Consider the following 57671-nt stretch of genomic DNA (forward strand, 5'->3'; position numbering starts at 1 on the left):
TACCTCGCCGACAAATGCGACCCCGACGGGCCCATCACCGCCAACCTCATCGGCAAGATCGAGCAAGGCGTCAACACCTGGCCGCGAGGGCCACGCCGTGAAGCCTTCAAAGCCGTCCTCGGGGTACAGACCAACAGCGAGATCGGTCTACGGAACCGCCGCAGAAGGGCCCGCTTCTCAGGTCGGGACGCCGCGACCAGCAGCTCCTTCGTCGACGACCTCGCCGCAAACGTCGGTGACGCTACCAACTGGTATCGCGACCTGTCCGATGCCGTGGCAGTGTTGATACAGATGTGCGCCCATGACCTCTCGCGTCGATCGTTCTTGCGTGCCGCCCCGCTGGTGGGCGCGGCACTCGTCAGCGTGGAACGAGACTGGCTACTCAGCCTGGTCAACCAGACTGTCGAGCAAACAACCGACGACGGCGTATCCCCCGCAGTCGCCGCGACCTACAAGATGATCGAGATGCTCGACGAGATGGACAACCGCTTCGGCGGTGGCCACGCCCGTCTGGCAGGGGTCAGCTACCTGTCCGAAACCGTTCTCCCCCGGCTCGCACAGACCCCCGACGGTCCAGAGCGAACCGCGCTGCTGACCGCAGCGGCCCAGCTCACCTCCAACACCGGCTGGATGAGCTACGACTGCGGCGGCTTCGGGCTCGGACAGATGTACATGACACAGGCCGTTCGATTGTGCGCCGAAACAGGCGAAAAGGTCCTCGCCGGACAGATCTTCGCCGGCCTATCCCACCTCGCCGTCGCGGCCGGCAAACCCGCCGAGGCGCTCAACCTCGCCGAAGTCGGACTCGCGACCGCCGCTCACGCCAGCAGCCCACTAGGCACCATGCGACTGCACGCCATGCGAGCACGCGCCCACGCCGCCCTGCAAGACCGCACGAAGGCTGCCCGAGCGCTTCACGACGCGGAAAAAGCCATCGACTCCAACGGCGGACAAGACGACACCACCCGATGCGTCCGCCACCTGGACCACGCATACCTGACCGCGGAAATGGCCCACTGCTTCAGCGCCGTGGGCGATTACGAGAACGCAGAACGCCACGCACAGCTCGCAGCCAAGCGGACGGCCGGCCGTGGTCGACGGCGAGCGCTCAGCCTGACCGTCCTGGCGACCGCGCGGATCGAAGGGCAAGGCAGGGACCTTGAAGGCGCGCTCGACGCCGCGACCCAGGCTCTAGATCAGATGAGACAGGTATCCAGCGGCCGGAGCGTCGCAGCCGTCCGCGCCTTCCAACAGCGACTCACCCCCTACCGGGACGAGCCGGCCGTCCAACGGTTCAACGCCGAGGCCAGCACCGTCATCACCGCAGCGAACTCCTTGAACGACCTGGTTCGAGATCAGTAACCGCGAGCACTCGGCGCATTCTGCGCCCCATCGACCGGAATGTGCGCACCGTTAACGCCCCGCGACCCATGGCTGAGCAGGAATGCGATCACCTCGGCCACCTCGGCCGGATCGACCAGGCGCCCCGCAGGGAACTCGCGGAGGAACTGGCCGAACCGGTCCGGATCGTTTCGTCGCATCCGGTCCCAGCCACCGCCAGGGACCAGCATCGAGCCTGGGCTGACGGCGTTGACCCGCACTCCGTGCTCGGCCAGTTCCCTGCTCAGACAAGTCGCCATATGCACGAGCGCAGCCTTCGCCGCCGCGTACTGCGCCGGCGGCGAAGGCTTCCACCCCGATATCGACGCCACGAACACGACCGAGCCCCCACCACCGTCAGCGAGATAGGGCACCGCAGCACGGGTAACAGTCGCCGCGTGCCCAACATTCAGGTCAAAGGTCGCCGTCCAATCAACTGACTGCGACTCCAGCAGCCCTCGTCCGCGGTTGCCCCCCGCGTTCGCCACTACCCCACGCAACCCGCCAAGAGAGTCCGCCGCCTCGGCGACGAACTCCGCCAGGCGCTCGTGATCCGTCACGTCGACCGACCGGACGAAGGCCTCGATCCCATGCGACGCCCGTAACGACTCCGCAAGATCTAATAGCGGACGTTCCTCCCGGGCACAGATGGCCAACGGGCAGCCCTGCGCCGCCAACGTTTCCGCGGTTGCCCGCCCCAATCCACGACTGCCGCCTGTGATCAACACCGGGTTTCCACGCAGACCGAGATCCATTCTTGACATGCCTCCACAGTGCCACCTAGCCCCGAGTCTCGGCGGGCGATCATGCCTCACGACGGAAGCAAGCGCCGTGCGGCTCCGGTCGGTCACACCGCGCCTACAATGCCGGGTGCCGGTGACGCGCCAACGCATTCACCGACATCGGACCAGCTGAGGCGAGGACAATTACTGACGAGCCGCACTGAACGCAGCCGCTAACCCGACCACGACGGCGAGCCACGATCCCGGTTCCCGGCTCCAAGCTCAGCGCTGCGCTTATCACGCACCACCCGTACTTGGGTTCGCCACCGGTAAATCCCGAACCCGAGATTTCTACTCTCCAGAACAGATCCAGGGGCGAGCTATGAGGTTCCACCCCAGGACCGGACACCGGGGTTTCAAGCCACGAGGGCGATGGGCTGACGGTAGCAGACGCGGGTTTCGTATGGGGTGCGATGCTTGAGTGTCGAGTGTAGACGGTCGTGGTTGTAGTAGCTGAGGTAGGCGAACACGGCCTGGCGGGCCTCGGCGCGGGTGGCCCACACCCGGGTGCCGATCTCAGCTTTCAGGGTGGCGAAGAACGACTCGGCGACGGCGTTGTCGTAGCAGGACCCGACACGGCCCATCGACGCGCGCATCCGCAGCCGCGTCAGTGTCGCCCGGAACTCGGCCGAGGTGTACTGACCGGTCGGAGTGGAAGATCGCGCCGGGCTCGACGAGGCCGCGCCGGTGGGCCAGGTCGACGGCGTCGGCGACGAACTGACACAGGCGCGTAGAGACCTTGGTCGAAGGTTGGCCGAGTGGCGGCGGGCAGCGGACCTAACCCAGGCGCAGCTGGCCGCGCGCGTGGGCAGAAACCAACACAGCACACCACGGGCAGGTCATCAGCAAGCGCCCCGCCACTGTAAGAGGAAAGGTGGAGACCCGCCGCCACACGCCGGAAGCAAGGCGAACGCATTGCCTAGCAGGAGTCCGGAAGCGGCCAACAGGTCAACGCGGTGGACCGGCCGGATCCGGAATTGACCATGGGTCGCAATCCCACCGATAGCGGGGTGTAGCGGAGCAGTTCCCCGCGGCCAGCTGTGCTGGGACCCCGCCAGAGGCCGGGGTGCCAGTCAGGCGGCCCGTCGGCGGCGGGGAACCAGCGCGGCGGCGGCCTCCGCTTTGTCCCGTTCCACTTGGAGTTCGACGATGACGGATGTGTAGGTGTTGCTGGTGATGGTGATGGTGGAGTGCCCGAGTAGTTCTTTGACGTCGGTGAGGTCGGCGCCGGATGCTTTCAGGTAGGTCGCGGCGCAGTGGCGCAGGTCGTGCAGCCGGACCGGGGGCAGTCCGGCGTCGCGGACGAGGCTGTCGAAGCGTTTGCTGACGGTGTCAGGGTGCCATTTCTCGCCGTTGGGCTGGACGAAGAACCATCCGGTGTCCGGCCAGTTGCTGCCGCTGATCAGCTTCCAGCGGGCGCGGCGGGCGAGGTAGGCGCGCCACGCGGTAGCGGTGAAGCTGTCCAGGGCGAAGGTGCGGTTGCCGGACTCGGATTTGACCCTCTTGTCGACCGCGTCGTAGCCGACGGTGGTGCGCTGCAGGTCGACGGTGACGAGGGCGTCGTCGAGGTCGACGGTGTTGTCACGCAGGCCGAGTGCCTCGCCGCGGCGCATCCCGCGGTGCATGATCCCCACGAACACCGGGTAGAGGGCGATGTCGTGGTCCTGGGCGTAGTCGAGGAACTGGCCGGCCTGCTCGGTGGTCCACACCATGACCGGGCTGGGCTTCTGTCCGGTTTCGCGCCACCGCGCGACGGCTTTGTCCGTCCAGACGCGGGGCTTGGGCTGTTTCGCCGAGGGCAGTTCGACGTGCTTGGCCGGGTTGAAGTCGATCAGCCGGTAGTTGGTGCGGGCCATCGCGTCGTTGAGTGCCTTGCGCAGGGTGGCGCGGATGCGCTGCATGGTTGCCGGGCCGGTGGTGCGCACTCCCCGGACGGTGGCGCGGATCTGCGGGTCCTGGCTTTGTCGGGCGATCTCGATGGCGGTGTTGAAGTCGGTGATCGCGGTGAACATCGCCGAGATGTGCTCGACCCGCAGCTTCACCAGCGGGATGGCGCCGAGGTGCGGGGTGAGGTGCACGCGGATGTGGCAGGCGTAGGCGCGTTTGGTGCCCGGCTCGATCTTGCGCCGGGATTCCAGCCACTGCTGCAGGTATTCGCCGACGGTCATGTCGACGCTGGCGGGAAGGCCGGCGTTGACGCGCTTGGCGATGGTGTCGCGGTCGGGCAGAGGGGCTCCGGCCTTGACTTGCTGGAGCAGGTCGGCGATCTCGGTCGCGAGGGCGGTGTCGTCGCCGGCGAGCGCCAGCAGCGCGATGGCCTGGCTGCGGTCGGCAGCGGCGGTGTCCTTGCTGTCGAAGGTGTGGCGGCGCAGCGGCGATCGGCGGGAGCCGTCGGGCGTTCTGGGCAGTTCGAGTTGGTATCCCCACTTGCCGTGGTGGGAGTTCCAGGTCCCGCCGGCGCGGTAGAGATGGGGGCAGCGTTTGCCGAGTTTCTTACCGTCGGGGTCGCGGCAGGTGCAGATTTTGTGGATGGATCCTTCCGCCATGGTGGTGTGGCTCCTCGGGGGTTTGTGGGGCAGCCGGTGGCTGCGGATTTCCGACGGGGTGATCGACGCGTGCCTTCGGCGACCAGATCAAGTCGCCGTCGGCGGGGGCGGGTCGGGTGGTGGCTCGTCGCCGGTGGGCAGGTGCAGGGCATGCAGGATCGCCGTGACCGGTACGCGGTAGCGGCTGCCGAAACGCAGCACAGCGCCCGGGAACCGGTCGTGTTTGGCGAGGTCGTAGGCGACGGCGCGGGACAGACCAAAGATCTGCGCCGCGGTGGCGATGTCGGTGATCAGGCCGAGGGCGCGGATCCGCTCGACAGTCCAGGCGATGTTGTCGGGCTGGCCGCTTTCGGGGCCGGGGTGGTCGGCGATGTTGTGGTCGGGCACGGTCATCGCAAAGCAGTCCTGGCGCCGGGGATCAACGCGGTGGACGACCTGCTGACCTGGTGGCTGCGCGATGTTCGCCACCAGTTCGGCGACGACTGGGACGACCCGGATGCGCCGATGCTGCCCAGCGAGCGCCGCGACCGGCTCACCGGCAGATGCCTGCGGGTCGGGGCGAACGCGCTACGGACCGGGCTGGCCGATGCGGTGCAGCGGTGGCTGCCGGCGTGGAACGGACAGTTGACCCCCCACGGACTTCGGCACTACTGCGCCTCCTCGCTGTATGCCAGCGGCGTTGACCTCAAAGCGATCCAGGAGCTGCTAGGCCACTCGTGGCTGTCGACCACGACCCGGTACATCCACGTCCACGAGTCGCATATCGAGCGCGTGTGGGTGCAGGCCAACCAGCGTGTGGCGGCCCGGCTGGCCGGCGGGAAAGGATGAGCGGATGCGGTGGAACCTGCGGCTGAAGGCCGCCGAACGCGGGATCTGGAAGTCCACCGAGATGCGGCGGCTGCTGGCCGAGCATGGGCTGGAGATCAGCGCGGGCAAGATGTCCGCGCTGTGGACCACCACGCCGACGTCGATCCGGCTCGACGACCTGGACGTGTTCTGCGCGGTGCTCGACTGCACCCCGGCCGATCTGCTGCTGCACGAGCCACAGCAGGTCAAAGCGCGCCGCGACGAACTCAAACGCGCCGCGGACGGCAGCTCGGCCAAGCGCGCGGGCACACCCGTCGCGCCGCGACTGGGCCGCAACCGTTCGCTGCCACCGGCATGACCGTGCCGCACAGCGTCCACGCGGCCCGGCTGACCCGCTGCACGGTCTGCCAGCAGCAGCCGGTGGCCATGCGCGGGGTGAAGTTCTGCTTCGCCTGCTGGCCCGGCGGACCGGTGAACCCGCCGCCGTGCGTGCGGTGCGGCGCTACGACCGGCTACTTCACCGCCGGGCTGTGCCGACGCTGCCACCGCTACGCCCCACCCAGTGTCGACTCCTGCCTGGACTGCTACGCCTGGGGCGCGACGCGCAACCAGAGCTGGCTGTGCCTGGGCTGCTGGCAATGGCGCCGCGCCAACCCGACGATCGGGCCGTGCGCGACCTGCCAGCGGATCGTGCACCTGGCGAGCTCGGGCGTGAAGGTGTGCCGGCTGTGCTACCGACAGGCCGCGATGCTGCGTGACCCCGGCAGCGACCTCGACCCTATGGGCGCCAACCGGCGCGGACAGCAGCTGTTCCTGGCCGACATGTTCCACCGCAACGCACACCGCAAGCCCAGCAAACCTGCCAAGGTGTGGTCAGACGCGCCGCAGGCCGGCGGGCCCGCGTGGCCGCAGTGGCGGCAGCTTGTGCTGCTGCCCGCGACCGGCAGGGTGCTGGCCGGCCGTGGACGCGCTGCGCTGGACGGTCGGGCCGACCCGCAGCAGGCCGCCGTGCTGGAGGAGCGCGCCCGTGACATCGCGGCGCTGCTGGGCTGGACCGACCGCCTCCTCCGCGACACCTGCACAGGTCTTCGGATCGCGCTCGGCCTGCGCGATCACCGCGATGATCCCGTCCGCGCCAGCGAGGCGACCCTGCTGACCACGATCGACCTGCCCGCCGGCGCCGTGATGCGGGTTCTGGGCGAGATCGGCATGCTCGCCGAGGACAGGGATCCCGCCTTCGACGCCTGGGCCGCGAGCCAGATCGCGCAACTACCCGACCCGATGGCCGCAGAGGTGAGCGACTGGCTGGAGGTGATGCGTCACGGCAACCCCACTCCGCCGCGGCGCAGGCCACGCAGCCGAACCACAATCGAGCTGCATCTGCGATGGGCGCTGCCCACGCTGCTCCGGTGGGCCGCGCAGGGGCACGCCAGTCTGCGCGAGATCACCCGGGACGACGTCGTGCGGGACCTGCCACCGTTGGGCAATCCTCGCGCGCAGGCCGGACAAGGACTCAAGTCGATCTTTCGTCTCCTCAAGGCCCGGAAGGTGCTGTTCACCGACCCGACCGCCCGGATACCCACAGGGCGGCATCAAGACCAGCAACCACTGCCGGTAGACCTCCACGATCTGCGAGACGCGTTGAACGCCAGCAAGCCCGCGCACGCCGCCGTGACCGCGCTGATCGCCTTCCACGCTCTCGGACCCGGCCAGGTGCAACGGCTGCGCCTCACCGACGTCCGGGATGGCACGCTGCACCTCGACGGTCGATCGATACTGCTGGCCAAACCCGTCCAGCAAGCGCTCACCGCGTACCTCAACCATCGACAGACACGGTGGCCACACACCAACAGCCCGTACCTGTTCGTCACCACGAGAACCGCGAGCAGCGACGTGCCGGTCAGCCGGCGATGGGTATGGCAGGCCCTCGGACCCAAGCTGTCCGCCGCCAACCTCCGCCAAGACCGCATCCTCGACGAAGCCCACGCCACCGGCGGCGACGTCCGCCGGCTCGCCGACCTGTTCGGCCTCAGCGTCAAGGCCGGCAGCCGCTACACCGCCACCATCGACCACCCCGACCTCACGGCGCTGACGTAACCCAAGTTTGTGGCCGCGAGTGGCCCTCCCTGGAACACCTCGACTTGATGCGTACTGGGTCACTGTGCGCAAGCACAGTTAGAGGCCGCCGGAGAGGTGCGCACGTCCGCCGATGTCACCTTTACGGTGGTTCTCTTGCGGGACCGCTAACGGCTGCGCAAGCTGAAGGATCGGTTGTCGTCAGAGGGAATGTGGCCATGTCTACAGCAGAGGACCTCATCCGTACCAAGACGGCAGACTTCGTCGGCCGTACGTACATTTTCGACGCCGTCGATCGTTTCCTGCGGAGTCAAGACCGCGGCGTCGTCGTCATCGAGGGTGACCCCGGTGCGGGAAAGACCGCGATCCTCGCCCGATACGTCCAGCGCACGCGCTGCATCGGGCACTTCAACCTGCATGCGCAAGGCCTCAACACGACCCGTCACTTCGTCCACAGCCTCTCCCGACAAATGACGCAGCTTTACGGAACCTTCTCGGCGGCGACCAGGAACGTTGGGAATGCCGACGGCGAGACCGTCGAGCAGATCTTCGAGGAGCTGCGGGGGCGGCTGCCGGACGAGTTGCCGCTGGTGATCGCCGTCGACGCACTCGATGAAGCCGCTCCGGACACCGGCGACGCCAATCCACTCTTCCTACCGACGATCGTCGGTAAGGGCGTTTACCTGGTAGTGACCACACGCCGCGAGGAGAGCGCGTTTCGTTTCGACGGCCCGCTTGAAGAGATCAGCCTCCGCGACTACCAAGCCGAGACCATGGCTGACGTGCGGCAGTACCTAGAGAACAGACTCGAAGACGCTCCGATCGCCAGCCGGGTCGACGGCTCGAACGTCGGCCGCGCGAATTTCGTGGAACGGCTCGGCGAGATGAGCGAAGGCAACTTTATGTACCTCTGGTACACGTTGAACGACATCGCCTCCTCGACGGTACTGAATCTCGACCGGTTCCTGCGGGAGTTGCCGTGCGGCCTGAAGAACTACTACGAAAAGCACTGGAAGCTCATGGGGATGACTGCCGAACGGGACCCGACCGTCAACGCCTGGATCCTCTACGTCCTGTGCGAGGCGGGGACCCCGCTGTCCGCCGGGATGATCTCCTTCATCCTCAAGCCAGTGACGACCGAGGCCACGCCGGCCTTCGTGCAGAGTCGCCTCAACCAATGGCAACAGTTCCTGCACGCGGACAGATCAGAGTCGCCTGCCAGGTACAGCCTCTACCACGCCAGCTTCCGCGACTTCCTACACCGCCAGGACATCGTCGCCAACGCCAGCATCGACCTCAAGAACGTCTCCCAGGTGATCGCGGACCCACTGTTCGAGCACATGTTCGGCGGGAACCAACACTGATGGCTGACGAACCGACCAGAGTCGCCCTGGAAGTACTCGCCGCTCAGCTGCACCGAGCCGGAGATGCGCGGATCTATGACATGTTCGCCTCCGATTACTGGCTGCGGCAACACCTCGACTCGGCGAAGCTCGACTGGTCTGGTTACGCCGCGGACCTCGCCTTGGCGTTCGACAGCCTGCACGAGGAGATCGCAGCGGGGACCGCTCCGGCGCGGCTGATCATGCGACGGCTGGTTCAGCTCTGTGTGGTGCGCTCGACGATGGCTTCGTCGGAGAACCTTCCGGACAGCGTCGTGTCGAGGGCGGTGCGGACTGGCGCGTGGCCCGTCGACCGTGCCACGGCGACGATCCGGCGCTACCGGGACCGGGGCCGCCAAGCCTCCGCCTACATCGCTATGCTGCGCGGCGAATTCAAAGACGCCGAGCGAGGCGCTGTGCAAGCATCGCTCACCGCATTGGCGTTCGTCGCTCCCGGCAAGATGCCCGCTGCCGAGCTGCTGCAAGCGATCTCCCTGCTCGAGGCTTCCGAGCAACGTGCGGTGGCCGATCGCCTCGCCCTGTGCCCGATGGCGCCGAACGATCCCCAAGCAATCTGGCAGCGCCGCGCATCCGGCAACACCGTCCTTAGCGCGCCCGACGCCGTGGCGATGATGCTGGCTAACCCGGAGGCCCGCCGGCCGGCCCTGGTCAAGGCCACCATCGACAACGTTTTGCGGGAGGCCGCACGCATCAGTGAGATGGCGGCCACACCCTACCGGCGCCCTGCCGAGGCTCCAAGGTCCCTGGACGACCTGTTGATGGCAGACGGAATGGAGATCACCTACGGCGACTACGTCGGCAGACCGCAGATCCTGACGGCGCTGCGCGACGCCGTGCCGTTGGTGGCCGCGTACCCGAAGCCGGGTGAGATGCCTACCGCACTCGTTGGGTGTATGGGATGCGCTGCGTCAGAAGAGGAGTGGGAGTCGCTGGCAACGGCGTACACGATCAGCCTGCAGGACGTCGGTGTCTCATGGCAGCCGCCTGTCTACACGCCAGCGGAGCGCTATAAGTCGCCACAATGGGCGAAGGACCAGGAGCGCTTGTGGTGGTTGCGGCAGATTCTGATCAGGACTGGCCGCGCCGCCGACGCGCACCTGGGACGGGGGGAGGAGCCTTTCACGGCCTTCGCCGTGGAGGCGCTGGAGAGCGCCTGGGTGGACCGGGCGCTCGCACTGATGAACCAGCCGGAAGGAGCCGCACGGAGGCAGGACACGCCGATACGACCAGTCTTCGAACAGGGTGAGCTCCTCAACGGCGACATGTTGTCCGCGCAGTCCGAGGCGCGCCAGCCCGTGGAGCCGGAGAGCGGTGAGGCCGACGAGGATGCCCACCAGCTCGTGCGAGAGACGGTTACCCGAGGGATTGCCCCGACGATCGCTGCAATGGCAGTCGCTGCCGGAGGCGGACCACCAGACGCCGTCGATGACTTCGCTTCTGAGACATTCGACCGCGAGTTCCTAACGCTGCAGTTGCATAACCTCGATCGGGTCGCGTCGGAGGCCCGGGTCGAACCGGCTATCGCGAGGCGCATGATGGGCGGATTGCTCCGCCGCGCGATGGAGGAGAACTATCGGACGCGAGGCAGCTTCTTCGACGCCTGGCCCGACGTGGACGCCGAATTGGTCGAGGCAGCCGACCTGACACCTATTGTGGACTTCATCCTGAAGCTGCCCGCGGAGCCGGAACGCGGCTACGCCGCCGATCTCTTCAAAACCCATGATGTGGACCCGCACGACGTTCCGCTGCTGATGGCCCTGGAACTCGTTGGTCCCCACCTCGATGAGACGAATGCCGTCCGGCTCGTCGCCACACTCCTGGGAGTTACCCGGACCGAGGTCCGCAACCGAGGTCTCGGACTCCTCGCGCCTCGGCTCAGCCTCGACGCCCTCGAGCGCATCCTGCGTTTGAACTGGCGGCCTGCGGACTCCCGGGAACTAGCGTGGGTTCTGCGCGAGATCGCGGATGGCAGCTCGGCCGAGGCGACCGCTGCCAGGCGTGCCATCGAGGACATGGCGCTTGAGGCAGCCACCGGCATCGAGGACGGCTGGGCGTACGTTGACGCGGTCCTGCACACACGCAGCGGGGAACGGTTCAGTGCGGCGGAGGCGGTCGCCGATCCGAAGGTGCTCACGACGGTGCGACGGATGAGCATCAACGACCGGACCGACGCACTGCGTGGGCTCTCCCACCACGCGAACCGCGACGAGCGGGTCTCGCAGGTCGTGTTCGAGGAGATTCTGGCGCTGCCCTCGGTCAATTCCCTGGGCACTTACAGTTGGCGGGCGGTGGCCCTGTTGAGCTGCTCAAGCCTTCTGAATGCGCCGATGGCGAGCCGAGCTCTTGACGCGGCCATGGAGATTCCGGAGAGGCTTGGTGAGGGCGACGGCCAGTCGTGGGGCCGGGACTGGACCAACGACTTCGTCCGTGCGGCCGTGGTGAACGCGCTGGCCCCGGCACTCGCGTCGCAGGATGCTCAACGCGCGTTCGAGTACGCGAAGAACCTGCCGTACGTCGCTCGCGAGCCGGTGTTCCGGTCTTTGGCCCCGATCGCCGACCGTGCGCTCGCCGGCCGACTCTTCGACCACGCCGTCGAAAGGTACCGGGACTATCTGCGGATGGATCTGCCGTCCGCTCCGCGCGTGATCGAGCAGGTCGTCTCCCTGGACTCGCCCGACGAATTCCTGCTGCAGCGGCAGGTGCAGACCGCGGAGCTGATCGCCGAGATGCTCGACAGGCTGGACGGGGACCGCCGAAGGACTGCGGCTGACCTAGCCATGCGCGCGCCCGCGACAGGTCCCTGTGCCTGGCTCGGCGGGAAGATCCTCGACCGGCTCGTCGACGGCGATCCGGTCGATGCCACAATGCTCACCTCCATGGCGCTCGTCGACGCCTACAGCTACGTGAGCAGCGACCCGGCCCGGATCGACATCCTGATCGACCTACTTCCGCACGTGCAGCGATATGCGGGCCGGCGGCAGGCCGAGCTCGCGGAGTTCACTACCGCCCGGTTCCCGGGCTATGCCGAGCCGTTCCTCGACGCCGCTCACGGCGAGCGGATGAACGAGGCGGACCGCGCCGAATACTTCCGGCTAACCGGCCTCGACAGCATGCCGCTACCGGGAGACCCGCATCCCGACGACATGTCGGAAGCCGACCAGCGGGCGAAGATGGCCCGATGGATAATTGCGCCAGTGGCTGAACGGCATCGCGACCGCTTCCTGGAGCAACTGCTGCTCGCGTCGCCCCTACTGAGCCGGGTTCGTGCGCTTCCCCGGCTCGACGAGGTCCTGCCGACCGAGTTCCGCGCGAACGTCCTGGCCGCTTCGGTTCGCGAGCTCGTTCACCACGCGCCGGGACTCGGACCCGAGCACCTTGCCGTCCTCGTGCGCATAGCCGAGGACCTGCCCAGCGGCGACCGCAGCTTGTTCGTGGACCTGGCCGCATCCCTTCGCGGATTCGACGAGCCGGGCGACATCGAGAAAGCGGCGTTCAACGTGCTCTACCAGGACTGGAGCCGCATGCTACGTCCGCATCCCAAGTATGAGCCGCTCGGCCCATCGGTCGCGGCGAAGATCATCGGACGAGAAGTGCAGGACCACGAGTTCCGCGAGTCGTACGGCTTCGAGACACTGCGGGTCCGATACCTGGCAGAACTCGCACCGCACCTCGAACAGGACCAGATCAGCCGGGCTGTCGCGCTGCTGCGAGACTTCCCAGAGCCCGAACGGGCGAGTGCGCTCGCGGCGCTGCTGCCCTCCGCCAACCGGGACAACGCTCGGCTCATCGTCGCGGAGATTCACGCGCTGCACAGCCGCTTCGCGCGCCTCTGGGCGCTCTTCCGTGGGCAAGAATCACTGCGCGAGAACCGAGCGGAATTCACCACGACGGCGGAGGGAATCGTCCGGGCCTTCGACACCGCCGCCTCGATGGGTGCGGCGGCTCTGATGCTCCTGGGCTATCTCGGGGTGGACCGGACGATGGAGATCCTGGTCGACCAGGCCCGGAACGCCTCTGACGACGACACGATACTGAAGCTGCTTTCGCTTGCGGTACGCACAGGCAAGGACGCGGAACACCACGAGCGGCTGTGTGCCCTGCTCGTGCGGCTGTCCTCGCCGGATACCCGCTACCAGGCGCTGCTCATGTTCGCCAGGGCCGGCGTCCGGCTCGGTGAGCATCTCGGCGACGGCACGAGTGAGCTGCTGCTCACCGTACATCTGCGCCTCTCGGAACTCAGTTCGCTGCCGCGAGCCGAGTTCCTCCGCGAGCTGGCGGGGAACGTGGCACTCGTCAACGCCTTCGTCGATGACGACGACCGGGTGGCCATCGCGCGAGGCGTGCGTGAGGTCTGTGAGCAGTGGCGATGGCCCTGACTCACGCCCCGCCGCATCCTCAGGCGGTGAGCTCGCGCTGAGGGGGTGCATCACCGAGCCGAACCCACTGCCGGCCCGCCGCATCGGTGAAGCCGAGCTTCACAATGACCGAACCGCTGGACGTGCCGTTCATCTCGACCAGCAGGCGGGAGCTGTCGTGCGGCGGTACGAAGGCGACCGCCTCGTCCCGCGAATCCGCAACAACGAAACGTCCGTTGCGCTCCTCGACCTTCTGCCCGGTCACCCGGTAGCGGAACGGCCCGGAAGCGGTGAGCTCGACGACGGGGTGGTAGATCGTCTCTGGGCTGTCGTTCCGGATCTCCAGGAAGGTCAGGCCGACGTCCCGGCGGACCATCGCGGTCACCAGACGAGCGACACCAGCCTCGCGATCACGCGCCTCGGCGACCAGCCGCCGGTTATCCCGGATGGCGATCGCCAAGGCAACCGCCACCGCCGCGAAAGTGCCGATCGCACCGAGAACCTGCCCGATCGCGCTGATCCAGTCGGTGATCATCGGGCCATCAGCGAGCAACACCGGCACCTCCCGGAACGGCTATCGCGTGCCAGGATAGGCAGCGACGCGTCCGGAGGAAACGCCGCCGCACGATCGGCATCGTCTTGCCTACCGTGCACGGGCAAGCCGGCTCAGATCCCGCAATCGCCTTACGGAGTATGTTGCCCAGTTCGCGAACGCGAGCCAGTCTAGGCTCACCAGGTGGTATCACTACTCCAGTTCGCGGCCACCGATGCTTCAGAAATCGCGAACCTGAGAGCTTTTTGGGTGTAGGTGATCAGGCGTCGGTAGCCGAGGGCTTTGGCGGCATGCCACGCGGCCGCGTACAGCAGGCTGCAGGCGTTGCGGTGCCCGTCGGTGGCCACCCGGGTGACCTCGAGCGTCAGGCCGTCGTCGAGGTGCCGGGCGACCGGCCGCCCGACGATCGCCACCCCGACGAGCACGTCCCCGTCGGCGACGCCGACTGAGAACTTGTGTCAAGCGGCCGGTGGTGGCGGTGCCAGTCGGCCACGAACTGGCCGGCCTGCTTGAACGACACCGGCACGGTCCGCAGGCTCATCCCGCCACCTGCCCCGAGTCGGGCAGGTGCGGAGTGAGCCGGGTCAGCGTCTCGTCCAGGAACGCGGCGCTGATGTCGATGCCGGCGAACCGGCGCCCGAGTTGCAGCGCCGCCAGCCCGGTGGTGCCGGCGCCGCAGAACGGGTCCATGACGAGGCCGCCTTCGGGGCAGCCGGCGGCGATGGCCCGCAGCGGCAGGTCGAGCGGGAATGGGGCGACGTGCGCGCCCCGGTACGGGCGGGTGGCGATGCGCCACACGTCGCCGGGATTGCGACCGGCCGGGTGAGCGGCGGTGTGCGCGTGCCCGACAGGGCGCAGGTTGCCCGACCCGGCACCGGCCGCCAGCTCCCCGGTGTGCTTGTTCGCGCCGTACCTGCTGCTGCCTCGCCGCCGTCGGGTGGCGTCGACCCCACCGGTGAGTCCCTTGTGGACGCCGCCGATGATCCGTGTGCCGTCGGCGGCGTCCGGCCTGGCGAGCGGGACGCGGATGGGATCGAGGTCAAAGAAGTACCGCGGTGACTTGGTGAACAGGAACAGCAGTTCGTAGGTCGCCGACAGGCGGTCTCGCACCGACTCCGGCATCGGGTTCGACTTGGCCCACACCACCGCGTTCCGCAAGATCCAGCCCGAGGCTTGCAGGGCGAACGCCGCCCGCCACGGGACCCCGAGCAGGTTCTTCGCCGGCAACGGCGCGGGCCGGCGACCGGCCGGCAGCTGGCGGCTGCCGGCGATCCCCCCGGTGGTGTCGTAGACGAGGCGGGTGCCGGCGCTGTAGCTGTCGCCGAGGTTCACCCAGCAGGTTCCGGTCGGGGCAAGCACCCGCCTGGCCTGGTCGAACACCGCGACCAGATGGTCGAGGTAGTCGTCCAGGCTGGCTTCCAGCCCGTACTGCGGGTCGACCCACCGTGCCCGGCAGCGGGGGCAAGTCACGCCGTCGGCGCGGCGGGTGCGGCCCAGCAGATGAGGGCAGGCCGGGTCGCCACCGTCCCAGAGGCCGGTGCCGTAGTCCCGCAGGCCCCAAAAAGGTGGCGAGGTGACCAGGGCGTCGACGCTGCCGTTCGGCATCGCCGCCAGGACCTCGGCCGCGTCGCCCAAGTACAGCTCTACCGGCCCACGCTGCCAGTACCGGTAGCCGTCCAACGTGGACGACTCGGGTGCGCGGTGACGATTACTGGTCATCGGGCACCGCCCACCGGTGCGGACATAGCAGCAGCCGCAACGCGACCGCGGCCTGTTGCGGGACGACGCCGTTGCCGAGCACCTTCAGGGCGAGGGTGCGCGGCAACCCCAGCGCCGGGTCGGTCACCCAGCCGGCCGGTAGCCCCATCAGCCACTCGACGAACGGCGGCGCCAGCACGGGCTTGCCGTGGGTCCCGGGCTGGGTCGGGTCCGGGACCGGCCGGCCGAGCAGGGCCTCCCAGCGGGCGACCGCGTCGGCGTAGATGCCCCACCGGGCCGCATCCGGCACCGGCCCGGCCGTGCTGGCCGGGTCGGGCAGGAGGGCAGTGACGGTAGTGCGCAAGTTCGACCCGCCGCCGGTGCGCACGCCCGGGCCTCGGCCGTCGGACACGGTCGGGGTGGGCAGCACCTTGGCGACCTGGACCGCCGCCGAGGGTAGGGTCAGGTCCCCGTGCGATCCCCGCTGCCCGGGACAGCCTTTCGCACCGTCGCTGGCCCGGGGAGTGGGAAGCAGCCGGGCGGCGTCGGTCAACGTACGACCGGCGTGCCCGGAGAGCGGCGCGGTCCGCCCGGCGGTGGCGTTCGCCGAGGAGCGGGAGTCCGCCACCGTGGGGGTTGGCAGCAGGGTGCCGGGGGTGAGTTGTTCGCGGACCAGTTGCGGCAGGCTCGGCCGGCGGGCCGCCCCCGGCGAGGGTGACCGGTTGGAGCCGGCGGACGCGGCGGTGGGGGTGGGTAGCAGGGCGTGGCGGCTGCCGCCGGGTTCGACCAGGTCGGGCAGGCCGCGTTGCATGCCTGGGCCTTTGCCGTCACGGGCGCAGGGCGTCGGCAGGGTCCGCATCGCCTGCGTGGAGGTTGGCCCGGACGGCCAGCAGGAACAGCCGGTCGCGTCGGTGGGCGGCGCCGATGTCGGATGCGCGTAGGCATAGCCAGCTCGTGTCGTACCCGAGCGCGGCCAGGTCGGCGTGGACGACGTCGAGGCCTCGGCGGAGGAGCGCGGCCACGTTTTCCACAAAGACGTATGCCGGTTGTAGTGCGCGAACAGCGTCGGCGACGGCTGTCCACAGGCTGCTGTGGACACCGGCGATGCCGACCCGCTTGCCGGCGTTGGAGATGTCCTGGCAGGGGAATCCGGCGGTGACGATATCGACCGGTTCGACCGTGGCCCAGTCGACGGTACGGATGTCGCCGAGGTTCGCGACATCGGGCCAGTGGTGGCCCAAGACGGTGCTGGCGTGCGGGTCGGTTTCGGCGTACCAGGCGAGCCGGCCGCCGAGCACCAGTTCGACGGCGAGGTCGAGGCCGCCGAACCCGGTGCACAGCGATCCGATCCGCAGTCCCGCGCCGGATGGTTCGGGGTGGCGGGCCAAGTGGGCACTGTTCACGCCACCCCCCGCCCGGCCGTCGCGGCGCCGGCGTCCGCAGGCTCCGGCGGGACCGCGTCGACCGACTCGCTGGGGTGCGGGCAGGTGAACGGTCCGCACCCCGGCGCGTCATCGGGCGAGCGCCGGGCACGGGGACGCAGGACCACCTGGTCGAGGGGCACCCGCTGCGCGTGCAGGTAGAACCGGCCGCGCAACGGTTGCCCGTCGGCGTTGGCCCGCGCTGACCCGTGCCGGATCGCGTTGTCGAAGTCGACGGCGTCCGCCCACTCGGCCGGACTTGCGGCCTTGAGGTCGGCCCAGAACCCGTCGTCGTGGAACGGGCACCCGATACAGCTCGACTTCGGGGTGTCGCCCAAGCCGTGCTCGGCCAGGTAGGCGACACAGTCCTCCCGCCGCCATTTACGGTCCAGCAGCGGGAAGACGTGCCGTATGTAGCGCACGTCCGAGTCCCGCGCCCTGACTACCTCATCGAGGGAGATGCCGATCGCGACTTCGGCGTATACCCCGTCCGGGACCCGGATCGGGTGCGGGTAGCCGAGCCTGCGGCGCACCTCCCGCTTGATGGGTTTGATCTTGTATTCGTTGGTGCATTGCCGCCTGGCCATGCCTTTCTCGCCGTTGGGGCCGAGCGAGAAGAGAGGCATTGAGGCGAACCGGTGGGCCGGGTCGAGGGCGTCGGAGCGGATGTTGCCGCCCGCGACCCGCACGACCGGGATGCCGGCGCGCTGCGCGATGCCGGTCATCCGCTCGAGATGCCGGTAGACCGCCTGCGGCTCCCAGCCGGTGTCCGAGAAGACGGCGGCGTCGAACCTGGGGATCGTGCCGTGGGCCGCCAGGAGCAGGCAGGTGGAGCTTTGTACCCCGGCACCAAGCGACAACAGTCGAATCGTCGGTTGGGTCACCCGGCATCCCCCTCCCCCGTGGGCTGGGGGAGCGATTTGGCCAGGACGATCACGTCCTCGTGGGCGATCAGGTGCATCGGCACCCCGGCCGTCCTGGCCTTACGCACGGCGGAGAGCTGGAAGAAGCTCGGCCGGGCGATCAGCCGCCCGCCACGGACAGCGGCCAGCAGCGCCACGCACCGCTCGACCGGGACCAGACCAGCGGCAATCCCGGCGCCGATGACCGCCGACGGCAGGTCGACCAGCTCGCCGCGCTTGCGCCACGGCCGGGCGGTCACCACGACCACCCCGCCGGGCTTGAGCAGGGTGGCGCAGCCGGCCAGGATCTCGGCGAACCCCTCGGCCAGGCCGGGCAGGTCCCGGTAGGCCAGGTTGCCCCTGTCGGTGCCGTCGTTGTAGGTGTTGTCGGACTTGTGCACACCGGCGCCGGCCTCGGGCCGGACCAGGCCGTGCACGGTCGGCCCGTACGGCGGCGAAGTCACGACGAGGGACACCTGGCCGGCCAGCGCGGCCGGCAGCAGGCTGGTCATGCGGGTCGCGTCGCCGCGCACCACCGACGCCCGCCCGGTGGCACCCTGCCGGTGGGCGTGGGCGACGTTCGCGTCTGCGATATCGCTCCATTTGGACTCGTACTCGACGCCGATCGCGTCCCGGCCCAGATGCGCCGCCTCGACCAGCGTGGTGCCGATCCCGCACATCGGGTCGAGCACGAGGTCGCCGGGCGAGGTGTACGAGGTGATGGCGTGCGCGGCGATCGCCGGCAGCATCCGCGCCGGGTGCCGGACCGAGTCGGGTACGTACCGGCCGCGGCGCTGCATTGGTCCGGTCAGTTGGGCGGTGGCCCAGACCGACAGCTGGCCCGGCTCGGCGACGGCATCACGGCGCGCACCGCGGCCAGCGCCGGTCTTCGGCGTGTTCTGGCTGCGGTCGTTGTCGTCCGGGTCGGGTGTGCCGACCAGGGTGATGGTCCTAGGCACGGGCGCCACCACCCCGCCGGCGCCGCCGGGTGGGCGGACGGGTCTGGCTGAACACGAAGCAGTCGGCGTGCACCCGCACGTGCGCGACCGCCCACCGTTGGCCGTCCTGGCCGGCCGCGAGGGCGAGCAGTTCCTCGTCGGTGGCGAAGTAGGTGAACGCCTCGCCGTCGGCGTCGGCGCCGACGGCGACGATGTGCTGCAGGTAGCCGAGCCCGGCGGCGGAGGCCGCCGCGACCAGCGGACGGAAGTCCTCCGGCGTGGCGGGCTTACCGACCGGGGTGCCGACCACCAGGACAAGGCAGCCGCCCGGGCGCAGCAGCTGCGCGCAGGCGGCGAGGAGCCAGGCCAGACGGACGCGGTTGGCCGCCTCGCCCGACTCGTCGAGGGGCCAGCAGGCGACCACCAGGCTGGTGACGCCGGCGACGCTGGCATCCGGGGGCAGGGCGGTGACCGGCGGGCCGGCCGGCGGGAGTGCTGGGTCGGTGAGGTCGTCGCCGAACCAGGCGGCCAGGTCTGGCGGCTCCGGCCCGTCCAGGTCGGCCCCGATCTCGTTGTCGAGGTCGGTGTCGGTCTCGTTGTCTGGCTCGGCGCCCGGCGGGGTGGCCGGACCGATGATCAGCGAAGCGGCGTCGGTGAACCACGCCTTGTGGTGCCGGCGCCCGCCGCGCTGACATGCGGCGGTCAGGGCGTGACCGTCGGACAGGTCGACGACCGCCTCACCGGGGCGGCTGTAGGCGGCGACCAGTCGGTAGGCCAGTCGGTTGGGGATGGTGGTGGTGGGGTCGTCGCCGCTGCGGGCGGTACGCCACACGGTGATCGGCACCGGCGGGTCGCCGGCGACCAGATCAACCAGAACAGTCGGGTCGGCGCCGCCGGTGTGGGCCGGTTCGCCGTGGGGCTGCGGGGTGTGCGGTGTGGATCGACTCATGCGATGTCGGCTCCGCGCCGCGCCGTGATGCGCTGACACCCACCAACCGGGGCTTGTCAGATGGGACGAACATCCCCGGATCTGACAACCGCGATTCGCGTCTGACAAGGCCGCCGAAAGGCCATGACAGCCCGGTTGTGTCCCGATATTTGGTGGGAGTGTTGTGGGCAAGGCGGACCGCTGCTGTCAGCCGGCGAACGCCTCGAGCGGCCGCGCTGTCAGATCCGTGGCCGCTCGCGGCATCGAGCGGCCACCACTGTCGGTAACCGACGGGACAGCGCGGTGGGATGTGCCGGCATGTTCGGCACTTCGGGTCCACCGCGGTTTCGTGGCTCACCGCGAAGTGCCGGCACCTTCCTGCGGGCGGTGCCGGTCGGGCTCGGCAGTTCGGCACTGCCGCTGGCACTGAGGCACTTTCGGCAGTTCGGCACTGCCACGGCAGTCGTCGCTGGGCAGTGCCGTCGGCACTTGTGGCCACTCGCCAGCGCCGTGGCGGTTCGGACCTTCGACGGGCCGAACTGCCGAATGCGCCGGAACTGCGCACGGCAGTCCAACCAGAGCGGCGCCGCCGCGGGCGCCGGTGTTACGGCGCCGACATCGATCGCGGCGTGAAGGTAGCACCGGGCCAGGTGTACCAGGGAGATCGAAGGTGCCGGGTGCAGCGGACGGTTCTGACAGGGGCGTGTTTGTCAGAGCCTTGTCAGATCGGGCCTCCGGCCGCGGCTGGGCTTTCCCAGAGCCTAATCAGCTCCGTCGCGCCTGTTCGGCGGCGGCTGCCATCCGCGCCCGGCGGCGGACGCCGAGCCGGGTGCGGAAAGTCTGACAGTGCAGCTCGCGGCCGGTTTTCAACACGTAGAAAGTCTCTGACAGCCGACGCGCTGTCAGATTTTTATTCCTGACAGTCGATGTCTGTCAGATTCGTTGGGCGTACCGCGTAGTGGGCGAAAACCGCCGTTGACCTGCTCTGTCAGACCGCTGTCAGAGGGCCGTGGCGCACTAGGGCCGACCGCCGCGCCTGCGGCACCTCCCACTGCATTCGGTTTGGAGCCCATCCCCATGAGCGAGTCCGACCTCCACGACGACTGGCCGGCGTCCGCGCTGCAGGCCGCCGACAAAGCGTTCGCGGCGTTGACTATCGACCCGGCACCGCTGACCCTCGACTGCGCGGCGCTGATCGCCGACGGCGCTTCCTCCTGCGGGACTGCCGGAACGGCAGACGCCGGCACTGCCGCATCCGGCACTTCTGGCACTTCCGGGACCGGCACTTACGGCACTGCCGAGTCCGATGTTCGCCGCACGACCGCCGCCGGATGCGCCGACCCAACCGCCGGCAGTTTCAGCGCGTCGGCACCATCCGGCAATGACCTTGATGTGCCGCCCGACGAGGTGCCGTTGCCGGCACTGCGGGACTGGCTGATGGCACATCCAAACGCCTACACCGCCCGTGACGCTGTGTGGCGGGAGCTGATCCGCCGTGCCCGGCAGGGCAAGCCAGAGTGGGTGATCGCCGCCGTCGGGATGGCCATGCCGGCACTGGTCGCCATGGCCGGCACCCTCGCCGCCGGGTACCGCGGCGAGGCGGCCGACATCGACGCGGAGGTCCTGACCGGGTTCCTGGAGGCCCTGCGCGGCGGCGTGGACCCGGCCCGCGACGCCCCGCACGCCAGCCTGTGCTTCGCCGCCTGGCGCGCCGGCCGGGAACTGCGCCTAGCCCAGCAGCGGTACCTGCTCGTGGAAGACATCGAACACGCGGCCGCCACGTCCCGCCTGCCATGCCAGCCGTACGGGCACGTCGACCTACTGGTCTACCGCGCGCAGGCCCTCGGGCTCATCGACAGCGAAGACGTCGAGCCGTACATCGCGATCCGTCTGGGCCGGCGCACTCCCGAACTGGTCGCCGAGGCCCAAGGCATCGACCTGGACATGCTGCGGATGCGCCTCAACCGCGCCGACACCCGCCTCGCGTGGGCGCTCAACACCGGCATCCTCACCGGACCGTTCTCCCCCCAGGTGCGCGAGGAACTGGCCAAACGCCACGACACACGCACCAAGATCCGGGCGGGCAAGGCCGCCGCGGCACGCCGCGGCGGCCGGCGTCCCCGGACCAGCCCCGCCGCCGCGGCGGCCTGAACGACCAGCTTCCCTACCCGTCCTGTCCTCGGCGGGCCCGGCGCGACCACCGCGCCGGGCCCGTCGCTATGCCTGGGCCAGCCATGTCAGCCGCCGCGTGTCAGCCGCTGCCCGCTGGGCGGATGCGCACACCGCAGCACGTGAGCACCGACCGCAGCCACCTACTGTCGGGTGCTCCTGGTCTGACACAGAATCTGACAGCCGATCTGACAGGCGCGATTGTCGCGCCGCTGATCGCCGATTCCGGGCCCGCGCGCCGATCCCCGGATACGCCAATTGACCTGCACTGTCAGATCCCTGAATGCCCTTGCCAGATCGCAGGGTGTTCGCCACATCTGTCAAAGACCGGTTGGTGGGTGCAGCGGTTCTCGTCGGCGCCATCCAAGGCCCGGTCCCCGGGGACGCTGCCCGCCGTCGGGCTAGTCGGAGGCACGCGCGTCTCGTGTGCCCCGGGTGCCGCGCCCCTTTTGATGCGCTGACACCACATCGAAACCGCCAACCCGCCAAGGGAGGACGAGCTCCTCCCGGGGATCACCACGCGGTTCGCCCGTTCACCTCCCGCCATGACCGGCGGCGGACCCCTATCCGTCTTACGGCATTCGCCCCAGCTGCCCGCACCCGCCCAGGTGCGGCACGGGGCGGGAGGTGAACCCCAATGTCCCGCACGCGAGTTCCGCGCGCTCTCACATTCCTGTTCCGTCGCGCCGCACGGCGGCGCCTCACCTGGGCTCGGGCCGGCGCTATCGCCGTACACCTGGCCACCATCGTGCTCCTGGTCTCGGTGCCCGCAGCGGCGTTCGCAGACCCGGGCACCCCCGTCAACCTGGCGGCCAACAGCCTGCCCGTCGTCATCGACAAGCTCCAGGACTGGATCATGGGACTCCTGGCCGCGATAGCCACCTTGTTCCTCGTTCTGGCCGGGGTCTACTGGGCCACCGCGGGCGGCGATCCCGCCCAGGTCGACAAGGCCAAAGGGGCGGGCAAGAACGCTCTGATCGGCTACGGCCTGGCGGTGTTGGCCCCGGTCCTGCTCGAGGTCGTGCAGGGCATCGTCGGGAAGCCGTGATGGGCTGGCTTATCCCGGTCGTGGAGATCCTGAACCGGTTCCTCGACTGGGTCTGCGAGCAGATCCTCGCCAGCTTCGACGCGGTTCTCGGCGCGATCACCGGATTCCTGCTGATCACACCGAACGTGACGGGCATGCCGCAGGTGCAGGCCCTCACGGGACGGGCCACCTGGGTCGTGGACACGGTCTTCGTCCTGGCATTCGTCACCGCCGGGATCCTGGTCATGATCTCCGGCGGCGATGAGAATTCCCGCTACACGGTCAAGGACCTGGCCCCCCGCCTGGTCGTGGGATTCGTTAGCGCCCATTTCTCCCAGCTGTTGTGCGGCATGGCCATCGACGTGGCCAACGGCCTGACCGAGGCGTTGTCCGACCCCAGCCACGGCTCGGACGGCGCGTTCGTCGCGATCAAGACACACGTCTACGCCGCCTCAAGCGACAAGTCCGGGCTGCCGGCGATGCTGTTCGCGATCGTCGCCCTGCTGATCACGGTGCTGCTCGCGATGACCGCGTTCAGCCTGGTCGTGCGGTTCTCCACGCTGCTGGTGCTCACGGCCGCGGCGCCGCTCGCGTTGGCCTGCCACGCGCTGCCGCAGACCGACGGCATCGCACGGCTGTGGTGGCGTAGCTACGCCGGCTGCCTGGCCACACCGGTGTTGCAGGCGATGATGCTGCAGGCCGGGCAGTGGATGCTGCTCGATCCGCAGTACATGAAGCCCGCGCTGGGCAAGTTCCTGGATCCCGGCCCGATCTTCAACCTGTTCGTCGTCATGGTGCTGCTCTGGTACACAGTCAAGATCCCCGGCCTGATCGGCCGGTACATGTCTCAGTCCGGGAGTAACACCAGCTTCCTCGGCGCGGCCGTCCGCGTGGTGGTCGTTCAGCAGTTGACACGGGCCGTTCCTGGCCTGGGCCGAGCGCGGGCGGTGGCCCGATGACCGGCACCCGCGATGACGAACAGGTCCGCGCCCGCATGCCCGCAGACGTGGACGCGCCAGACAAAGTGTTGTACGGGCTGACGTTCCGGCAGTTGGCGATCCTCGCGATCGCCGCCGTGGTGTTCTACGGCGGTTGGCGGTCGTTGCACACTCTGCTGCCGGTCCCGGTGGTGCTAGGTGCCAGCGTGGTGCTGGGCGGTTTGGTGTTCGGGCTGGCCGTCGGGCGCCGCGACGGGCTGCCGATGGACCGGTGGCTGCTGGCCTCGGTCCGTCACCACCGAGCGTCGAAGGCGCTGTCGACCACCGACACGGCCAGCCGCACACCCGGCTGGGTGGACGCTGCGGCTGGGCGGATGCCGCTGCCGGCGCCGCTGAAACTGCCCGCTCAAGCGATCGCCGACGACGGTGAGATCGCCTTGCCGGGCGCGTCGGCGGCGATCGTCGCGGCCACCACCGTGAACCTCGGCTTGCGCACCTCCGGCGAGCAGCAGGCCCTTGTGGACACGTTCGGCCGCTGGCTCAACAGCCTGTCGACGCCGACGCAGGTGGTGGTCTCCGCGCAGCCGGTCAACCTGGCCAGCCACGCCACCGGCTTGCAGGACTCTGCTCACCGGCTGCCGCACCCGGCGTTGGAGACGGCCTGTGCCGACCACGCCCGATTCCTGGACGACCTGGCCCACCGGCGCGATCCGCTGCGCCGGCAGGTCCTCATCGTCACCCGCGCCCCAGCCGGCGGTGGACGCGGTGGGCATGCCGCCCGCCGCCGCGCGGACGACACGGTCCGCTCGCTGTCGGGGCTGGGTGTGACCACCCGTGCCCTGGATGGGGACGCGGCCACCGCCGCGATCGCGGCCTGCGCCGACCCGTACCGGCCGCCCCGCCAAGGCGGCCTGGCCGCACCCGACGCGGTGATCACCGGGGCGCCACCCCCACGCTCCCGCAGAAAGAAGGCATCGTCATGAAAGGACTACTGCACCGCCGGACCGCACGCGACCGTGATACTCCAGCCACCTCCACCGGTGGGGTGGCCGGGGTGGTCGCGCCGGCGTCGGTGGAGGTGACCCCCCGTTTCTTGCGGGTCGGTGACGGGTACGCGGCCACCCTGGTGGTGACTGGGTATCCGGCCGAAGTCGGGCCGGGCTGGCTGGAGCCCCTGCTGGCCTGGCCAGGCCGGCTCGACCTGGCCCTGCACATCGACCCGCTGCCCGCGCCGGTCGCCGCGTCGCGGCTGCGCACCCAACGGGCCCGCCTCGAATCGTCCCGGCGGGCGGACAGCGACAGGGGCAAGCTGTCCGACCCGTACGTCGAGGCGGCGGCCGAGGACGCCGCCGACCTGGCCCAACGCCTCGCCCGAGGCGCCGCGAAACTGTTCAGGGTCGGCCTGTATCTGACCGTGCACGCCCGCACCGAGGCCGAGCTGCTGGAGGCGTGCGCGCAGGTCAAGGCCGCCGCCGCGTCCACGCTCCTGGAGGTGCAGCCGGCGACCTGGCGGCACCTGGCCGGCTGGACCACCACTCTGCCCCTCGCGACCGACTCGCTGCAGATGCTGCGCACCATGGACACCCAAGCCCTCGCAGCGGCGTTTCCCCTTGCCAGCCCCGATTTGCCGGCGCCGCTGCCGGGTGACCCGCCAGTCACCGGTGGCGTGCTCTACGGCGTCAACCCGGCCTCCAACGGGATCGTCTGGTGGGACCGGTGGAGCCAGGAGAACTACAACTCCGTCGTCCTCGCCAGGAGCGGTGCCGGCAAGAGCTACTTCGTGAAACTCGAAGTGCTCCGAAACCTGTACCAGGGCGTCCACATATCCATTGTGGACCCCGAGGATGAGTACCTGCGGCTCGCCGAAGCCGTCGGCGGCACCGTGGTCCGACTCGGCATGCCCGGCGTGAAAATCAACCCGCTCGATCTACCGGTCGGTGACCACCGGCCCGACGTCCTGACCCGACGCGGCCTGTTCCTGCACACCGTCATCTCGGTCCTGGTCGGGCACCCGCCGCCGCCGGCCGAGCGCGCCGCCCTGGACAGGGCGATCCTGGCCGTCTACCGGCAGGCCGGCATCACCGCCGACCCGCACACCCACACCCGCCCGGCGCCACTGCTCAAAGACCTGGTCGGCTGCCTGGAAACCGACCCCGAGCCGGCCGCCGCGCAGCTCGCCGCCCGGCTAGCGCCGTGGGTGCACGGCAGCTTCGCCGACCTGTTCAACGGCCCCACGACCCACGCCCCGCTCGGGCACCTCGTCGTGTGGAGCCTGCGGCACCTGCCCGACGAGTTGCGCACCATCGGCACCCTGCTCGCCCTGGACCACATCTGGCGGCAGGTCGACCTACCTGTCCAGTCCCGGTCCGCGGCGACGCCGCCGGTGCGCCGCATCGTCGTCGTAGACGAGGCGTGGCTGCTCATGCGCGACGGCGAAGGCGCACGGTTTCTGTTCCGCATGAGCAAGGCGGCCCGCAAACGGTTCGCCGGACTCACCGTCATCACGCAGGACGTCGCAGACGTGCTCGGCACCGAACTGGGCCAGGCCGTGGTGTCCAACGCCGCCACCCAGGTACTGCTCAAGCAGGCCCCGCAAGCGATCGACGCGCTCGCCGACGCGTTCTCCCTCACCGGCGGAGAACGCCGGCTGCTGCTGGGCGCCCGCCAAGGCCAGGGACTGCTCATCTGCGGGATAGCCCGCACCGGCTTCGAAGCCATCAGCTCCGAACAGGAGCACGCCCTGTGCACCACCAACCCCGCCGAACTCTACGACGACCAAGAAGACGAGGACGACCTGTGAAACCCCCACCCCCGATACTTTCCAACCTGGCGACCGACCCGGCGCCCGCCCTCCACGGGGCGGGCGCCGAACTGTTTTCGGCCCTCGCCGCCGAGCCCGACCTTTCCCCGCCCGCGAGCTGGGTGTGGCACGCCGGGACCTGGGCGATCGACCGGCCGTGGCTGGCCGCTGTCGCCGCCGCAGCCCTGGTGATGTGGATCGCCGGCCGGAACCTGCTCGCCGGGTGGCGGCACCGCCGGCACGCCACCGGCGCCCGCCTGGTCACCATCGCCCCGCCGCCGCAGGTGGACCCGCACAGCTCGGCGGCGTTCCTGGCCAACCTCGCCGGCACGCTCACCCCGGTCCGCTGGCGGCGACTGCTGTACGGCACCCCGCACGTCGCGTGGCAATACACCTGGACGGGGCGGCAACTGCTGGTGTCGGTCTGGGTACCCGGCAGCGTCCCCCAGGGCGCGGTCGAGGCCGCCGTGCGCGGCGCCTGGCCCGGCGCCGCCTGCACCACCACCGACGCCGCCGATCCGATCCCCGCCGACGCGGTAGCCGCCACCGGCGGGCACCTGTCGCCGACCGCGGCCGAGTGGCTGCCGTTCCACACCGACCACGAGGCCGACCCGCTGCGCGCGTTGATGGCGGCCGGCGCCCAGCTACGCGACGGCGAGTACGCCTGCGTACAGATCCTCGCCCGTCCCGCATCCCCCAGGCGTGCCGCACGGGCCCGCCGGGCCGCCGGCCGGCTACGCGACGGCAAGACCGCCATCCCGACGATCAACCCCGCCGCCCCGCTGCTATGGCTCATCGAGGTCTTCCAGACGGGATCCTCCGCGCGGAGCCGGGCACCGTCGGCCGGTGCGGCCTCACGGCGGGATCCCAGCGTGGAACGCGACGTGCGGGCCATCCTCGACAAGACCAGCCACGTGCTGTGGCAGACCGGCATCCGCTACTGCGTCGCAGACACCAACACGCGCGAAGGCTCCCAGCCGAAGGCCCGGCTGCGGGGGATCGCCGACGCGGTCGCGTCCAGCTTCGCCGTGCACTCCGGCCGCAACCGGCTGACCCACCGCACCCGCATGCCGCACCCCGTGCGAGTGCTCGCCGCCCGCCGGCTCGGCCCCGGCTTCCTCACCGCCGCCCCCGAACTGGCCGCGCTCGCCGCGCTGCCGCAGGACCTGGCCGTACCCGGCCTGGACCGCGCGCGGGCCAAGTCGATGCCGGCCCCGGTCGCGGTCCCGACCGGAGGCCGCGGCGTCACAGTGCTCGGCGACGCCGAGATCGGCGGCCACCCGGTCGCCCTGGCCGTGCCCGACGCCCGGTATCACCTGCACATGGTGGGCTCCACCGGCTCGGGCAAGACCACCCTGCTCGCCAACATGATCATCGACGGCATCGTGGCCGGCCGGGGCACCGTGGTAATCGACCCACACGGCGACCTCGTCACCGACATCCTCGACCGGCTGCCCGCCTCGGTGGCCGACCGGGTGGTGCTGTTCGACCCCGACCAACCCAACCCGCCGACGCTGAACCCGCTCGAAGGCCGCGACCACGACCTGATCACCGACAACCTCGTGTCGATCTTCGGCAGCATCTTCGTCAAAGCGTGGGGGCCACGTATGGACGACGTCATGCGGGTGTCCTGCCTGACCCTGCTCAAACACGCCAACGTCACCCTGCAGCACATCCCACCGCTGTTGACCTCGGCGCAGTTCAGGTCCGAGATGACCGTCGACCTCGACGACCCCGAAGGCTTGGAAGGATTCTGGGCCTGGTACGACGAGATGACCCCAGCGCTGCGCTCCCAGGTCATCGGCCCGGTCCTGGCCCGGCTGCGCTCGTTCCTGCTCCGCGACTTCGTCAAGCGGGCGATGCGCTACCCGAAGTCCAGCTTCGACATGGGCGACATCCTCGACGGCGGCGTCCTGCTCGTGCGGATCCCCAAGGGCATGCTCGGCGAGGACACCAGCCGGCTACTCGGCTCGCTGATCCTGACCAAGGTGTGGCAGGCCGCCACCGCCCGCGCCAGCATCCCGGTCGAACAGCGCCGCGACGCCCAGATCGTCCTCGACGAATGCCAGAACTTCCTCACCTTGGCGTCCTCGTTGGACACGATGCTGGCCGAGGCCCGCAAGTACCGGCTATCCATGGTCCTGGCCCACCAGGATCTGGCCCAGTTCCCCCGGGACCTGCTGGCCGCGGTGTCCGCGAACGCCCGCAACAAGGTGTACTTCAGCGTCAGCCCCGAGGACGCGCGCGTCCTGGCCAGGCACACCATGCCAGAGCTCGACGAGCATGACCTCGCCCACCTGGACGTCTACACCGCGGTCGCCCGGCTCGTCGCCGACGGCCGGCAGACACCCACGTTCACCATGCGGACCCGGCCGCCGCGCCCGACCGTCGGTGAGGCCACCGCCATCCGGCAGGCCGCCGCCGAGGCGGTACCGGAGCAGGACACCAGCGCTATAGACGAGCTCGTCCAAAACTTGACCAAGCGGGAGAAGAAGGAACGCTCCCGCCGCCGCAAGCCCCCCTCAGCCAGCGGTGAGGGTGCCGGGGGTTCTGGCCGGTCGCGTCCTGCGGCGGGTGACCCGTCGCGTGACCCGTCGCGTCGCAACTGCGATCCCGGGCCTGACAGACAGTCCTGACCTGCCCTGTCAGTGCCGCACGTGGCCCCTTTCCGCCCTACCGGGCACCCCTTCCAGTTCCAGACACCCTCCGATAGGAGGGCACCGTCTTCCGCTAAGGAGCAACTCTGATGTACCGCCGTGTTCCACTCCCATCGACCAAACCAGACCCGCTGAGGGTCTACCGCCGTATCACCCCCCGCGATCGCCTGCTGATGTCCTGGCTGGCCGAGCACTACCTGCTGTCCACCGCCCAGATCGGTCGGGCGCTGTTCGACGCGCTGCGTACCGCGCAGATGCGACTCACGATCCTGCACCGGGAGCGGGTCCTGCACCGGTTCGCCTGGGCCGCCGCCGACGGCACCCCGGAAACGTCGTTCCTGTACACCCTCGGCCCGGTCGGGTTGCGCCGACACCCCACCGCCTACTTCGACCCCGACAACCTGGGGTTGAAGGCGCCGCGGTCCAGCGTCGACCGCGCCGAACGGATCGTGAACAGCAAGAGCCTGTACCACCGGCTCGGCGTCAACCAGTTCTTCGTCGACCTGCACGCGCAAACCCGCACCGGGTCCGACAGTCGGCTGCTGCGCTGGTGGTCCGAGCAGCACGCGACCGCCGCCTACAGCGGCACCAAACACACCCCCCAGGGCACCGTCAGGATCAACGTGTTCCCCGACGGGCACGGCATCTGGCACGCCGAAGGCCGCACCGTCGGGTTCTTCGTCGAACACGACCGCGACACCGAGAAACTCGCCGTCGTCGTGGCGAAACTGCGCGGCTACGAGAACCTGGCCCGCTACGGTGCAACCCGGTTCCCGGTGCTGCTCTGGGTACCGAACCAGCGTCGGGAAACCAGCCTGCTGCGGGTGCTGCGCGACGTACCCACCCGGATGCCGGTCGCCGTAGCCGTGCACGGCGACAATCCAGCCGGACCGGTCTGGGCGCTGACCTCGGACCCGTCGCACCGCCGGCACCTGCACAAGCTGCCCAGCGACCCCGGAGCAGACGGCTACCCCGACCCGGTCGGGCAGGCGTGGCCCGACGACGATGACGGTTTCCCGGACGAAGACGAGCTCGCCGACACCTGACAGACACCGAGGGTGTCTGTCAGGTGTCGGCAGCGCACCGTTGACAGATTCGGAGAATCTGTCAACGCAACAATCATCATCAATGAAGGTCTGACGGTGCAGGTCAGGGCGCTGCGCGGCTGATCGCGCAGGCGCGGTGCTGACAGATCAGGCCGTTACCGTTTCGGCAACACATCACCTCTATATATCTCCACCCCGGTTCGGTCCCACCTGACCGCCCACCGCCGCACTATGCGGTGTGTGCAACCCACCCGCCTTCGGGCCGGTCGGTACACGCGCCGCGCGGCGACCGGCAGGTCGCACCAACCACCCCGGCACCACCCGTCCCCAGTCCCTGTGAACCGACCCATGCAACCGGTGGGCCGGTCACGTCCGCGTGCGCTCACGCGCCGAACCCCGAGGAGGAAACAAACATGGCGAAGAAGACCCAGAAGAGCACCGGGCAGCCGCTGACACGGCACGGCTCACGCGTGCAGGAGGTGCTGTCGGCCAAGCCGACCACCACCGAACTGCCCGCGACGGTCATGCCGCCGCCGACGATCCGGTACAGCCTGGTGTGCCTGCCCGAGGAACTGCCCACGGCGGTTCTCTCGACAGGCCGCAACCTGGCCCGGCACCTCAACGTGCCAGCCAAGGCCTTCGCCGCCCTCTGGGCGAAGCCTGGCCTGTACCTGTGGCAGCGCCGGCAGCTGATCGGCCTGGGCAAAGACCGCCGCCCCGCCGTGTGCGCGGGTGGTCCGGTCAAGCTGATCGACCTGGCCGCGATGCGGCACGCCGCTCACCTCGGTGCCACCATGCGCCACAACATGTGGCACACGGCAACCCGCGGCACGCAGGTCGCGTCGCCGTGGCACGTCTTCCACGGCCGGCACCTGGCCGACCCGTCCGGGTACCCCCTGGACAAGGCCAAGGCCGACTTCGAAGGACAGCGACGAGTCGTCGCGATGCGGCTGCACAACACCAACTGGTTTGGGCCGGACAACGAACTCGACCCGCTCGAGCTGGATTTCTACCAGTGCGGCGCGGCCGCCTACGCCAACTACCGGGCGTTGCGGGCTATGTGTACCGACTCGGTCATCACCGAGAACGGGCAACGCATCCAGCCGGAGAGCGATTTGCTCCCGCACCGGCAAGCGTTCCTGGCAAAGGCCGTGCGGTACGTCGAGAACCTCGACCCACGCCAGCGCGTGCTGTGCGTAACGCACAACTAGCCAGCCTCCCCACGTTCCTCGCCTTCACCCGAAGACGCGGAAATCCACGGAACTGGCGACAACTCCAATGTGGAACCGGTTGGGATCCGTCACACCGTCCAGCACCCGAGGACAACCGTGACGACCCAACCGGCACCACCCACTGCCCGACCCCGGCGAAACATTCCCCGCACTCCCCGACCGACGCGGCACTACCACCTGGGCTCCGCTGCCGCAGGCGCGTCAGCGCCACGGTCCAGCGCCCGCCCGCCGGTTCGCCTCGCGTCCAGCCATCACAGCCGGGTCACACCCGCACCGACCCGACCCCCGAAGGAGGACCATGTCCATGCCCTCACGGCTTCACTTCGACCTCGCCCAAGTCGCCAAAGAGGCTCGCCAGGCTCTCATGGCCGATGCCAATGAAAGCCGCCCGTACGCTGGCCCCACCAACTGCGAGCCCGCGCTGTTGCTGTTCCGCCAAATCGAAACGGTATGGCTGCGCTCGAACGGCACCCCCCGAGGCGCCTTCGGGCTCCACCCCCCGCTCGGAGCCGGGGCACAGCCACGCGGCGCGGTCACGGTGCCGGCGTTCCAGGCTCCGACCATAAAACACCCGATCCTGCTGCCGCTGCTCAACGACAGCGGTCCACAGCTGGCCGACCTCATCTTCACCGGGTGGGCCCTCGGATACCCGCTGGCCATGTACGACCCCGGCACCGGCACCCTCGCCGTCGGACGACGCCGCCTGCGCGCTGCCCGCCCGCGACCCGAGAGCATCACCGCCATCAGCAGCCGACGATAACCGCCGACCGTGGGCGTGTCGCCCGCTCATTGACCAACCCGACAACAACAGATACGCCACCGAACTGTCCCAAACGTTGAGCGGCCCGGTGGGCCGCTCAACGTTTGCGTGCGCCATTGCGCGTCTAATGCGCCCCGGCAACGCCGCTGACCGGGCTCGGCCGTTAACCGCCGGGCCGGCGTGGCAAGGGTCCACCCCTTTCCTCCTCACCGCAACGCGTGCGGCGTTCCCGCGGAAGCGGCCGCCGCACGTCGGGTCCTCGCCCGCCTGCGGCTACAAGAGCCCTCGCCAGCAAGCCATCCGTCACCACTGAACTGTCCTGATTGGAGCAGATGTCACTGTGCCCACAAACTTCGACGGGTATGTCATCGCCAAAGTCACCTACTGCCTGTCCACGGTCCCGGACGTCGCCGGCGCCGGCCCGCTGCCGCCCAAAGGACTGGGCGCGGCGCTCGACCGTAGGTTGCTGGCCCGTCGCGATGCCAATCCCAGCTCGCTGATCCGACCGAGGCGATCAAGGGTCGCGACTTCCTGCGCCGGCGGACCTCGCCACGCTATCGACCTCGAACGGATGCGCCAGCGCGGCCACGAACGCGGTACACACCGCTACCAGCAGCTGGTCAACGGCTCGCCCACCGCTCAAACCCGTCAGTGGGAACGCCAACTCGCCGCGATCGACCCGATGCTGTGCCTGGAGTTCTGGCAGCTGCGGCAACAGGCCGCAGATGCCCTCGTCACAGTGGACGGGACGGTCCTTCGCCCGCAGGACACGTCGATCCTGGCACGGCTGTCGTACGCCCGTACCGCCGACGCCGTCCTGGCCGCGCTGCCCAGCGACGTGTACATCGTCGCCGTCAGGCTCTGACCGGACAAGGCCAACGCCAGCCCACCACCGAACACCAGCCGACATCGGCATACGTAGACGCGCACGAACCCCGCCTCAAACAACGGATACGGACAGAACTCCGGCTGGCCGACGCCCGACAACACCGTCACCTGGTACGCGGGCCAACTCCGAAAACACCCTGCCCCGTCTACCTCTCCCCTCCGCAGGCCCCCGGGACAGGCACCACACGGCTGCTGGCGCCGGCCTTCTGACCGTAGGCGACGAACACGCCCGTCCCCCGGGCTGGGGCGCCACACCAACGCCGCGGCCAGCGAAACGGCCGCCTTTACCTCTTCCAGGAACCACCCTCCTCCACATACTCCACAAAGGAGAACCGTGTCCGTACCCAGTCGACAACTGTTCGCCCTCGTCGGCGTGATCAACCCGGCCACGCAGGTGGTCCTAGCCCGCCCAATCGCACAACAGACCTACGCCGCGCACCTCCACGACGTGCTGCGGCAGCTTTGGCGGCACGTCTTCGCCGGCAACACCGGCAAGATGGCCGCCGCGCTGATCGCCACCGACTGGCAGTACCTGCATCCTGGCATCCAGCCGACAGCCCACGCGGCCATGACCGATGGCGACGTCATCGCCGGCGTAGGCGTAGCCGCCAGCGACAGCGTCCCTCAGCCGGCCAACGTCTGCCTCACCGAGGTCGGCGACCTCGGCGCCGAATGGCTGTGCCTCATTGATCCGGCCGGCGACACCGTCACGATCCACACCACCGGCGGCCAGTCGCGGGTGGTGTATCCCCTCGCTGGCTGAGCCAGATGCCCCAAGGCTACCCAAGAAACCCGGCCGGTCTGGGATGCCGAACATCCCCGGATATTGGCCTGCTCGAACGGAGTTCCCGTGGCTACCGATCTGTTTTTCAACCTCACCGACACCCTGCGGCTGGCCGAACACGCCCTCGCCGCACCCGAGCACAGCCCATCCATCAGCGAACAAGACGACGGGCAGCCCTGCCCCGGCGCGCTCGAATGGGTGGCCGACTGGGGCACCTATCTGATGTCCAGCGGCCTGCCCGGCCTGCGAGTCGATCCGCACGACCCTAACAGCTCGAACGTGGTCGTATACGCCGAAGGGTGGGGCCCGGACAGCGACCGCCTCGCCTTGGCGCACACCGACGTGGGCGGCGACGACTTCGTCGAACACCTGCACCTGAGCACCGTCGAGCGGCCCGGCGAGGCACCGCTGATCGACCTGCTGCGCACCGGCGCTAGAAACGGACGCCGCTACCTGGTCCTGCGTGTCGACGGCGACAAGGTCAGCGTTCGCCTGTCCCGCACCGGCCCCGCCACCCCGGTCGAGGGGACAGCACATCCGCCAGCACCTGACCGGCACGACTAGAACCTAGGGCGGCGTACGCCCTCGGACCTGGTGCGCGCCGTGCGGCTGGTCCACCTACCGGGCACGGATCCCGCGAGGTCTGGACCGGCGAACCGGTCCACGGCAGCGGCACACCGTTGGCCCTACCACCGCTCGGTACGTATCTACCCGCTTGCGAGTCCTCGGCGATGCCCCACCGCAGGGCCTAGACCCGACGACGTTGAGCCACCTAACGGCTCAAGAGGCCAGTTGATCGGCGATGTTAATCCCCCAGGATCGCCGCGACCCGGCATTGGCCTGGCTACCCGCCCATCCGGCGCACGACCCTGGGCGTGGCAGTACCGCCGCGCCCAGGTTCCCATCCTGCGTGGCGGCTCCATGAGCCTGCCGCACGGCGGACCGGCATTGGATCGGCGATGGCTGCCATAGCCGCGTCGCACGGCCCACCGCGACACGGAGCCGAGTTGCCCCGCGAGCCTGCGCTCCCATCCGCGGCCCACCGTCCCGCAACCCCCGTTCACCCCTTTCGGCGTCGCCGGTGGCGAAGCCATGCCCCGATCGCACAACCACCTCCACCTAGCCAGGAAAGGAAATCCATGTCTGACAACAGCAAGGTCACACACCAAGTCGCTCAACCCCACGCGGCTGAAGCGGATCTTCTGGAACGCATCGAGGCATACGCCAGCGCGTGTGTCACCGCCGCGCGCCGGGACGAACACGCGCCGAGCGACTCGGACCGGGACGCGTTCGACGTGTCCCGATCGGCGCCGGCTGTAATCGCTCGCCACGCAGAGCTCATGTCCGCCCTCGACCGGCTGACGCGCAGCACCGTGCGGGCCGTGCCCGACCCGCTCCTGCCTGTCCGTACGTGGCACGGCGTCGTGCAGGTCCGCGCTGTCACGCACGATGGCAGCCGCGCCGTACAGGTCCGCTACACCCCGGCACAGGCGATCGCCACCGGTACCGCCCTGATCGCCTGCGGCGCGGTCGCCGATGCCGCCACCGGCGGCACCCGCGGGCCGATCCTGCCGCCTTTGCCGAGCAACCCCACCGGCGTCCCGGCCACGGCCGAGGACACCGGCACGCCCGTCGAACATGACTGCCAAGCAGCCGGGACGCTCGCCTGCGTCGGCGTGTACGGGGCTCCAGGCGTGGGTCAGGCATGGAAATGCGCCGAGTGCGGCCGTGACTGGGCACGGGTTGGTGCGCGGTTCTACCCGGCCGAGGACTGCCAACACATCCTGTCGCCCGCGGACTGCATCTGAGTTTCGCGGCCAACGGCACAGCCCAGCACTCATCCGAGGTGCCCTCGCTGGAAGCCGCGCACAGCGAAAAAGCGCCCTAGCGGATGGCCTTCCGCATCCTCCAGCAGCGCGGCAAGACGGCATCACCAGCACTCTCAACAATGGAGTAAACGATGATCAACTTTTTGGCGGCGGTCTTGGTGCCTTCGACCGCCACCGTCGACACGATCGACACCTACCTGACCGGCCCGATGCGGATTCTCTCGCCGTGGCCCGTCGACCGCTACCGCCTCGGTGGCGAGTTCACCGGAGCGTGGGATCCGGCCTATGAGCCGGCGACCGATCCGGCCAACTGGCGGCTCTGTACCGCCTGCGCGGTGACCGGCCAAATCGCCGGACGGCCATGCCAGCAATGCGGTGACGCACCGCAGCAGGGCCGACCGTTAGGCACCATTGTCGCGGACTTCGACCAGTGGGCCGCCCACCCCGGCGACCTGGTGCCGCTGACGACGCTGCTCGACCCGAGCTGGCGCCTTCCCACCGACTACCGCCGACCCAGCACACCAGCTGACCAGGTTCGGCACTACGGCGCCTCACCAGACCTGTGGATCGACGGCACCGGCATGCAATGGCTCAGCGTCGACCGCACGGACGACGGCGCCGTCACGGGCGACCTCCCGTACGACCTGCAAGACATCCTGCGCCGGCTGCTGTCCGGTGCTCGCGTGCCACAGCCGAACCACAACGGCGCGTTCGACCCCGCGGCCTGGCAGGTGGCGATCGTCGCCGGCCATATCGCACCCGACGACGCCGGGGCAGACCTGCCCATCGTCGGGTCGGTCGTGGCCATCACCGACCCGGACTACGCCGAAGACGACGCCGCACCCGACCAGTTGTACGTCGTCGCTGAGGACGTCGACCGGCCGTACTACCTGCTCGTGCGCCTCGGCGGCGGCCACGGACCCCAGGTACCCGCCTGTGCCCTCACCGAGGTCGACCCCGCGCGAATCAGGCTCGCGGCCGTGCCGGACGGGACCCCGTCATACCGGCCCAGCCAACGCCACGAACCCCGGTAGACCCGCAGCTTGGCATCCGGCCGGCGAAAGGCGTCGCTGGCCGCGGGACCTTGCCGCATTTGGCCGGGGCAACCCGCCCGGCGACTTGCCGACAGCGCGCCAGCGAAGCGTCCATCCAGTAAGCCCTCGTCCGCAAACGTCGCCGCCGCGGCGTGTCTTCCACTTTCCGACTGACCGTCACCTGAAAACGACAGCGAAGGGAGCCTTGAACCTTGGCCCTCCTGACCACGGTAAATCTCACTGATGACTTCGACGGCTCAGACGTCGGCGTCAAAGAACACACGTTCTGCCTCGATGGCGTCACCTACGAGATCGACCTGACCGTCGCCAACCACGAGCGGCTCACCGCAGCACTGACCCCGTTTATCGCCGCAGGCCGGCGGCTGCCCGCCCGCAAGGCGCCGCATCGCACGCGGCGACGGGCCGAAGCCGAAACCAGCGGCCACGCCAGCGAGGACAGCCACGGTAGCCGCAAGCGGGCATCGGCCACGGCGCCGGCGGTCGTCCCGGTCGTGTTCGCCGCGCCGTCCGCGCGCTGTCGCGGGTCGGCACCAACACCCGCGCCACCCCGTCCGACGGTTCCGCGAAGCGAACGGTCCGATGCCGTTGGTCGCGGCTGCCTTCACGCCGCCGCCCGTCGACATGCGGCTACTGCGTTTGCGCCCACCGTTTCCGGTACCGCTGCCCAGCCGAGAGCCGCATACCACACAACTTTTAGGAAGGAACCCGCACGCCATGACCGAGTTCTACATCTGCCCGCCCTGCGGGCAGCCCGTCGTCGACCAGCCGCAACACCTGTGGACGGTGGCAGCGCGATTCGGTAACGGATGGCGCCACCTCATCGACGACAGCCCGCTGTGCCCCGCGCCTAGCGGCGGCCTCACGCAGCCGGTTGCCGCTCACAGCCCGACGCCCCATGACAGCCAGACCCGCGAATGGGCTGCCGAGACGCATCGGCTGTTCAGCCCCGACGGTCCATTCCTGCCCGAACGGTTGGCGACCGCGGCCGCCGTCATGGAACACCTCACCGGGTGGCTGCTGACCGCTACCGGCCCGGCCGCCGCCCCGCGAACCCTGACCACCTACCGGGATGCCGCGGCGCTGCTGGGCAGCCTGCACCGTGTCGCGCGGCTGCTGGCCCGCACCTGCACCGAAACCAGCGACCACATCGGCGGTCAGCTCGCCACCGACGCGTCCGCCCGCCCGACCCCCGGGCAGGACCAAGCCGACTTCAACAAGCACCGCAGTGCTATGGCGTTCCATCTGCCCGAGGCGGCCAGCCGGTTCGCCGACGCCGCCGCCATGACCGGTCGGGCCTGGATCGCCGCACGCGCCACCTCCGCCCTCGATCCCTCCGGCAACCTGTAGCCCGCAACCCTCGCGCTGAGCCCCTCTGCCCGGCTGGGCCGCGCCCGGCACGACCTGGACCGGCTCAGCCGGCCAACACAAGCGGCCAAGTCGGCAACGCACATCCTGCAAGACCGGGCGCAGTGTCTTTCGCTTCCCTTGCGCGGGATGTATTCAACACCACCCTGCCCGCCGCCGCTGGCCGCGGGAACCCCGCTGTCAAAGTAGCCCGGAGGCGGGCGTCGAAGTTTGGACGCCTCACGCCCGCCTCCGGTGCTCCTTCACCTACAAGGAGCCCTCAGAGTGTCTCGCATCCTCAGCCATCTCGCCGCCGCGGCCGTCGGCGTGTCCGCCGTGGCGGCCGTCCTCGGCGTGCATATCCACCACCTTCGCCGACGGCTTGCCGCCGCAGAACACCGCGCCGCGCATGATCCGCTCACCGGCCTGGCCAACCGACAGACCGTGCTGGCACACCTTCGCGCGGCAACCGGCCAGCCGGACGCGGCCGCCCTCATCGGGGTCATCCTGTTCGACCTGGACGACTTCAAGGCCGTCAACGACACCCCTGGTATCGGCCACAGCGGCGGCGACCGGCTGCTGTGCACGGTGGCCCGGCTGCTGCGTGCCTTGCCTGGTCCGGTCCGGTTGGTGGCCAGGCTGGGCGGCGACGAGTTCGCAGTGGTCGTCGACGGCGATGTGGAGACCACCTTCGCCGCGGCACACGAGATCCGCAGCCTGATCATCGGCGCACCATTCGACATCGACGGTCACATCTTCGACGTCGGTGCCAGCGTCGGCCTGGTCAGCAACCACAGCGGGCTCACCGCCAACCAGCTACTGCACTACGCCGACCTTGCGATGTATGAGGCCAAGCGCGCCGGCGGCGGAATAGCCATCTACCGCACGTCAACCACCAACCGGAAGGTCATCGACCGTCCCGCGCGGCGGTGCCGCGACCGGCGCCAGCCACCCGACGCCCGTCGTCCCGCAGCCACACCACCGAACAGCTGACCCACAACATCGGGCGGCAAGCGGCCAAGGCGCCCACGGCTCGGCCTGCGGCACCGCGCCGCCTGCCACTCCCACCCGCCGCGTTCACCTCACCCGCCTGGCCTGAAACCGCCCGTCCACGCGGCCCACCCCCGGCCCCCGCAGCTGCCCGTGCAGGAAAACCCACCACGCCGACCGGGCCCGACGACCTCGACGCCAACCGCCGGACAGCCGCGCGCCGGCCGACCCGGGCCAAGGCGAAAGCGCGAGGGCATCCGGCCCGACTCCGTCACACGGTGCCTGGATTGCCAACGGCCATGCAGGCACCGCCATTGTTCAGAAAGGACACGTCAATGACCGAATCCACCTCACACCGCCAAGCGGTGACCGTGCCAGCGGTCGCCAACATCGGCACCACCTGCCAGGTGGTGTACATCGAGGCCACCCCATCCGCCGCGGCCACGGCCATCGCCGGTGTCCCCGACACGGTCGCACAGGCCGCCCTGGACCGCATCCGCACCGGCACCGTCAGCGCCGGCCTCGCCTGGCCCAACGCGCCGATCGCGTTGCGTGTGCATCCGCACGCCCTGCCGGACGGCGACCCCGGCCTGGACGCGGCATTCGCCGTCGCCGCGTTGGCCGCCAGCGGACAGATCGCCGCCAGCCGACTAGCCAGCATCGCGGTCCTGGGCGCCTTGAACCCCGCCGGCGCCCTGCAACCGCTGCAGAACGCCGCGGCCCGACTCGCGGCGGCCGACCGGGCCGGCCTGCCCGCGGCCGCGGTTCCCGCCGCCAACCTCACCGAGGCATCCCTGGCCGCTGCCGCCCAGGTGCACGGCGCCGCGACGCTCAAAGAGCTGGTCGCCGGTCTACGCGGACAAACGCCCCTAATGTCACCGGTGGCCTGGCCCACCGCCCCGCCGCATCCAGGCGCCGACCTGGCCGACCTGCCCGCCAGCTGGTCATCGGCCCGCAGAGTCCTGGAGATCGCCGCGGCCGGCGGGCACCACCTGCTCCTAATTGGCCCCGCCGCCACGGCAGCGCAGCTGGCTGAACGGCTGCCCCGGCTCCTGCCGAACCTCGACCCGCACACCGCCACCGGCGTCGCGCACCTTCACCGGCAGGCCGGCACACTCCCCCTGGACGCACCCGTGCGGCAACGCCCACCATGGCAGGCGCCCGACCCGCACGACAGCGTCCCCGACCTGGCCGGCACCCTCAAGCGCCCCGGAGCGGTGAGCCTGGCCCACGCTGGCGTGCTGTGGTGCGCCAACGCCGACCTGATGTCCGGCAGGGCACGAGACGTCCTACGCCTGATCCTCGACCAGCGGCGCATCAACGCCATCGGCGCACGCCGCCAGGCCGCCTACCCCGCCGCCGCACAGTTGCTGCTGTCCGCCACCGGATGTCAGAAACCAGCGACCGGCGACGGATGCGGCTGCCCACAACACGTACACAACCGGATCCTGGCCCGACTGGGCCCCTTGTTTGACCGCGTCGACATCCACTACAGCCTGCCGCCTACCACGCCGCCGGAGCAGGTAGACCGCGCCGACGGCCCGCCGCCGGGGTCCGCGATCGTGGCGGCCCGGGTCGCGGCAGCCCGCGCCAACGCCCGCGCAGCCCGCCGCCCCTGGCACATCAACGCCGAAGCAACCGCCCCGGCACTGCGTGAAGCCCTCGACCGCGTGCCCGCCGCCTGGCTCGCGCCCCTACGTCACGCCCAGGCATGCGGCATGCTGTCCCCACGCGGCACCACACAAGTCCTGCGACTGGCATTCACCATCGCCGACCTGGCCGGCCGCGCCATGCCCAATGCAGGCGACCTAGCCGACGCCAATTGCCTGGAAGTACGCACCGGGTTACGGTGCCCCATGAGAAAACGCCCCGCAGCTAAGTACCGGCGGATCAGCCGCGACCGTGAAGGCCGTGAGCTGGGCATCGAGCGCCAGGATGAAGACTTGGACGCGTTGGCCGACAAGCGCGGGCTGGTGTGGGTAGACGACTACTTCGACAACGACCTGTCGGCATCAACCAACTCACGCAAGCCGCGCCCCGACTACGACCGCATGTTGCGCGACGCGAAGGCGGGCAAGTTCGAGGTGATCGCGGCGTACACCACCAGCCGCCTCACCCGCCGTCCCCGGGAGTTCGAAGACCTGATCGACCTCGCCCGCGATCACGGCATCGAGTTCCAATACATAAGGTCACCCGAGTTCGACCTCACGACGGCCCAGGGTCGGGGCATCGCCCGGACGCTCGCCGCGCGTGACGCAGAGCAAGCGGAGACCACTGCCGAACTGGTACAGCGCGCCCACCGCCAGCGAGCCGAGATGGGCGAGATCCACGGCGGACAGACCCCGTACGGGTTCACACAGGTGTGGGACCGGGGCAAGCTCGTGACCTACGTGGAGAACACCGGGCAGGCCGACATCATCCGCGAGGCGTACGACCGCATCCTCGCTGGCGAAGGGCTGGGCGGCATCGCAGCCGACTGGCAACGCCGGGGCATCGCCACCGCCCGGGGTGCCAAGTGGACCCGCAGGACGATCCAGAGCATGGTGATCGGCCCGTCCATCGCCGGGTACCGCGAGCACAACGGCGACCTCTTCGAAGCCAAGTGGCCACCGCTGGTTGACCGCGACGACTGGACACGAGTCCGCGAGATCGTCGGCGTGTACGCCAGCGACCGTCAGGGCAACCACAAGCCGCGTACGGGCAACGGCAACGCCCGCAAGTACGCGCTGTCAGGGCTGGTGTTCCACGCGGCCGGGGGCGGGTGCGGTCGGGTCCTGTACGGATGCCGTATGCCGACTGACAAGCGGCCGGACCGATACGGGTACGTGTGCACCACACCCGCGTGCAGGCGGCTGTTCATCGACGGGCAGGCCGTAGAGCGGTTCATCCTCGACCAGGTGTGCGAGGTGATCGACGGTCGCGCGCTGGCTGCCGCGATCGAGGCGGACAAGAGTAAAGAGGATCCCGGCCGCGAGATTCGTACCGCCATCGCCGACGACGAGCGCCGCCTCCAGCGGGTCCAGGACGAGTACGACGACGACCAGATCCCGCAGGCCGAGTACCGGCGCAGACGCGATCGCTTAACGACGCGTCTGGATGACAACCGCCGCAAGCTGGCCGACCTGTCGGCCGCGCGGGTCGTACTCCCAACGGGTGACGAGCTACGCGCCCAGTGGCCCACGAGGGATGCCATCTGGAAGCGCACCATCCTCGGCGCAGTCATCCGGCGCGTCACCGTGGGGCCGATGCCGAAGGGCATGGCCTCCCACCTGACCCAGCGTCGCACCGAGACCGACGACGAGTACGCCGGCCGCCTCGACCTCCACCGCGCCACGGTGCTGGCGGCACGGGTCAAAGTGGAATGGCTGCATTAGCCCAACCACAACGTCACGACGATTCCCGCTCCAAAGAAAATGGCGTTCACGACAACGCCCTGAATGAGGTTCTTCGTCCCCCCACGCGCCACCTCTGATCGGAGAATTGTGGCAACCGCAGTCCGTTGTTGCTCTGTCATGTCCTTGATCTGCCGGGCGGTCTCAGCTTCGGTCTTCAGCTTCTCCACGGCCGCCTGCCTCGCCCGTAGTGCCGCCTCCACCTCGGTGACCAGCGCAGATGACTTCTGCATCGTGTCGGCCAATTCCTCAAGACGTTCCTCTAGCAGTGACTCATCGGACTTCTTCCTCGCGCCAATGATCAGACGTCCTGCTACCGGATTAAGTGCGAGTAGCAGACCCTCGATGGCGGGCAGCAGCACGTTCTTGTAGATGAAGTCCACCGCAGCACGCAGGGCCAAACCTGTTTCGGAACCAGACACCGCCGCAGCATAACGTCGGTCCCCCCCATGTCCCAGCAGGTGAAGACGAAGACGGTCGTGATCTTCAACAGGTGGAGACAGGTTTAGACGCCGGCCGCCGTCCTCTTACGTTCCTAGTGGTCCTCCAATGTGGAGGGTCACCACGAAGGAGGACATCATGACCGAGCCGACCGCCCCCGCGAAGGTGACCAAGGCCGCGAAGGCCACCCCGCGCACGATCCCGGCCGCCGACAAGCCGGCCACCAAGAAGGCGACCAAGGCCGCTGCCAAGCCGGAGTTCAACCCGACGGTCAAGGACAACGGCAAGCTCGACCACTCGACGTGTGGCCACCCCCGCACGCCGGCAGGCCGCGCCGCATGCCGCGCGAACCGGGCGGAGGGCAAGTGATCATCACCCCCGAGATCAAGGCCGCCGCCGACATCCTGCGGGCGTGCGCGGAGTTTTCCATCACCCACCCGGACACGCCGCTCCGCAACAACCCGCACTACGACTCGATGCCCGACATCCACTGGGAATGCCCGTGCGGTGTGGTCATGCCCCCGATCACGGACGACCTCCGCACGGCGTGCTGCGGGTCGACCACGGTGGACGTGCCGGCGTGCATCACCTGCGGCCGAGATGAGCACGACGGCACCGAGGATCACCCGATGATCCGCACGGACACGCTGGCGAACGAATGACTCGCACGATGGTGGCGTACGTACGCCGGTCCAAGGCGAACAAGAAACGGCCGGAGGACGTGGCGTACGGCATCGAGGCGCAGAACACCGCGATCCGCGGTGAGGCCGAACGCCAGCACTGGAAGTTGGTGTGGGCACCCGTGGATGACGGTCAGACCGGTGCCCACACCCGCCGCGAGGGGTTGAGGTGGGCACTGGACGAGCTGGCTGCCGGCCGCGCGGACGGCCTGGTCGTCGCCAAGCTCAACCGGTTGTCCCGCTCGGTGGCCGACTTCGCCACGCTCCTCCGCACGGCCCAACGGCAACGGTGGTCCGTCGTCGCGCTCGACCTGGGCATCGACACGTCTACAGTCAACGGTCGATTGGTGGCCAACATCGTCATGTCGGTGGCCGAGTGGGAGCGCGAGATCATCTCCCAGCGAACCGCCGAAGGGCTCGCCGAAGCGCGGGAGGCCGGCGTGCGGTTGGGTCGGCCGGTCCTCGTCCCCAAGCCCGTAGTCCGGCGCATTCGCCGGATGAGGACGAACGGCCACACCCTCCGGGCCATCGCCAACAAGCTCACTGAAGACCAGGTGCCAACCGTCCACGGAGGCGCCCGGTGGTACTCGGGCACAGTGCGCGGAGTGCTCCGGCGATCCGGTGGCGACCCCCACCAGCGCCACGGAGCCGATCCGACCCATACCCCACTGCCCGCCACGGCCCATTAGGCCGCCACAGACGATCTCAAGGCCATCTATGCCACGACCCCGGCGCCCACCACGGGTACCGGGGTCGCTGCCAGCGCGGGAGTGGGGTCAGTCGCCGGGGTCTGACGCCTGGTGCACCGGGAACATGCCTGCCGGCCACCAGCACACGACGATGGGCACGCCTCCCGAGTCGGTACCCAGCGCTGCACATGGCGACGGGTGGCCCTGGTACCTCATGCATCGACTGAATGCCGGTCCGTCTATGGAGCAGGTGTGGTCGTACGGCTGCACCAACTCGGCGACGGTCACCAGGCGGGGCTCGGCGGTATCCGGTCCCCCGATCATGGGGCCGCTGTTCATCGTCATTGGGTCCTCGATCCATGCAGCCCTCGCCCGGGAGTTCGGGTCTGCACCGAGCGGGGGCGCTTTCTGGGGGAACGCAACGGCGCGAACGCCGAGGCGGGGGCGGGACACGCCCGTGACCGTGACGTTACGAACGGCAACGGGACGCTGAAACGTCCCCGGGGACGCTTCGGGGGACGTTTCAGTGTTCCCGAGACGTCCTCTCACGCCGTAACGTCGGGTACGTGAACGAACGGCTACGAACCGCCATGCTCCGGTCCGGTGTGGACGCGGCTACGCTCGCCCAGGCCGTAGGTGTGGACGCCAAGACCGTCAGTCGGTGGATCGGCGGCCGGGTACCACACCGCACCAGCCGCGCGCTCGTGGCGAAACACCTGGGCGAAGACGAGATCACGCTATGGCCGACGTCACGACCAGACCAGGCACCGGGCGCATCGGCCACGGCGGAGATCGTTGGAGCCTGGGCACACCGAGCCGACGTACCAACGGATCTGTGGGTGTCCCTTCTCGACGGAGCACGAGAGCGCGTCGACCTGCTCGGGTACGCCTACCCGTTCATGTTTGAGATCACCCCGCAGGCGACCGAAACGCTCGCCAAGCGATGCGCTGGCGGACTCCGCGCACGGATCGCCGTGGCTGACCCCAACTGCCCGCACGTTGCCGAACGGGATGCGCTGGAACAGCTCGGCGGGACGCTGGCCGGACGGATACGGCTCGCCCTGCATTGGCTGGCCGATCTCGCGGCCACACCCAACGCGACAGTCGGTCTGCACTCGGTCCACCTCTATAACTCGGTCTTCCGATTCGATGACCAGATGATCGTTACGCCGCACATCTTCCGGGGGCACGGATACCAACACCCGACGTTGTACCTGCGCCGGCTGTCCGGGCACGGGATCTTCGAGACCTTCGCCGAGCAATTCCAGCAGGTCTGGGATACGGTCCGGACGTGGGCCGCAGAACCGACTACTGGCACGACCCCGCCGCACCCGAGCCGAACTCGCTAGTGCCCGGTGGGCAAGCGTTAGTCGTGGACGAAGCCGGCCGCATCCTGTTGCAGCGCCGCACGGATTCAGGCAACTGGTCGCTGCCGGGCGGCGTGATGGAGATGGGCGAGACCATCGGCCACGCGGCCGTGCGCGAGGTCCGTGAGGAGACCGGCTTGGACGTCGAACTGACCGGCATCCTCGGCATCTACACCGACCCCGGCCACATCATCGCGTACGCGGATGGCGAGGTACGGCAAGAGTTCGTGGTGACGTTCACGGCCAAGACCGTGGGCGGGGAGCTGCGCGGGTCCGACGAGTCAACCGAGATCGGATGGTTCGACCCCCGCGCGGACGTGCCCGGCATGACGATGCACGAGTCAGTACGCCTGCGCATCGGGCACTGGCTCGAAGGCCGCGGACCGTACATCGGGTAGACGCAAGACTGCCCCCGGCCCGAAGACCGAGGGCAGACCTTGAGGTGCGATTACCGGCGGTACGCCGCCACCGTGTTATCCACGATCGGCGCGCTGGCCGCGTTCGCCTTGACCGACCGGCAGGCCGACTCGGCGTCGGACTTGTTCCAGTAGGTCTCCGAGGTGGCCAAGGTCTGGCCGTTGCTCGCCACGATCTTCCAGTAGAACTGGCCGTTCGTGGCCTTGTTGATGTGGAACTGCATTGTGGTTCTCCTTGGTGCGTATGCCCGCCGTCTTTCGGCGCGCCGCGACCAGAGATCCATCCACGTGCATGCCCGACTGTTACCGACCTGACATCGCAAGTCAGTGACCGCCGTGTAGTGTCACAGTGCAGCCGTCCAAGTTGCAGCTGAGACCCCCGCGCACGGGATGAGTCGACTCCGACCCGTCTTGAGCCGGGGGTCTTTCTCGTGTCGGCTTCTACGGTAAGTGACTGCCGAGCGCTCGCGCAAGCTCAACGCCACACGACTTACAACCGTGTAGTGCCCCAACCGATGGGGCACGCCTGCCAAGTGGATATCCACATGTAGTGGTCGGGCGCAATGTCGTACACGTAGGGTACTATCCTGCCTCCGCAGCCAGACAACTACGCTACGTGGGCAACCTGACGATTCAAGATCACGCACAGTGATCACCGCCAGGTTTAGAAAATGCCCGTTTCGTGCTCACCGTCCGCGCCCCCGACCACGGACGGCGGGAAGCGCTGGCGGTTCAACCGGTTCATCTGGGCGCACGTCGGGGTTGAACTGCCGGATCTTCGCCAGCCCGTCAAGGATTTGCCCGCGCTGCTCCGGGGTGCTGTCCTTCAACGCGAGCTGCGCGAGCTTTATGTCGCGACGCGCGACGATGATATCCCTGATAGGCCGCACCAGGATACCGGCCAGCGTACCGGCGCCCGTGACGACGGAACCAAGGGTGATCCAGAGCCCAGGGTCCTTGAGCCCCATGTTCCACTCCGCTCTGGTCGAGCGGGGAACAAAAAAGAACCCAGCCCGACCGATGTACCTACACATCGGTTTGGCTGAGTCCTCGACTCCGGCAGGGCGCGGATCTCAGGTGGTGCTGCGGTGCGGTGCTACATCACTTAATCCCTGAACTCCTCGTGCCGGGCCGAGAAGCCAAACTCGCGATCCGTTCCATTGCGGCCCGTTACGCGAGGGCGATGCCCCCATTGCGGCGACACCTCGTACCCGCAGCATACCGGACACCCACACCACGCGCCACACAGCCCCGGCAAGGGCGCGGAGATCGCCCCAGAGACGCGGACGCGGCCCGGGATGGGTGTGGTTAACCCCGAACCGCGTCACGTGGCTTACGGGCGACGTTCGGGCAACGGCCGGAGGTCTTCCTCTTCCTCGTCGTCCTCGGCGGTGAACTCGCCGTTGATGATCGGGTGCGCGGGTGACCCGTCGTCCAGGACCAGGGCACCGGCGAGGAAGTCGGCCGGGCCGATCTTCGCTTCCACGTCGACCTTCACCGCGGCCTTGCCGTTGAGCTGCTCGTAGATGAACTTGGCGATGTCTGCCCGCGTACGCGCGTCGGTGTCGGGGTCCTTCATCAGCTCGATCAAGGTCTTAGAAGCCACGCCGGCGGCTTGCATCAGCGAGCCGAACGCCTTGTCCTGCAACCGCTTCTTGGCCTCTGCCACCACCTTGGGTGTGATCCACTTGGGCGCGCTCCCCCGGAACCCCCCGTCCTTGTCGCGCGGCCGCCCCCGAGCCAACTCGACGTAGTCCCACTCCTCCACCGGCTTGAATCCGGTCTCCTCCGCGTACATCTGGAGGTCGCGCTCAAGGTTCCGCCCACGCCGCAGCCGGTTACGGATCTGCTTGGGCTTGCGGGACAGTTCCGCCACGGTCCACACCTCTCTGATGGGGCGGGGAGACGCAGGCCGGGAGAGTTGAACGATGGCCTGCGTCTCCCCGGTCTAGTAACCGTTCGTCGGCTAGACGGTCAGGTCTTCCGGCGACGGGGCGTCGTTGGTGTGCGGGGGCGGGTTCGAGATGCGGCCAAGCGATCCACCCGGGGGCGGGGGCGCGTCCATCTTGGCCACCAGCGCGGAGAGCGACGGCTGGATGGAGCGGAGCGCCGGGAAGCGGCCGATGCGATCCCGCTGCCACTCGTCTGGGGTCATCGTGGCGAACGTCTCCAGCTCCGCGTCTTCCTCAATGAGCGTATCGTGCAGCTCGATCATCTGGCGGTAGCGCGCATCCATGTCCCGGATCGCGGCACGGGCTTCCTTCGGGTCCATCTGCCCATTCGCCAGATCGGAGCGGATCTCCTTCAGCCGAGCGCGCATCCCCTCGCACGCGTCCACGATGGACTCATTGCGGGTGGTGCGGTTGTGGCGGAACCTCTCGCGGTACGCGTCCTCGTGGGACTGTGCCCACTGGGCCTCGGTCTGGCGAATGGCCTCCTGGACCACACGCCGGGCCTTCGGTGCCATGTCGGTCTCGTCGGCGAAGCCGCGCCAGTCGGACAGCCACGGCGAGTTGATACGTGCGTCCATCACAGTTCTCCGATGCTTGGTGCTTGCTGTTCGGTGTCGATCTCGATGGCGTCGGGGTCGGTGGTGTCGCTGCGGTAAATCGTGTGCAGCTGTTCGATGCCAGTCAGATCGTGTGGGTACGGCTGGGGCTCGCCGGGCACGCCGCCGAACTCGGACCCGCCTTCGCGGAGATGCCGCGTGTTGTGAAGCCGGAACTCATCGGCGCTGTCATGCATCAGGCGCCGCCCTTGACCGCAGGGAACCTCTCCGCCAGCTCAGACCTACTAGCCGGGACTGGGGCGGTGTCTGCGGCGTACTCTTCCTCCTCCTTGATCACGTCGAGCGTTTTCCTGATGTCGCCTTTCAACCCGGCCAGGGCGTCATCGCCTTTGCGCCGGCTGATCTTCCGATGGTTGACCGCCATTGCTCTTTCTCCGTTCCCACGCCTCGTCAATGAGTCCGCGGATAGTTGTGGCCATCGACTGACCGCGCCGGAATGCCAGCGTTTCCAGTCGATACCGATGAACCTCCGACAGCCTCAACGGAAGCGACGTCGTGTGTTCCGGCAGCTTGCCGCGTGCGCCCATGAGCGCCCCCAATTGGAATGCCGATACACATATTTTCCGGCGATCAACAGAGTTCGTCATCTACGAATCGTGCGGTGACTGTCCAAAGTCGATGGCGGCCGCTGCCGGCACGGACTACTCTCCGTCCGTGACAGTCAGCAACGAAGAGCAGGCGCTGATCAACAAGCTCATGGCCCTATTGCAGGTGACCGAGCAGTGGATTGAGCGGACGTACCCCACCGCACAACCCGGCAGCGCCTTCGCCGGTGATGATGCGAAGATTCACCCATACGAGGTAAGCCACCAGGCCAGCCAATCAATGGGAGTTGCAGTCGATCATCTGCACTCCATGCGCATGGCTCTGACGGGCACTGGGGATAACGTCTTGCGCATCCACACCTACGCACCTCTTTCACTTACGCGAGTAGCACTTGAGAACGCCGCTTTAGCTCTGTGGCTATCGTCACCCGCTCAGCGGCCCGAACGTATTCTGCGCCGGCTCCGCCTTGAAATGGCGAACCTCAAGGCAGTTAAATCCTTTTTCGGCCGGCCGAATCCGCAGCAGGATGCCGAGATACAGAGACGGAAGGACAGGGTCAACGAATTGGCGTTCCAAGCGGGCGTCGTAACGAACGCAGTGCTCGCTGCGAATCCAACGGCATCCGAAGAAGACATCAAAGCCGCCACGCGTACCGCCCTCACCAATAAACCAACTGCGACCGAGATCGTCCAGGATGCCGGCCAAATAGCGCAACTCATCGATGGCGACAACAACCTTGCGCTGATGCTGTGGCGGGTCTGTAGCGCGGTCGCACACGGCGATAGGTGGGTCTTGACGGCGTTCGACATCGAGGTCATCGGTCCGAGCACGCCTGGCGTGTCCGACGTACGGATCACCGCCCCGACCGATCTTCTTGTGGCCGGCGTTCAGGTTGCGTTGGCTATGTACGGCGCCGCGTACCGCGTTTACGACCAACGCGTCACCTCACATCGGTAACACGAAACGCTCGTTGACTGTACGCAGCGCCAGTTACGGTGCGTGGGTATCGCACCGGCACGCCCTCAGCACGTCTGTACGCCGTTGGGGCATCCCCCACACCCACATCCCGACGCGCCAGGCCGTCCATGGCGATCTGGGGCCGGTTAGCCAGCGGGTGTACGCGCGATGCCGGGGCGTGTCCGCCCACTTCAGCGTCCAGCTGGAGCTTTCGCCATGTCAGCTCCAGGGGTTCCGGTCGTGTTGTCCCCCCGTTATACGTGGGGGGACAACACCGACCGTGTAGACCCAGCTTCCCCAGGGATAGCTTGGGACAACACTGGGTCTACAGCTCCTCGTACTCGATGGCGAAGACGAACTTGGCGTTCTTCGGCCCCAGTTCCCGCCGCACCAGCCGTTGGCGCTCGGCCTCCCGCATGGCGCGGTTTCTGGCGTCGTTGTTGGTCGTGGTGGTCATGAGCGCCAACAGGTCACTGGACGACATCCCAGGCTTGTTGCGTGCCAACTCGACCACCTCCATGACGTGCTTGGACGCCCGGTCAACTCGACCGTCAGCACCGCGCGCTAGCTCTCCGGAAGCCCGGTCGAAATGCACGACCATCGGACCGACCACTTCGGATGGCTGCTTGACGTGATGGAGCGTGACCTCTTGATCCCCCGCAGCGCCGGCGAACATGACAACGCTCCCCATGCCTGCGGTGATCCACCGGCTGCCGTAGATGTCGTCTAGTGCTGGGTTCTCCCGCGTGTCGCTGCCCAACGTCTTCCGGTCGTGGTGCAGCACCAGGAGTTCGATGCCGGCCGCACTGACCTCCTGCCACACCAGGTTGACGGCCGCCGCAGCTTCGTCGGCGCTCAACCCGATGACGAAGTCCTTCAACGAGTCCACGACAATCAAGCCCACACCGGGGCAGAGCGCGTCGGCCCAGTCCACGAACCCGTCCTGGGCGACGAAGTCACGCGGCAACGGCTGGTCCCACACCGCCAGCCGCCGGTTGAGCAGCCTCCGCGTGCGGTCGTCGGCCACGTCCACCATCCGGCGCATGCTCCGACCGATCTGGCGCGGCCGGTCCATGGCCAACAGCAGCGAGGGCCGCTTGCTGACCTTCACAGGCAGACCCAAGAGCGGTTCGCGGATCACCCCGCAACGGCGGAGTAGGAGCTGTTGAGCCGTGGTCGACTTGCCGGTCCCCGGCGGAGCAGCGATCATCATGGGTTCGCCCTCCGCCCAGAGGACCCGTTCGGCGTGGCCCCACACCGCCGGGATCACCTCCGGTTGGTCGAAGAGGAAATCTCCGCCCTTCTTCGCCGTGGTCTCGCCGAAATCCGCACCCATCACCGACCACCCCACCGACGGCCGGGGCGATACGCACGCCGGGCGCGACCACGACGGCCGGCACGATGCTGGATTGCGACCCGCTGCACCTCGGTCTTCTCCACGGGCACGAAGTCCTCCGGGCCATAGCCCGCGGCGAGGTGATCGGCGGCATCCTTGACCTTCGCCAGCGGTCCCCTCGCGCGGACGATGGTGATCCGGTCGGCAGACATGCCTTCCCCGATCAGCCGGTCGCCCGTGGGTGGCGTCGTGCGCAACAGCTCGTGCCACTTCCACGCGCAGTACGCGCCAGCCTCGTCCCGGTCCGCCACGATGACCACCCGGCCGACGTCGGCCGCGATGACGCGGCGTGCCTGGAGCCGTGACGGGCCGACCTCGGCGCCTTGGTGATGTGTCGTGGCGACGACGCCGGCCGTGACCATCGCGTCGGCGTCCTTCTCGCCCTCGGTGATGTACAACGTAGACGCCTCGGCGATCTCCGGCAGCCGGTACACATACCCGTCCGCGCCGACAGGCTTTTCCCAGTGCCACGCCTCCGGCACGTCTGGGTCAGCCCACCACCGCTGCCCGCGCCAGTCGATCCAGCCGCACGGCCGGATGCACTGGTGCCGGTACACGATGGTCTTCGTGTAGCCCAGCAAGACGCCGTTTTCGTAAACCGGATCCTCGAACCTGACGCGCTGGAACACTTCACGACCGTCCAGCTGCGTGTACGCGTAGACGATCACGAGTGGCCCCCCAGGAAGTGGTGCCACATCTCCGCGTGGATGCGGTCGATCATCGGACCGTACAGGTCGTCGTGAGCGACGAGCGGACGCAGGCCGTCGTAGTACATCTCCAGCTCGGCCGGCGTGGTGGCGGCGTACAGGATCGACAGCGCGATGCGGACCTTGGCGTCGTCGCTGAGCCACCTGATCCACTCGTGCTGATCAGGCTCGTCCATCTGGCGCAGCATGAGGATGAAATCGGGCATCGACGGCCGGGGGTAGAAGTTAACCCTGCGCTCCGTCGCCCTGCGTGGCTCCGCGTTGTCATGCGACCATCCGCGTGTCGATCTGTCGCCAGGATGCCCGTCAGTTCCCCGCTGGCGGGCATTTTTCTCTTCCGGCATCACGCACCACGCTTCCGCAGCATGACCGCCATGCGGCCGATGATCTCGGGGTCGGACACCACCGGGGCGAGATCCTGTGCACGCCGGCCGCGCACGGCAGCCTGGGCGGCAACCTCTCGGCCGGACACCGGCACGGGCCACTCGCCCTCTGTCCAGGTGTGCCAGTGGGTGAAGTCCACGAGGCGCGGTGTACCGCTGGGTGCGTTTCCTCTTGAGTGAGCTGGGGCGGGGCGGCGTGTCCGCCGATGGCTTGGTCTCGTTGCGTTAGCAGGGTTGGGCGGCCGGCGCGAAGGGGCGGGGCGGGTTGGACGTCGGCGAGGTGCTTCGGCTGCTGGACGAGCGGGAGACGGCCTGTCGGGCGGAGGCGGATCGGTTACAGGCCGAGGCCGAGCGGATCGGTGCTCTGCTGGCGGGGTGCCGGCAGGAGTTGGAGCGGCTGGTGACGGCTCGTGAGGTGGTCGGCGAGCTGGCAGTGGCGTATCCGGCTGCGATAGCGACAGTTGCCGTAGTGCCCGTACCGGTTGCCGGTGCGGCGGCGGCCGGCGGCGATGTCGAGGCGTTCACGAAGCAGGTGCTGGCCGTGCTTGCCGAGCGAGGGCGTCCGGCGCGTTGCCGTGAGGTGGTCGCGGCGTTGGGCGAGGATCCGTCGGTGGCCCGGCACGTGGAACGGGTGCGACACCGGTTGAAGAAGCTGTGCGCGGCGGGGCAGGTCGCCCAGATTACGCCGGGCATGTTCACCCTGGCGGGTGCGGCGAGTACAGCCAGCGGGTGAAAATTGGGGACGTGGAAGGGTCTTCCCGAGTTGGCCGGGTGTCAAAGCCTGAACCGACCCGAGGAAGACCCGGTGGAACCCTACCCACAGCCCGCGCCCGGACGAGACGATTTCGCCGCTTCCCGGGCCTGTCTGGAGCAGATGGTCGCCCGTTTGAGTGACGCGCGGATGATGTCCTGCACCCAGCACGCGTTGGAGGAGTACGTCACCGAGGCGGGGCGGGAGCTGCAGCGGCAGCTGATGCAGGACCAGTTGGACGCGCGTGCCGGCCGCGAACCCCGGCTGCGGCAAGTCGCAGGCGCGGACGGTGTAGTACGGCGGCGGGCCGAGGCCGGGCACCGCAGGTTGGTGGCCACCACCGTCGGCCCGGTGGAGGTGAACCGGATCGCCTATCGGGCGCCGGGCGCACCGAATCTGCACCCAGCTGACGCGCAGTTGGCTCTGCCGCAGCGGTTGTATTCCTTCCCGCTGCAGCGGGAGGTGGTGCATGAGGTGGGAGCCGGGTCGCTGCGGGCTGCCCGTGAGGCGATCGTCCGTACCACCGGCCAGCATTTGGGCACCCGGCAGTTGATGCAGATCGCCACCGACGCGGCGGTCGACATCCGCGACTTCTACCAACCCGCCACCGGCCTGGGCCACGTCCCGGCCGGCGATGGCCGGGACGTGCTCGTGCTCAGCCTCGACGCCACCGGGGTGAACATGATCCCCACCGATCTACGCGAGCCGTCCTCGCCCAGACCTGCTGGCCCGCAGCCACCCTCGGCCCAACTGGCACGACGGGAACGGACCGGACGCACCCGCATGGCAGTGGTGACCGCGATCTACGACGCCACCCCTGCCCCACGCGCCGCCGCCGACATCCTGCCCATTGATGCGACCGAACGCGCCGCACGCCAACCAGGCCCGCGCGCGGCCCGCCGCCGGGTGGACGCGTCCCTCGAGCACTCCGTCGCACCGATGGTCACCGCCCTGTTCGACCAAGCCGAAGCCCGCGACCGGCAGCATCGCCGCCGCTGGGTTGTGCTGGTCGACGGCGCCAACCACCAACTCGAATGCATCACCAAGGAGGCCGAACGTCGCGGCGTCCACATCGACATCGTCGTCGACTTCATCCACGTACTCGAATACCTATGGAAGGCTGCCGAAGACCTCCACCCAACACACCCAGCCCGGGCTGCCTTCGTCCAGGCCACCGCCCGCGATCTGTTGGAAGGCCACGCCCCGCGGGTAGTCGCCGACCTGAACGCCCACCTACGCGCCCGCGCCGCCGACCACCCGGCTCCCGGCCTGCAACGCGCCGCCGCCTACCTACACGCCAAACAGCCCTACCTCAACTACCACATCGCGTTAGCCCTGGGCTGGCCCATCGCCACCGGCGTCATCGAAGGCTGCTGCCGCTACCTGGTCAAAGACCGCCTCGATATCACCGGCGCCCGCTGGAGCCTGACCGGCGCCGAAGCCGTCCTGCTCCTACGCGCCGTCATCACCAACGGCGACTTCGACCAGTACTGGCAATTCCACCTCGACCGCGAGTACCAGCGCACCCACGCCAGCCGCTACCAGGACCAATACGCCCCGGCCGCATGACCGCTGCCCCTCCGCTCACTCAAGAGGAAACGCACCCTGTACCGCTCATGACTGCACCCGCCACGGGTTCTTGCTGGCGTCGTGCGGCTTCGCCAAGCTTTCCGCCGAGAACAGGTCTTCCAGCGGGTGGCCCAGCAAACGCGGCAGACGTCGCCGCACTCGGTCGTTGGGACGTACCTGGCCGTATAGCGCGAATCGCAGGTGGTTGTACTCGACACCCAACTCTTCGGCCGTCGCCCTGATCGGCCGGTACTGCATGCGCATGATTCGATGGGCCGCTTGCCGGCCGAATCTCGTTCTTGATGACACGTCGTGTGCTCCAGCAGCCATCCCCGCGCACGGGGAACCTCTGGCGCAGGCCCGGACGGGCTAAGCGGCGCCACGGCTCCCCGGGAAGTTCTCGAACGCCTAAACGGGGGTCGACAGCATCACGGGTGGCGATGTTTTAGCCCGTGGCACGGCCGTACGCGAACGATGGCCGCACATCGATCATGTTATCAGGGGGTCGAACTAGTCATCGATGATCGGCCCTACTAAACACCGTGGCGCCCCGATCGGGGGCGCCACGACAGAAACCTTCATATGCCGGGAGAGGACACCGGCTATTTTCGGCGCTACGACACGGCCCCACCCCCGCCCGCTGCTTCACGGCGAGCATCGCCGGGGGGCAGTTCGGGAGGGCCGGTGGCATCCGGCTTGTTTGATCCGTCTACACGGTTGGCTTCGGCGTTCGGGGCGCCTATCTCGGACTTGCCAGGCTGTTCCTTCGATGCCTGGGGCTTGTCGGAGATCTCTATGTGGAACGCAACGAGGTTCCAGGTGATCTTTATGCTCTTACCGCTCTTGTCGGCCCCATGGAGACCCCAGGCCAACAAGATCAATAAAAGTGGGATCAGCCAGGGGAACACCGCGACAATCCACTTCGCGGTTTCCCCCAAGTTGCGTACCTAGCGGACTGGCTTTGCAATCATGATTAGCATCCTTTGGGTCGTTTACGGTCGGTTGAACTGTTCTGGCTCCACAATGCGGATTGCTCCTACATCGGAACCTCCTTCGTCGGCAAACTTCGACCTTTGAGGTCTTGACCTCCATCGGGGGCGGGGGCCTCCGCGCCCTGGCGCCCACCACGTCGGTTTCTTCAACTCGACGAGGTTGCGCTAAACCAGCATGACACGCCTAACCCCACGCGCTAAAGAGCCCTCTCTCGGTCCAGTCCGTACTTCCACGCGTATGGCCGAGGCGATCCAACTCCGCACCGGACAGCAACCACGAACCTAAACACCGCCCGGCAAGCACAAGCCCACCCCCGGGGCCGGCCACGACGGGCGCCCCGTTCGCCCCGCAACGCGACGGCCTGCATGTGCGGCCTGCCACGGCACAACGCATGACAACGCCGCGGCAGCCCCACCTTCGGCGACGACTTGCGATTCCTACAAAAACGAGCGTCGATCAGATCGGTCACCATCCGGCGAGGTCCGCAGGACCAAGCCTTCGAAGCCCCGGACCGTAGCGCCGGATGGTGACCGCCTTGAGGGCCAGCTTCAAAGCCACAGCGGCCACCACCCCTGTTTCGAACAGCGCCACCGCAAAGCGTGAACCCCGGCCGGCTGCCGCTGGGAACCGCTATCTACCGCTGACGGCCGCACCGACCCTCATGCCGACCGCAGCACCCGGCGCATTGCCGCCGGCGACTTGCGAACAGGGCGCCTGTGAAGCGTCCATCAGTGCACGCCTTCCTCAAACCATTTTCCCGCAACCGAAACGGAGAAACCACAGTGGACACAAAAGCCGCCAAGCCCGACCCGATCGAGGTCGTCGCGCAGGCACTGCGAGACAGTGACCTCACCGCCGCCGCCATCGCCAAGAAGACCGGGATGGGCTACTCGACCGTCACCCCGAAACTGCGCGCGCTGGAGGACGCCGGCCGCGCCGCACGGGTCAAGGACAACGGCCGCACCGTGTGGCGACTGACCACCCCACCCGCGCAGGAATCGGCCGTTAACGCCAGCCCTGCCCCCGAAAGCGGCGACACCGCCGGTACGCACGACGCCGCGCGGACGACCACGACAACCGAGCCGCCGCCCACCTCCGAAGCCACGCCCGTGATCACCGAGGCGGACACCAGCGACCCCGACCAGAGCGCAGGAACCGACGTGACGCCGCCGAACCCCGCGACGGCGGCCGGCGACGCCAACAACACACAGGCCACCCCCACCGATACGACCGTCGCGAACCAGGCACCAGACCCCCAGCAGCAGCTTGGGCCAACAACAGGAACAGCAAGCGATCAGGCCGACGGCGACGCCACGCCCGCCGAACAGCCCACCCCCGACACCACAACCCCCACCGCCCCGGCGGACAGCAAGACCCGCCGGCCTCCAGGCGCACTCGCCCGCACCGCCCTGCGAATCATGCAGACCAACCCGGACACGCCATACAAGGTCACCGATCTAGGCCGGCTGATCGACCAGACCGACAACGCCGACGGCCACACCTACCC

The 57671-nt window shown here is 68.7% G+C and carries 57 protein-coding genes and 1 pseudogene (1 of these 58 running past the window's edge); 33 read left to right on the top strand and 25 right to left on the bottom strand.

Annotated features, from left to right (window positions below):
* Positions 1 to 1362 (top strand): hypothetical protein (locus QMG73_RS29520; protein WP_281901099.1); only part of this gene is annotated, 1362 nt, incomplete at its 5' end.
* Here QMG73_RS29520 and QMG73_RS29525 read toward each other — a convergent pair.
* The 4 genes from QMG73_RS29525 to QMG73_RS29540 all read right to left on the bottom strand — a co-directional run bounded on the left by QMG73_RS29525 (position 1356) and on the right by QMG73_RS29540 (position 5101).
* Complete coding sequence (locus QMG73_RS29525; RefSeq protein ID WP_281901101.1) at positions 1356 to 2135, bottom strand: SDR family NAD(P)-dependent oxidoreductase; 780 nt, start codon at positions 2133 to 2135, stop codon at positions 1356 to 1358. The genes QMG73_RS29520 and QMG73_RS29525 overlap by 7 nt on opposite strands.
* A 383-nt stretch (positions 2136 to 2518) precedes the next feature.
* Complete coding sequence (locus QMG73_RS29530) at positions 2519 to 2758, bottom strand: integrase core domain-containing protein (protein WP_281901102.1); 240 nt, start codon at positions 2756 to 2758, stop codon at positions 2519 to 2521.
* Positions 2759 to 3235: 477 nt separating this feature from the next.
* Complete coding sequence (locus tag QMG73_RS29535) at positions 3236 to 4708, bottom strand: site-specific integrase (protein ID WP_281901104.1); 1473 nt, start codon at positions 4706 to 4708, stop codon at positions 3236 to 3238.
* Between the two features lie 87 nt (positions 4709 to 4795).
* Positions 4796 to 5101 carry a helix-turn-helix domain-containing protein gene (locus QMG73_RS29540; protein ID WP_281901106.1) on the bottom strand — a complete coding sequence of 102 codons (306 nt, stop codon included), beginning with the start codon at positions 5099 to 5101 and terminating at the stop codon, positions 4796 to 4798.
* 9 nt (positions 5102 to 5110) lie between these two features.
* Between QMG73_RS29540 and QMG73_RS29545 the strand changes: the two are divergent.
* From QMG73_RS29545 to QMG73_RS29565, 5 genes and pseudogenes are all read left to right on the top strand, one after another.
* Positions 5111 to 5536, top strand: a pseudogene (locus QMG73_RS29545) (tyrosine-type recombinase/integrase); the annotation flags it as partial.
* 4 nt (positions 5537 to 5540) lie between these two features.
* Positions 5541 to 5873, top strand: a complete 333-nt coding sequence (locus QMG73_RS29550) for a helix-turn-helix domain-containing protein (protein WP_281901110.1) — start codon at positions 5541 to 5543, stop codon at positions 5871 to 5873.
* Positions 5870 to 7612, top strand: coding sequence for a hypothetical protein (locus QMG73_RS29555; protein WP_281901112.1), 1743 nt, complete (start codon positions 5870 to 5872; stop codon positions 7610 to 7612). Before QMG73_RS29550 ends, QMG73_RS29555 begins: the two co-directional genes overlap by 4 nt.
* 197 nt (positions 7613 to 7809) lie before the next feature.
* Complete coding sequence (locus QMG73_RS29560) at positions 7810 to 8955, top strand: ATP-binding protein (protein ID WP_281901115.1); 1146 nt, start codon at positions 7810 to 7812, stop codon at positions 8953 to 8955.
* The gene (locus QMG73_RS29565; protein ID WP_281901117.1) at positions 8955 to 13370 is read left to right on the top strand and encodes a hypothetical protein; all 4416 of its coding nucleotides are present in this window, start codon (positions 8955 to 8957) and stop codon (positions 13368 to 13370) included. Before QMG73_RS29560 ends, QMG73_RS29565 begins: the two co-directional genes overlap by 1 nt.
* A gap of 19 nt (positions 13371 to 13389) precedes the next feature.
* Here QMG73_RS29565 and QMG73_RS29570 read toward each other — a convergent pair whose 3' ends face one another.
* The 8 genes from QMG73_RS29570 to QMG73_RS29605 all read right to left on the bottom strand — a co-directional run bounded on the left by QMG73_RS29570 (position 13390) and on the right by QMG73_RS29605 (position 19810).
* Complete coding sequence (locus QMG73_RS29570) at positions 13390 to 13884, bottom strand: hypothetical protein (protein WP_281901119.1); 495 nt, start codon at positions 13882 to 13884, stop codon at positions 13390 to 13392.
* 194 nt (positions 13885 to 14078) lie between these two features.
* Entirely contained in the window at positions 14079 to 14327 is a 249-nt protein-coding gene (locus QMG73_RS29575; protein ID WP_281901121.1) for an XF1762 family protein, read from the bottom strand.
* A 112-nt stretch (positions 14328 to 14439) separates the two neighbouring features.
* A complete protein-coding gene (locus QMG73_RS29580; RefSeq protein WP_281901123.1) occupies positions 14440 to 15621 on the bottom strand; it encodes a DNA-methyltransferase in 1182 nt (393 codons plus the stop codon).
* Positions 15611 to 16411: a hypothetical protein gene (locus tag QMG73_RS29585; protein WP_281901125.1), complete on the bottom strand. Its 801-nt coding sequence runs from the start codon at positions 16409 to 16411 to the stop codon at positions 15611 to 15613. Before QMG73_RS29585 ends, QMG73_RS29580 begins: the two co-directional genes overlap by 11 nt.
* A gap of 16 nt (positions 16412 to 16427) precedes the next feature.
* Positions 16428 to 17003, bottom strand: coding sequence for a DNA cytosine methyltransferase (locus tag QMG73_RS29590; protein WP_281901127.1), 576 nt, complete (start codon positions 17001 to 17003; stop codon positions 16428 to 16430).
* The gene (locus QMG73_RS29595; RefSeq protein ID WP_281901128.1) at positions 17000 to 17905 is read right to left on the bottom strand and encodes a hypothetical protein; all 906 of its coding nucleotides are present in this window, start codon (positions 17903 to 17905) and stop codon (positions 17000 to 17002) included. The genes QMG73_RS29590 and QMG73_RS29595 overlap by 4 nt, the downstream gene beginning before the upstream one ends.
* A complete protein-coding gene (locus QMG73_RS29600) occupies positions 17902 to 18882 on the bottom strand; it encodes a TRM11 family SAM-dependent methyltransferase (RefSeq protein WP_281901129.1) in 981 nt (326 codons plus the stop codon). The genes QMG73_RS29595 and QMG73_RS29600 overlap by 4 nt, the downstream gene beginning before the upstream one ends.
* The gene (locus QMG73_RS29605; protein WP_281901131.1) at positions 18875 to 19810 is read right to left on the bottom strand and encodes a hypothetical protein; all 936 of its coding nucleotides are present in this window, start codon (positions 19808 to 19810) and stop codon (positions 18875 to 18877) included. The genes QMG73_RS29600 and QMG73_RS29605 overlap by 8 nt, the downstream gene beginning before the upstream one ends.
* A 1056-nt stretch (positions 19811 to 20866) precedes the next feature.
* Here QMG73_RS29605 and QMG73_RS29610 point away from each other — a divergent pair.
* From QMG73_RS29610 to QMG73_RS29695, 18 genes are all read left to right on the top strand, one after another.
* The gene (locus tag QMG73_RS29610; RefSeq protein ID WP_281901133.1) at positions 20867 to 21940 is read left to right on the top strand and encodes a hypothetical protein; all 1074 of its coding nucleotides are present in this window, start codon (positions 20867 to 20869) and stop codon (positions 21938 to 21940) included.
* A gap of 655 nt (positions 21941 to 22595) precedes the next feature.
* Entirely contained in the window at positions 22596 to 23006 is a 411-nt protein-coding gene (locus tag QMG73_RS29615; protein ID WP_281901134.1) for a pilin, read from the top strand.
* Positions 23006 to 23944 carry a conjugal transfer protein TrbL family protein gene (locus QMG73_RS29620; RefSeq protein WP_281901199.1) on the top strand — a complete coding sequence of 313 codons (939 nt, stop codon included), beginning with the start codon at positions 23006 to 23008 and terminating at the stop codon, positions 23942 to 23944. Before QMG73_RS29615 ends, QMG73_RS29620 begins: the two co-directional genes overlap by 1 nt.
* On the top strand, positions 23941 to 24906 hold the full coding sequence (locus QMG73_RS29625) for a PrgI family protein (protein WP_281901135.1): 966 nt from the start codon (positions 23941 to 23943) through the stop codon (positions 24904 to 24906). The genes QMG73_RS29620 and QMG73_RS29625 overlap by 4 nt, the downstream gene beginning before the upstream one ends.
* Positions 24903 to 26723: a VirB4 family type IV secretion system protein gene (locus QMG73_RS29630; RefSeq protein WP_281901136.1), complete on the top strand. Its 1821-nt coding sequence runs from the start codon at positions 24903 to 24905 to the stop codon at positions 26721 to 26723. Before QMG73_RS29625 ends, QMG73_RS29630 begins: the two co-directional genes overlap by 4 nt.
* A 191-nt stretch (positions 26724 to 26914) precedes the next feature.
* Positions 26915 to 29359, top strand: a complete 2445-nt coding sequence (locus tag QMG73_RS29635; protein WP_281901200.1) for a type IV secretion system DNA-binding domain-containing protein — start codon at positions 26915 to 26917, stop codon at positions 29357 to 29359.
* A 110-nt stretch (positions 29360 to 29469) separates the two neighbouring features.
* Positions 29470 to 30426 (top strand): replication-relaxation family protein, encoded by a 957-nt coding sequence (locus tag QMG73_RS29640; protein WP_281901138.1) that lies wholly within the window; start codon positions 29470 to 29472, stop codon positions 30424 to 30426.
* Between the two features lie 413 nt (positions 30427 to 30839).
* Positions 30840 to 31637, top strand: a complete 798-nt coding sequence (locus QMG73_RS29645; RefSeq protein WP_281901139.1) for a hypothetical protein — start codon at positions 30840 to 30842, stop codon at positions 31635 to 31637.
* 325 nt (positions 31638 to 31962) lie between these two features.
* Entirely contained in the window at positions 31963 to 32418 is a 456-nt protein-coding gene (locus QMG73_RS29650; RefSeq protein ID WP_281901141.1) for a hypothetical protein, read from the top strand.
* 340 nt (positions 32419 to 32758) lie between these two features.
* Positions 32759 to 33283 carry a hypothetical protein gene (locus QMG73_RS29655; protein WP_281901143.1) on the top strand — a complete coding sequence of 175 codons (525 nt, stop codon included), beginning with the start codon at positions 32759 to 32761 and terminating at the stop codon, positions 33281 to 33283.
* Positions 33284 to 33640: 357 nt separating this feature from the next.
* Positions 33641 to 34069 (top strand): hypothetical protein, encoded by a 429-nt coding sequence (locus QMG73_RS29660; protein ID WP_281901145.1) that lies wholly within the window; start codon positions 33641 to 33643, stop codon positions 34067 to 34069.
* A gap of 87 nt (positions 34070 to 34156) precedes the next feature.
* Positions 34157 to 34654, top strand: coding sequence for a DUF3085 domain-containing protein (locus QMG73_RS29665; RefSeq protein WP_281901147.1), 498 nt, complete (start codon positions 34157 to 34159; stop codon positions 34652 to 34654).
* A gap of 575 nt (positions 34655 to 35229) precedes the next feature.
* Positions 35230 to 35898: a hypothetical protein gene (locus QMG73_RS29670; protein ID WP_281901149.1), complete on the top strand. Its 669-nt coding sequence runs from the start codon at positions 35230 to 35232 to the stop codon at positions 35896 to 35898.
* Positions 35899 to 36050: 152 nt separating this feature from the next.
* Positions 36051 to 36953: a hypothetical protein gene (locus tag QMG73_RS29675; protein WP_281901151.1), complete on the top strand. Its 903-nt coding sequence runs from the start codon at positions 36051 to 36053 to the stop codon at positions 36951 to 36953.
* A 212-nt stretch (positions 36954 to 37165) separates the two neighbouring features.
* Entirely contained in the window at positions 37166 to 37777 is a 612-nt protein-coding gene (locus QMG73_RS46490; RefSeq protein ID WP_407676877.1) for an Lsr2 dimerization domain-containing protein, read from the top strand.
* On the top strand, positions 37689 to 38321 hold the full coding sequence (locus tag QMG73_RS29685) for a hypothetical protein (RefSeq protein ID WP_281901155.1): 633 nt from the start codon (positions 37689 to 37691) through the stop codon (positions 38319 to 38321). The genes QMG73_RS46490 and QMG73_RS29685 overlap by 89 nt, the downstream gene beginning before the upstream one ends.
* Positions 38322 to 38603: 282 nt before the next feature.
* On the top strand, positions 38604 to 39311 hold the full coding sequence (locus tag QMG73_RS29690; protein ID WP_281901158.1) for a GGDEF domain-containing protein: 708 nt from the start codon (positions 38604 to 38606) through the stop codon (positions 39309 to 39311).
* Positions 39312 to 39643: 332 nt separating this feature from the next.
* On the top strand, positions 39644 to 42682 hold the full coding sequence (locus tag QMG73_RS29695; protein WP_281901160.1) for an ATP-binding protein: 3039 nt from the start codon (positions 39644 to 39646) through the stop codon (positions 42680 to 42682).
* On the opposite strand, the gene QMG73_RS29700 is transcribed toward QMG73_RS29695, so the two are convergent.
* Positions 42679 to 43122 (bottom strand): hypothetical protein, encoded by a 444-nt coding sequence (locus tag QMG73_RS29700; RefSeq protein ID WP_281901161.1) that lies wholly within the window; start codon positions 43120 to 43122, stop codon positions 42679 to 42681. The genes QMG73_RS29695 and QMG73_RS29700 overlap by 4 nt on opposite strands.
* 157 nt (positions 43123 to 43279) lie before the next feature.
* Between QMG73_RS29700 and QMG73_RS29705 the strand changes: the two genes are divergently transcribed.
* The 5 genes from QMG73_RS29705 (at position 43280) to QMG73_RS29725 (ending at position 46275) form a co-directional block, all read left to right on the top strand.
* Positions 43280 to 43510, top strand: coding sequence for a hypothetical protein (locus tag QMG73_RS29705; protein ID WP_281901162.1), 231 nt, complete (start codon positions 43280 to 43282; stop codon positions 43508 to 43510).
* Positions 43507 to 43803 carry a hypothetical protein gene (locus QMG73_RS29710; protein ID WP_281901164.1) on the top strand — a complete coding sequence of 99 codons (297 nt, stop codon included), beginning with the start codon at positions 43507 to 43509 and terminating at the stop codon, positions 43801 to 43803. Before QMG73_RS29705 ends, QMG73_RS29710 begins: the two co-directional genes overlap by 4 nt.
* Entirely contained in the window at positions 43800 to 44510 is a 711-nt protein-coding gene (locus tag QMG73_RS29715; RefSeq protein ID WP_281901165.1) for a recombinase family protein, read from the top strand. Before QMG73_RS29710 ends, QMG73_RS29715 begins: the two co-directional genes overlap by 4 nt.
* 590 nt (positions 44511 to 45100) lie before the next feature.
* Complete coding sequence (locus QMG73_RS29720) at positions 45101 to 45859, top strand: XRE family transcriptional regulator (protein WP_281901201.1); 759 nt, start codon at positions 45101 to 45103, stop codon at positions 45857 to 45859.
* Positions 45802 to 46275: an NUDIX domain-containing protein gene (locus tag QMG73_RS29725; RefSeq protein WP_281901166.1), complete on the top strand. Its 474-nt coding sequence runs from the start codon at positions 45802 to 45804 to the stop codon at positions 46273 to 46275. Before QMG73_RS29720 ends, QMG73_RS29725 begins: the two co-directional genes overlap by 58 nt.
* 50 nt (positions 46276 to 46325) lie before the next feature.
* On the opposite strand, the gene QMG73_RS29730 is transcribed toward QMG73_RS29725, so the two are convergent.
* The 6 genes from QMG73_RS29730 to QMG73_RS29755 form a co-directional block, all read right to left on the bottom strand.
* Positions 46326 to 46517: a YegP family protein gene (locus QMG73_RS29730; protein ID WP_281901168.1), complete on the bottom strand. Its 192-nt coding sequence runs from the start codon at positions 46515 to 46517 to the stop codon at positions 46326 to 46328.
* A 462-nt stretch (positions 46518 to 46979) separates the two neighbouring features.
* Positions 46980 to 47261, bottom strand: a complete 282-nt coding sequence (locus QMG73_RS29735; RefSeq protein WP_281901169.1) for a hypothetical protein — start codon at positions 47259 to 47261, stop codon at positions 46980 to 46982.
* Positions 47262 to 47626: 365 nt separating this feature from the next.
* The gene (locus QMG73_RS29740; RefSeq protein ID WP_281901171.1) at positions 47627 to 48169 is read right to left on the bottom strand and encodes a hypothetical protein; all 543 of its coding nucleotides are present in this window, start codon (positions 48167 to 48169) and stop codon (positions 47627 to 47629) included.
* Positions 48170 to 48259: 90 nt separating this feature from the next.
* The gene (locus tag QMG73_RS29745; RefSeq protein WP_281901172.1) at positions 48260 to 48823 is read right to left on the bottom strand and encodes a hypothetical protein; all 564 of its coding nucleotides are present in this window, start codon (positions 48821 to 48823) and stop codon (positions 48260 to 48262) included.
* A complete protein-coding gene (locus tag QMG73_RS29750) occupies positions 48823 to 49038 on the bottom strand; it encodes a hypothetical protein (RefSeq protein WP_281901174.1) in 216 nt (71 codons plus the stop codon). Before QMG73_RS29750 ends, QMG73_RS29745 begins: the two co-directional genes overlap by 1 nt.
* On the bottom strand, positions 49038 to 49226 hold the full coding sequence (locus tag QMG73_RS29755) for a hypothetical protein (protein ID WP_281901176.1): 189 nt from the start codon (positions 49224 to 49226) through the stop codon (positions 49038 to 49040). The genes QMG73_RS29750 and QMG73_RS29755 overlap by 1 nt, the downstream gene beginning before the upstream one ends.
* 290 nt (positions 49227 to 49516) lie before the next feature.
* Between QMG73_RS29755 and QMG73_RS29760 the strand changes: the two genes are divergently transcribed.
* The gene (locus QMG73_RS29760) at positions 49517 to 50365 is read left to right on the top strand and encodes a hypothetical protein (RefSeq protein ID WP_281901177.1); all 849 of its coding nucleotides are present in this window, start codon (positions 49517 to 49519) and stop codon (positions 50363 to 50365) included.
* A gap of 325 nt (positions 50366 to 50690) precedes the next feature.
* Here the strand turns inward: QMG73_RS29760 and QMG73_RS29765 are convergent, their stop codons facing one another.
* The 4 genes from QMG73_RS29765 to QMG73_RS29780 all read right to left on the bottom strand — a co-directional run bounded on the left by QMG73_RS29765 (position 50691) and on the right by QMG73_RS29780 (position 52991).
* The gene (locus tag QMG73_RS29765) at positions 50691 to 51701 is read right to left on the bottom strand and encodes an AAA family ATPase (RefSeq protein ID WP_281901179.1); all 1011 of its coding nucleotides are present in this window, start codon (positions 51699 to 51701) and stop codon (positions 50691 to 50693) included.
* On the bottom strand, positions 51701 to 52429 hold the full coding sequence (locus tag QMG73_RS29770; protein WP_281901180.1) for a hypothetical protein: 729 nt from the start codon (positions 52427 to 52429) through the stop codon (positions 51701 to 51703). The genes QMG73_RS29765 and QMG73_RS29770 overlap by 1 nt, the downstream gene beginning before the upstream one ends.
* A complete protein-coding gene (locus QMG73_RS29775; protein WP_281901181.1) occupies positions 52426 to 52644 on the bottom strand; it encodes a hypothetical protein in 219 nt (72 codons plus the stop codon). The genes QMG73_RS29770 and QMG73_RS29775 overlap by 4 nt, the downstream gene beginning before the upstream one ends.
* 167 nt (positions 52645 to 52811) lie before the next feature.
* A complete protein-coding gene (locus QMG73_RS29780; protein ID WP_281901183.1) occupies positions 52812 to 52991 on the bottom strand; it encodes a hypothetical protein in 180 nt (59 codons plus the stop codon).
* A gap of 125 nt (positions 52992 to 53116) precedes the next feature.
* Between QMG73_RS29780 and QMG73_RS29785 the strand changes: the two genes are divergently transcribed.
* Entirely contained in the window at positions 53117 to 53584 is a 468-nt protein-coding gene (locus tag QMG73_RS29785) for a hypothetical protein (RefSeq protein ID WP_281901185.1), read from the top strand.
* Positions 53585 to 53656: 72 nt separating this feature from the next.
* On the top strand, positions 53657 to 55171 hold the full coding sequence (locus tag QMG73_RS29790) for an ISKra4 family transposase (RefSeq protein WP_281901187.1): 1515 nt from the start codon (positions 53657 to 53659) through the stop codon (positions 55169 to 55171).
* Between the two features lie 45 nt (positions 55172 to 55216).
* Here QMG73_RS29790 and QMG73_RS29795 read toward each other — a convergent pair whose 3' ends face one another.
* Together QMG73_RS29795 and QMG73_RS29800 are read right to left on the bottom strand one after the other, a co-directional pair.
* Positions 55217 to 55429 (bottom strand): hypothetical protein, encoded by a 213-nt coding sequence (locus QMG73_RS29795; protein WP_281901189.1) that lies wholly within the window; start codon positions 55427 to 55429, stop codon positions 55217 to 55219.
* Between the two features lie 356 nt (positions 55430 to 55785).
* Positions 55786 to 56109, bottom strand: coding sequence for a hypothetical protein (locus QMG73_RS29800; RefSeq protein ID WP_281901190.1), 324 nt, complete (start codon positions 56107 to 56109; stop codon positions 55786 to 55788).
* An 837-nt stretch (positions 56110 to 56946) separates the two neighbouring features.
* On the opposite strand from QMG73_RS29800, the gene QMG73_RS29805 reads away from it, so the two are divergent.
* Positions 56947 to 57671 carry the 5' portion of a winged helix-turn-helix domain-containing protein gene (locus QMG73_RS29805; RefSeq protein WP_281901191.1) on the top strand. 124 nt of this gene lie beyond the right edge of the window, so 725 of the gene's 849 nt are visible here — the first part of the coding sequence; the start codon lies at positions 56947 to 56949; the stop codon falls past the right edge of the window.

Origin of the sequence: Phytohabitans aurantiacus, assembly GCF_027923225.1 — a bacterium.
Classification (GTDB): Bacteria; Actinomycetota; Actinomycetes; order Mycobacteriales; family Micromonosporaceae; genus Phytohabitans; species Phytohabitans aurantiacus.

Coding starts and splice junctions, on each gene's coding strand:
- QMG73_RS29525 (WP_281901101.1), bottom strand. CDS start 2,135: ATGGATCTCGGTCTGCGTGGAAACCCGGTGTTGATCACAGGCGGCAGT.
- QMG73_RS29530 (WP_281901102.1), bottom strand. CDS start 2,758: ATGCGCGCGTCGATGGGCCGTGTCGGGTCCTGCTACGACAACGCCGTC.
- QMG73_RS29535 (WP_281901104.1), bottom strand. CDS start 4,708: ATGGCGGAAGGATCCATCCACAAAATCTGCACCTGCCGCGACCCCGAC.
- QMG73_RS29540 (WP_281901106.1), bottom strand. CDS start 5,101: ATGACCGTGCCCGACCACAACATCGCCGACCACCCCGGCCCCGAAAGC.
- QMG73_RS29550 (WP_281901110.1), top strand. CDS start 5,541: ATGCGGTGGAACCTGCGGCTGAAGGCCGCCGAACGCGGGATCTGGAAG.
- QMG73_RS29555 (WP_281901112.1), top strand. CDS start 5,870: ATGACCGTGCCGCACAGCGTCCACGCGGCCCGGCTGACCCGCTGCACG.
- QMG73_RS29560 (WP_281901115.1), top strand. CDS start 7,810: ATGTCTACAGCAGAGGACCTCATCCGTACCAAGACGGCAGACTTCGTC.
- QMG73_RS29565 (WP_281901117.1), top strand. CDS start 8,955: ATGGCTGACGAACCGACCAGAGTCGCCCTGGAAGTACTCGCCGCTCAG.
- QMG73_RS29570 (WP_281901119.1), bottom strand. CDS start 13,884: ATGATCACCGACTGGATCAGCGCGATCGGGCAGGTTCTCGGTGCGATC.
- QMG73_RS29580 (WP_281901123.1), bottom strand. CDS start 15,621: ATGACCAGTAATCGTCACCGCGCACCCGAGTCGTCCACGTTGGACGGC.
- QMG73_RS29585 (WP_281901125.1), bottom strand. CDS start 16,411: ATGCAACGCGGCCTGCCCGACCTGGTCGAACCCGGCGGCAGCCGCCAC.
- QMG73_RS29605 (WP_281901131.1), bottom strand. CDS start 19,810: ATGAGTCGATCCACACCGCACACCCCGCAGCCCCACGGCGAACCGGCC.
- QMG73_RS29610 (WP_281901133.1), top strand. CDS start 20,867: ATGAGCGAGTCCGACCTCCACGACGACTGGCCGGCGTCCGCGCTGCAG.
- QMG73_RS29615 (WP_281901134.1), top strand. CDS start 22,596: ATGTCCCGCACGCGAGTTCCGCGCGCTCTCACATTCCTGTTCCGTCGC.
- QMG73_RS29620 (WP_281901199.1), top strand. CDS start 23,006: ATGGGCTGGCTTATCCCGGTCGTGGAGATCCTGAACCGGTTCCTCGAC.
- QMG73_RS29625 (WP_281901135.1), top strand. CDS start 23,941: ATGACCGGCACCCGCGATGACGAACAGGTCCGCGCCCGCATGCCCGCA.
- QMG73_RS29630 (WP_281901136.1), top strand. CDS start 24,903: ATGAAAGGACTACTGCACCGCCGGACCGCACGCGACCGTGATACTCCA.
- QMG73_RS29635 (WP_281901200.1), top strand. CDS start 26,915: ATGTGGATCGCCGGCCGGAACCTGCTCGCCGGGTGGCGGCACCGCCGG.
- QMG73_RS29640 (WP_281901138.1), top strand. CDS start 29,470: ATGTACCGCCGTGTTCCACTCCCATCGACCAAACCAGACCCGCTGAGG.
- QMG73_RS29645 (WP_281901139.1), top strand. CDS start 30,840: ATGGCGAAGAAGACCCAGAAGAGCACCGGGCAGCCGCTGACACGGCAC.
- QMG73_RS29650 (WP_281901141.1), top strand. CDS start 31,963: ATGCCCTCACGGCTTCACTTCGACCTCGCCCAAGTCGCCAAAGAGGCT.
- QMG73_RS29670 (WP_281901149.1), top strand. CDS start 35,230: ATGTCTGACAACAGCAAGGTCACACACCAAGTCGCTCAACCCCACGCG.
- QMG73_RS29675 (WP_281901151.1), top strand. CDS start 36,051: ATGATCAACTTTTTGGCGGCGGTCTTGGTGCCTTCGACCGCCACCGTC.
- QMG73_RS29685 (WP_281901155.1), top strand. CDS start 37,689: ATGACCGAGTTCTACATCTGCCCGCCCTGCGGGCAGCCCGTCGTCGAC.
- QMG73_RS29695 (WP_281901160.1), top strand. CDS start 39,644: ATGACCGAATCCACCTCACACCGCCAAGCGGTGACCGTGCCAGCGGTC.
- QMG73_RS29705 (WP_281901162.1), top strand. CDS start 43,280: ATGACCGAGCCGACCGCCCCCGCGAAGGTGACCAAGGCCGCGAAGGCC.
- QMG73_RS29715 (WP_281901165.1), top strand. CDS start 43,800: ATGACTCGCACGATGGTGGCGTACGTACGCCGGTCCAAGGCGAACAAG.
- QMG73_RS29720 (WP_281901201.1), top strand. CDS start 45,101: ATGCTCCGGTCCGGTGTGGACGCGGCTACGCTCGCCCAGGCCGTAGGT.
- QMG73_RS29730 (WP_281901168.1), bottom strand. CDS start 46,517: ATGCAGTTCCACATCAACAAGGCCACGAACGGCCAGTTCTACTGGAAG.
- QMG73_RS29735 (WP_281901169.1), bottom strand. CDS start 47,261: ATGGGGCTCAAGGACCCTGGGCTCTGGATCACCCTTGGTTCCGTCGTC.
- QMG73_RS29745 (WP_281901172.1), bottom strand. CDS start 48,823: ATGGACGCACGTATCAACTCGCCGTGGCTGTCCGACTGGCGCGGCTTC.
- QMG73_RS29750 (WP_281901174.1), bottom strand. CDS start 49,038: ATGCATGACAGCGCCGATGAGTTCCGGCTTCACAACACGCGGCATCTC.
- QMG73_RS29755 (WP_281901176.1), bottom strand. CDS start 49,226: ATGGCGGTCAACCATCGGAAGATCAGCCGGCGCAAAGGCGATGACGCC.
- QMG73_RS29765 (WP_281901179.1), bottom strand. CDS start 51,701: ATGGGTGCGGATTTCGGCGAGACCACGGCGAAGAAGGGCGGAGATTTC.
- QMG73_RS29775 (WP_281901181.1), bottom strand. CDS start 52,644: ATGGACGAGCCTGATCAGCACGAGTGGATCAGGTGGCTCAGCGACGAC.
- QMG73_RS29795 (WP_281901189.1), bottom strand. CDS start 55,429: ATGCAGTACCGGCCGATCAGGGCGACGGCCGAAGAGTTGGGTGTCGAG.